Consider the following 57,671-nt stretch of genomic DNA (forward strand, 5'->3'; position numbering starts at 1 on the left):
CGCAGGAAAAATAACTCAAGGTAAGGCGCTCGATTGAGCAATAGCTGGCTATTGGGATTGAGAGCAACACAGCATTGAGCTATTTTAACTAGTACAAGTGAGCAATAACTTAATGGGATTGGTATTAGTATCAACTTGCGGTTGATAAATTAGCGCAGGATAGGATGTTGAATTGGTTAAAATATGACATCGACAAAATTTGAAATTTTCTGCGGCCATATTCTCATGCCATTTTACTTGCTTAAAATAGTGATAATAACGATTCAGGATAATTGCATGACAGTTAAATTGTGCATTTATTGTTGCGAGATAATATCCACTAAGATCCAAGCCCAGCGCTTGAAAAAATGGTAACTGTGCGCTAATAGTGCCTTGAAGGAATCAAGGGTCATTTGCACAGCCCGACGCAACTCGATAGCCCTTGACCACGGTAAATTTATATATCGCCATTTATGCCACTTTATTTAACTTGAGCCTGGCTCGCTGATCAAAGTAAAACTGATTAGCTTAACTAAGTTCTGTGCTTATATCACTAGTAAGGAGACTTAACTATTTCCCTAACAATTTGCTCAGCTACTTGATAGCTACCGTCAATATTATCGACATCTTTTAGCCCTAATGCTCGGGTGATAATGGGCAATACATGTATGTTCTCAAACGCAGCAATTTGCTTATTGCTGCTAAATGCAGGTCCAGTGGCGATAAAAATAGCGTCAAGGTCTCGAAACGACTTTGGATCGTAACCATGTGTTTCTGCTTTTATGTTCGCCTTACCTTGAGTAAAAACATAGGATGGTAAGGCTTCAATAATAACATTCGGTACTGCCGCTGTTTTTCGGTTTAAATGCCAGTGGGCTGGAAAATTAGGATATTGGTATACACTATATTGGGCGGGTTTATTCTCAGCTTGAGCATTAATAAATAACTGAACACTTTGCTGTAATTTAATCTCGCTATCGCTATATAAATATAATTGTGTAGCGCCATTAATAGCTTTCACACCATCGATAATATTTTCCTGCCATTTTATAACATGGTGTTTATTAATTTTAGTCATACCATGATCTGAAACAATCACTACATTAACCTTACCCTTAAATTCTTGGTTAATTTGCTGGAAAAAATCCCCAAGTAAAGTATCAAGTTTGCTTATAGCGCCGATAAGTTGTGGAGAGTTTTCACCAAATTCATGCCCCGCATCATCAACACTGGCAAAATAACCCGCAATAAAGTTTGGTCGTTTGGATTCAGGTAGGCGTAACCACGTCAGTATTTGCTCAAGTCTTTTTTTATTTGGGGTAAAATGCTTATAAGGATAATAATAACTTGCCGTTTTATTATCTATCGCTGTCTCGGATTCTGGCCAGAAATAAACTGCCGATTTATTGCCCTGCATTTCATTGATATGCCAAAGCGGGTAAGCCGTTAACCAGCGAGCATCGTTTTTTCCATCACCAAATTTGTAATCTTTATCAATGTCGCGATGATAAAACGTATTATGCACAATACCATGATTTATTGGATAGCGACCGGTGATAATACTTAAGTGATTTGGAAAGGTTTTACTTGGATAAACCGGTAACAAAGCTTTGGCACTAGTGCCCTGCTGCATGAGCGACATTAAGATTTTAGGTTGGTATTGTGCTATGTAACGTTGGGCAAAACCATCGATAGATAATAGCACTAGAGGCGTTTTAGCCCAGCTAACAAAGGATAAAAAACAGCCCAAAAGTATTAATGCTTTTAGATTCATTCGTCACAACCAGATTAAGTACACTTTAATTATAGGCTGTGTAAGATAAATTAATAACTCATTTTTTACAAGCGACTAACTGACGCTTGGTGTCTTAACTTTATGTGACTGAATATTTCACTCAGCCTATTTTAGCGATAAAACAACTAACGCAGGTTAATGCCATGCGTTAGTTGTTTTAACTGATAAAATAAGTTTTATTCAAATAAGTCTAAAATATTGACCAAATCTTTTTTACCATGGGCTATTTCATCAGGTGTTAAACCTGACAATTCATGTGGAAAAACTAACCATTCTGTTGATTCATGGATATAATAATCAGGCACTAAATCCACTTTAGAATTTGTTGGTTTATACCAAGGACATGCGATCCTGACATCTTTTGGCATATTATTGCGGGTTAACTTTTTCATTTGAGCTATTAATGCTTCAATACTTCGACCAGAATCAAAAACATCATCAACAATTAACAACCCGTCATCGGCATTGGCATTTTCAATAATATAATGTAAACCGTGTACTTTAATTTCTTTGCTTTGTTGGTTTATACCGTAATAAGAAGATGTGCGAACCGCTATATGGTCAGTTTCTACTTCTTTAAAGTCAAAGTATTCTTGTACTGCAATGCCAATAGGTGCACCACCGCGCCAAATTCCAACAATAAATTGTGGTCTAAAACCGTCTTCAAAAACCTTCGCGGCAACACGAAATGAATCTTCAAGCAACTCTTGCGCTGTTATAAATCGCTTTTCCATTGATGAGCTAACCTCATTTAATTAATTTTTTGACTGAGCAACATTATAACGTGTTTTTTGCTGGCCTGAGTAGCCCCGTTGAATTATTTATATATTTTGATCAATAAAACTTTATTTTTAAATACTTTGGCCGTAATAACATTGGTGCCAGATTCATAGGCTAAATTGATGTTTTCTGGGCTAAAAAATGCTCAAGGAGCTTGGTGGCTTTTTTACGAACATCACACTCTAAACTAATACTTTTTGCCATAGTTTTCATCTCTGCACTTAGGGCGAATATTTCAATTTCAGTTTCGATTGAAATAACTTTATAGCCATTAAATTTGTCATCTAAAAATTTACTCGCCTGATTATCACCCAGGTGATGATTTTGTAATATATTACCCGATTGACAGCCAGCTAATACAACAAACGTTATGCCTAGATAACAAAATATCAGTCGTTGTTTCATCTACACTCCAAAACAATCTCAAATCCAGATATACTTTAAGCATATTACTTATACCAAGTTGATTAATTACCTGCTCATTTTTAATGGTTAAAATGAATAACTACAGTGTTATAAAATTTATAAGGTGAATAACTACTGACTAAATTTTATGCCTTGTATTTATCCATTTTTCCTCATGAAAAAGTAGATCACTTAATTAATCAAATTGGTATTATTATGATTTTTAGACGCTTTTTTAACCCGATATTAATAAAAATCACACTTTATTAATATCGGTCATCGCTATATTGAGTCGCCACTTTAAAGTGTTACGCACTAATTGGATAAGTAATTTTTTTTATTCCCTGCTATGCTGCGCTTTAATTAACTTGCTAAATTTTATTGGTTTCACATTTATGAAAAAAACACTGGCCGGATTTTTTACCGGAAGTGCTATTGCCGTTATCATAATCATAGCGACCACGAGCTATCAGTTATATAAGAACAAATATGCCACCATTGACCCTCAACTGAACGAAATATCAGGTATTGAGTTTGATAAAAGCAATAAACTTTGGGCCATTAATGATGGTGGCGACCAGGCAAAATTATACCAGCTCAATAGAACTGGTGGTATTGATAGAGCAATAACCGTCACTAACGCTAAAAATATTGACTGGGAAGATATGACTCAAGATGACTTTGGTCATTTTTTTTTAGGCGACTTTGGTAATAATGATAATCTACGTAAGTGGTTAACAATATATAAAATTGAAAACCCCATCGATATAAAAGGTGAAACAACGCAGGCAGAAATCATTAAATTTAAATACCCTGAACACACCAGTTTCCCACCTAAAGCCCATGAAATGGAGTTTGATGTGGAAGCTTTCGTTTTTTATGAAAATTACCTTTATCTATTTACCAAAAACCGCACAGTACCTTTTAATGGGATAACTAGTTTATATAAAATTGGCGATCATGCCGCTAATTATGATGCAGAAAAAATAAGTAAATTTAAAACCTGCACTATTGCCGAAAAACTTTGTTGGATAACCTCCGCCGCTTTAAGTCCAAGTAAGAAAAAATTAGTACTGCTGGACTCGCAACGCATTTGGCTGTTTGAAAATTGGCAAGGAGATGACTTTTTCTCTGGTGATAGGTATCGTATTGATTTAGGTATTGTTACGCAAAAAGAAGCGATTACCTTTCTTGATGAAGACGTTGTTGTGTTTACTGACGAAGAGTTTTTCGGCATTGGCAGGAACGCCTACGAGATAGACCTTAATGATGTCGAAAAACATAAATTTTAAGCTTTTATTGCTCAATTTTAAGGCTTAAAACTTTAGTACAATTGTCATTAAAATAATGCGTTGGCTGAGATAACAGCCAATTAATACAAGTAAAAATTATAGCGTTAAACAAGTAAAAATTATAGCGTTAAACAAGTAAAAATAGGCTTGGCTTTTGCCCTATTCGCGCTGCCTTCAAAACCACCCCACTGCGTGGCTTATTTACTCTTAGATCTCACCATGACAATAAAGTTATTTTACATGCTTGCGCTAATACTTTTCCTCAGCAAACTAGCCGATAGCTACTGTCACCATTAACAGTAGCTATCAGCAAGACTTAATATTGTATTTTGATAAAAACGCAGGTTAGAGCAATTTGATTAATTAAATGTTCTACTTTTTTATCAGAGACAAGGGATTAATACACAACTTGGTATTGATGACACCTTATTAAAACTTCCTGAGTGATGAGCGCTAGAAACCCACAAATTCAGTACCTTTTGAATAAACACTGCTATGTAAAATAATGCGTTATACCAATTTGATTAATTAAGTGATCTACTTTTTCATGAGGAAAAAGGGATAAATACAAGGCATAAAATTTAGTCAGTAGTTATTCACCTTATAAATTTTATAACGCTGTAGTTATTCATTTTAACCATTAAAAATGAGCAGGTAATTAATCAACTTGGTATTATACCAGTTCCATTAAGTTTGTGATCTTGTTGTGCGCAGGAAAAATAATTCAAGGTAAGGCGCTCGATTGAGCAATAGCTGGCTATTGGGAGTGAGAGCAACACAGCATTGAGCTATTTTAACTAGTACAAGTGAGCAATAACTTAATGGGATTGGTATTAGTTCTATAGTTAGGCATATAATGATAAAACTAACAGGAGAGCAATATAATGATGAAACTCGATGGCTTTGCTAAAGGTGAAATTATTAACTACAAACCGTGGACTAATAATGAATTCTCTATCACGGTAAAAGCCGAGATTGGGCCTTATGTTGCAGGGCAATTTACTAAATTGGCCCTACCAGATGAAAATGGTAACTGGCTCAGACGCGCCTATTCATTTGTTAACTCACCAAATCATAGCCCAGGTGCAAATGTTATGGAGTTTCTGATAATAGATGTTCCAGAGGGCAATTTGAGCCCAAAACTTGCCCAGCTTCATCTGGGTGATGTTATTTATGTTGGTGACAAACCCAGTGGCTTTATGACATTAGATGAAATCCCTGAAACAGTGACTAACCTGTGGTTACTTGCCACGGGTACCGCTATTGGGCCATTTCTTTCAATATTAGCCGAAAAACGAACCAAAATACGATTTGATAACGTTATATTAGTCCATGCCGTTCGCACCCAACAAGAATTAGTCTATCAAGCATTAATCGCAAACTTACAACAAGCCTATGCAGGAAAACTAAGTTATCTACCAATAGTTTCTCGTGAAAAAAATCCCAATATAATGTCAGGGCGAATTCCGGCCTTATTAAAAGATGGTAGCTTAATGCAAGCAGTAAAATTAACACCCGACAAGCAAAATAGTTTTTTCTATTTATGTGGCAATCCAGCAATGGTACATGACACACGAGATGTATTACTTGAGCTAGGCTTTCAAAAGCACTTAAGACGTGCTTCAGGGAATTTTAGTTTTGAAAACTATTGGTAGTTGCTTACTCAGCATCTCTAAAAAGGGTAAAGCCTGAAAATGACAATTTTTTCATCTATTTATGTAACTCTTCTTAATATAAAAATAAATTTTTCACTACATACCACGATTAAACGCTAAATTTAATTGGGTAAGCCTCTGGTTCAACAGCGATAAACAAGCTTATTTATCGCTGTTGAATCGTCAACTTTATTAGTCAGTTTTTAGCATCTTCTAATGATCTTATCCTGTGCTAATTCAAGCCAAAATTCACCAGTAAAAGCAAATAAAAAATATTATATAGCCCCGCACCATATAGCCTGGCATTAAAGACTTAGCAGTAAAATTATTTATCAGCGCTCAAGTTATTTCACTACATGCTGCATCCAATAACTCTATAGATAACATTTTTAAATATCCAATTTTATTAAAAACATAATGAAAAAAGCCAATGATAAAAAAGATAAACTCGGTTGATAAACAATATTACGGTAAGTGAATAATCACACCTTTAATCTATGGAGTTATCAGGGTTGCTTTTATTTAGCCAAAAGGAGTTACCAGAGTTGTAATTTAATTGCCCCAGGTAACTCCGAGGGTTACCTGAACATTTACAAATGGCGTTATCGAGGTTATGCTTGATAAAGCAAAGATAAAGGACAAAGTTATGAAATATCCAGTCTTGGTTTTACGCAATAATGACAATAATAATTACCTATTTTCAATTGTTGATTTACCGGGTTGCCAGGTAAAAGCAGCGACTATGGACGAGGGCTTTTTATTATTAAATACCGCCATGATTTCACACTTAAATATATTGGTTGAATACGGCGAAAAAGTGCCACCAGCAAAAACTATTGAAGAGCATATGTTGTTGTCTACTGCCACCTCACCTATTTGGGCTATGCTTGATTTTGACATTGTCCCCTACATGGGCAAAAGCCATAAAATCAATGTAACCCTACCTGAACTATTGATAAAACAAATTGATGATCGGGTGGCTAAATCTTCAAATTACAAAACACGTTCTGGCTTTATCGCCATCGCTTGTTTAACCGAGCTAGTTAATACTAAACACAACTAAACGACCTCAAGCTAACCGTTTGAGGTCCTTGTCCTCGCCGAATTATATTGAGTAGTAAAATCAGTAATAGTTAAAGCTCTCCTTATAAATCAAGCGACATAATACCATTTAATTAATTGAAAAGGCTAAAAAAAGTGACTATTGAAGATTCAAACTTACTACTACTAAGTAGCTCTCGTGTTGGCAATACAGCCTATTTACAACATGCATTAGCCTTGATAAAGGCAAAGCTTACGGGTGTTACTGAATTATTATTTATTCCTTATGCTGGTGTAACAGTAAATTACGATGACTACACGGCAATGGTGCAAAATGCATTAATTGAGCTAGGCATTAAAGTAACGGGTATTCATCAGTATGCTGACCCGGTTAGCGCAATTAATGCTGCGCCAGCAATAGCGGTTGGTGGTGGCAATACTTTTCATTTATTGCATCAGTTATATCAAAATAAGTTAATTAGACCTATTCAAAGTAAAGTAGCACAAGGTATGCCCTACATTGGCTGGAGTGCAGGATCAAATATTGCGGGACTTTCTATTCGCACAACAAATGATATGCCGATTATTGAACCTGAAAGTTTTAATGCTCTGCAATTGGTTGATTTTCAATTAAATCCACACTATACCGACTACAACCCTCCAGGTCATAATGGCGAAACTCGTGCACAACGTTTAGCCGAATTTATGGTGCTAAATCCGGATACACCCATTGTCGCTATTGTCGAAGGAACGGCGTTAGACATTAAGCAAAATACCATTAAGTTAGTCTCGGGCTTATCTGATATAAAGGACTCAACAACTGCAGCTAATGGATTTTTATTTAAGGCGGGTAAAAAAGAAGTTATCGCGACTGAAGATAACTTAGATTATCTCTTATAAGTTTTGTAACTTATAAAGGCGATATAACAAATAGCCCCTGATTAAAAGACTAAAAATTTTGGGCTAAAATATGAGCGAAGAAATAGCCCACTGTTTTATTACTGTTTAAATGACTGGTATGTTTCTTTTCTTTTAACGAGTTATTTCTTATATTTACACTCAGTAAAACACCCAATAGCAGCACCAAAAAGTAAACCACCGATAGTCCAAACGATAGCGTTAATAACCACATGAGATATTATTAGTGCTGATTAATCAAATGCTTCGTTAACAACAAATGTCATTGTAATAAACATTGGTAAACCCCAAGCGAGAAGACCTCTTAGCAAGATAAGATAAGATAAGATAAAATGTACTTTCTTTACGCGTTTCTGGCCACTCATAAAAATCTTTTTCTTTTATATACTCAAAACCTTTTGTGAAAAATAACGCCTTATTAAGCGGCAAATTATGGTTGGCTGTAATGTGCGAAGCGCAGGCAGCTATTATTTTTTCTGCTTGAGCAACTTGTTATACCTTTCCACTATTTAGCTTAGAAAGTAAATCAGAAGGAGCTATATATATTAGAGTTTTACCATCTTTTGTTGTGAGAAATAATTTTAGCTCTGCTAACTTTGCTAAGTACGCTCTAGCGGTATTTGCAGAAATCGAGTAAGAGTTGGAAACTTCTTTAGCACTAAAGATCCTTCCTGGCTCCTTAACCGCTTTCTTTATTAAATCTTTTTGAATAAAGTTTAGCGTATTACCCCATGTAGTTTTCTCTAATATCTCAGCAATTTTTTGAAATTCATTTGTCTTCTTACCTAAGTATTTTTTCAATTCCTTGAAAGCATGGAGAATAATATCTAACTGAAAATAAATAAAATATGTTAAATCATTAGAGTCTTTTTCTGTGTACATATAATACCAATCCCATTAAGTTATTGCTCACTTGTACTAGTTAAAATAGCTCAAGGCTGTGTTGCTCTCACTCCCAATAGCCAGCTATTGCTCAATCGAGCGCCTTACCTTGAGTTATTTTTCCTGCGCACAACAAGATCAAAAACTTAATGGAACTGGTATAAGACATTCCATACTCTTTGGGTTTTTCTTTTAATAATTAACAAACCGATGTTAAATCAGTGAGGTTAATAACGAAATATCGATTCGCTTCGCCGCTTTAGTTATATCTAAGTCAAAAGGTAGCTCTGCCAATTTAGCTATGGGGAGTAGTGTTGTTAACTCACGAATGTTTTCCACTAAATAAGGCATACTCTCTGGACAATTTGCTATCCAGCCTACACAGTTTAAGCCATCAGTTACAATTGACTGATAAGTTAATACCGCATGGTTTAAGCAGCCTAGTTTCATATTCACTACAAGGACAACGTCTTGACGGCTTGCTTGTACAAACGCTGATAAATATTGTCCTTGCCCTAGGGGTAAACGCCAGCCACCGGCACCTTCACAAATAACAACGTCTGCAGCCAAAGCGGTAATTTGTTCATAGCCATGTTGAATGTCGGTTAAACTAATGGCTTGTTGCAACTGAGCGGCGGCTATATGGGGTGCAATAGGTTGTTCAAAAGCAATGGGATTGACTTGAGAGATGATTTGTTGGCAATTAGACTGTTTTAGTAATAATAAAGCATCGTTATTCACTAGCTGATGATTAACTCGCTCGCAACCAGCAGAAATTGGCTTATAAACTGCCACTTTTTTATTGCTGGCAACTAAGGCATGTACAAGCGCTTGGGCTGCATAGGTTTTACCGGCGTCTGTGTCGGTGGCGGTAACAAATAACTTTAACATAATAGGTAACTCTTAAAATTCAACAACTGTTTTTCGATGGGTTATTTATGAGGAACTTAGGCTTGATCAATCACAAAGCTTAATCCTTTAACTTGACAATTAGCCCAGAGAAAACTTTATAAGTAGCAGGATATATACCACTCGGTGGCAAAAATTCTTGATAGTTTTCGGTCATTTTTTGCCATTTATCTTTGCCCGCAAGTCCTTTACCCTGCTTTTTAGGCAGATGATTCGCGCCAAGGCTTTTCAATTCATGAGCTAGATGTAAAACATTTTCATAGTCTAAAACAATATCTTGCTGTTTAGCTTGCAATAATTTTCGATCAGCGCCGTCAAATAAAGCTGTAATTTCACTTTCTTTTTTAAAGTCAATTACGTGTTGGTCATTATCAATGTGCGCCCAAGCAGACTTTAATTCAAATAAAGTACCATCGACTAGCGTACTAAAAGCAAATAAACCGCCGGGTTTTAATACCCGTATTATTTCATTTAACACCTGGTCTAGCGGATCACACCATTGGATCATTAAATTGGAATAAACAAAGTCGATGCTGTTATCTTGCAACGGTATCTTATAAGCGTCAGCTTCAAGCCAGTGAATACTCTTATGGCGATTATCTTTGGCAAAATGCAGCATTTTTTTCGAAACATCTAAGCCAATAACTTGTCGGTAACGACTTGATAGCAGCTCAGTAAAAAACCCCGTGCCTGCGCCCAAATCTAAGGCAGTGATATCGTTGCGATTAGGTAACCATGGCATTAAATCCTTGCCACAATAGCGTTGTAAACGGGCTGAAACATCATAAGAAGCACTGGCTGAGCCAAAAGATCTCGCTATTTTAAAACGGTTAGTCTTTTTAGACATTATACTATAACCTCGTTAATGCAATTAGCTAAGTAATTGATATCTTTAATTTCGTGACTTGAGGTTACAGTTACGCGTAACCTTGAGCTATTGTTTGGAACCGTTGGTGGACGAATAGCACTAAGCCAAATGCCTTTATCGCGTAACTTCTGACAAACATCAAGTGTGGCAACTTCATCACCAATAACAATGGCGTGAATTGATGAGACATTTTTAATAAGCTTAACTTTACTGCATAATTTTGACGCAAGTAATTGGCTCAATTCAACAATTTTTTCTCGACGCCAATGTTCCGCTTGAATAATTTCAATACTCTTTTTTGTTGCCCAAGCTAAAGCCGGAGATATCGCAGTTGAATAAATATAATGCCGCGAAAAGTTAATTAAATAATCAGCCAGTAATTCATCACAAGCAACAAAAGCGCCACTTGTGGCAATACTTTTACCAAAGGTCGCCATAACAAGGTCAAGGTCTGCGATACTGCTGCTGCCTTGGCCTTTATTACCAACAACACCGATACTGTGCGCGTCGTCTAGATATAATAAGGCTTGATGCTGTTGGGCTATTTTCGCCAAATTAATGACATCAGCCTGATCGCCATCCATACTAAATACACCTTCAGAGACAATAATTTGATTTAACTCAGCATTATCATTTTTAGCTTTCGCTTGGCCTTGCCTTAAAAAACCTTGTAGTTGCTCAGTATCGTTATGCAAAAAGCGCTTTACTTTAGCGTCACTTGACAGTGCGCCATCAATTAACGACGCATGACTGAGTTTATCTAAATAAAGCGCACAGCTTTTATGACCCAAGGCATGCATAAGCGCGTTATTAGCGGAAAAACCACTGGCAAACAATAAGCACTTCGCTTTATTAAGCCAATCACAAATATCGTTTTCTAGTGCTTGATGGGCATAAGAGTAACCGGTAATTAAACTTGAGCCACTAGCACAAGTACCAAATCGCTCAGCGCCGGCTAGCAAGGCTTGGTTAATTTTTGGATGATGATTTAGGCCAAGATAGTCATTTGATGAAAAGTTTAAGTAACTTTTATCGTCAATTTTGACATAACGGCCATTTTGCTCGGCAACACATTGACGCACACGATAACGTGCACGCTGTTTTTGCTCGGCAATACTGGTAGTTAAGAAATCAAACGCCATAGTTATTAATTTACGGCGTTATAGAATAGTTCGCTATTTTTCTGGTCAACCATAGCGGTGTTAAGTTTTGCTTCATCCGCGGCTGAACTGGCAATAGTTTCAGTATTAATACCTAATCGGTTAAATAACATCATATCTTTATTGGCTTCAGGGTTTCCGGTGGTTAATAATTTACACCCGTAAAATATTGAATTAGCGCCCGCTAAAAAGCACAATGCTTGCATTTGTTCGTTCATCGCGTCGCGCCCTGCTGATAACCGCACATGGCTTTTTGGCATCATGATACGTGCTACGGCAATACAGCGAACAAACTCAAAATGATCTAAATCTGCCACATCAGCTAATGGTGTACCTTCAATTTTTACTAACATGTTGATTGGCACACTTTCCGGTTGCGGTGAAAGGTTGGCCAATTGTGCCAATAATGACGCCCGGTCTTTACTTTCTTCACCTAAACCCACTATGCCACCACTACAGACCTTCATGCCTGAACTTCGCACATTAGATAAAGTGTCTAAGCGGTCTTGGAAGGTACGTGTAGTAATAATTTGATTATAATGCTCTGGCGAAGTATCCAAGTTATGGTTGTAATAGTCCAAGCCTGCACCTTGTAACTCATCGGCTTGCTCAACAGATAACATGCCAAGTGTCATACAGGTTTCAAGTCCCAGTGCCTTTACTCCCTTAACCATTTCTAGTACTGAAGGCATATCTCTTGCTTTTGGGTTACGCCAGCCAGCGCCCATACAAAAACGTGTTGAACCTTGATCTTTCGCTGCTTGTGCCGCTTCAAGCACTTTGCTCACTGCCATTAAACGTTCTTTCTCAATGTCAGTTTTATAACGGGCACTTTGAGAGCAGTATTTACAATCTTCTGGGCAGGCGCCGGTTTTAATCGACAACAAAGTACTCACTTGTACTTCATTGGGATTAAAGTTTTCGCGGTGTATAACTTGCGCTTTAAACATCAAATCATTAAACGGCATGTCAAACAGTGCTTTAACTTCATCTGCTTGCCAGTTATGGCCTACTTCACTATTACCTTGGTTGGTATTATTAACGGCGGTATTAGCAGTGGTGTTAGCGCTAGCTTCACTTAGTACTGATGTTTGCTGTGTCATAGTTATTCACTCGTTGGTAAATTGCATCTATTAATATTAACGCGTAGTCTATGCATCAACTCAAATATGTCAACCAACTAAACCAATTAAGACTTACATATGAACAATAAACAAGCAAACGCGCTTGAGTTTGATAAAAACCATGTTTGGCATCCTTATACTTCTATGTCAAAACCATTACCTTCCTATCTGGTCGAATCTGCCGAAGGTGTTTATATTAACTTGGCTAGTGGTGAGAAAATTATTGATGGTATGTCATCGTGGTGGTCAGTGCTGCACGGTTATAATCACCCAGAATTAAATCAGGCCTTGATAAAACAAACTGAAAAGTTTGCCCATGTAATGTTTGGTGGTTTAACCCACGAACCAGCCATTGAACTTGCCAAAAACTTAATTGAGCTAACCCCTGAGGGCTTAAATAAAGTATTTTTAAGTGACAGCGGTTCGGTGTCAGTTGAAGTGGCACTAAAAATGTCGATACAGTATTGGCACAGTAAAAATAAGCCTGAAAAGCATAAAATACTGACAGTTAGGAATGGTTATCACGGTGATACCTTTGCAGCGATGTCGGTATGTGACCCCGTTAATGGCATGCATCAGTTGTTTGAACCTATGCTAATGAAGAATTTATTCGCTCCGGCGCCAAAAACAGTATTTGGCCAAACATGGGATGCTAACGACGTGGTAGAGTTAAGTGCGATGTTTGCCCAATACCATCAACAAATCGCGGCATTTATTATCGAGCCCATAGTCCAAGGTGCTGGTGGCATGCGTTTATATCATCCTAACTATTTAAAAACCTGCCGAACACTGTGTGATCAATATAATGTAATAATGATTGCTGATGAAATCGCGACCGGTTTAGGCCGAACTGGCAAGTTGTTTGCCTGTGAATGGGCTGATATTAGCCCTGACATTATTTGTTTAGGTAAAACTCTTACCGGTGGCTACATGACACTAGCAGCAACCTTATGTACTGATAAAATTGCTAATACGATTAGTGACGGTGAAGCGGGCTGCTTTATGCACGGACCTACCTTTATGGGAAATCCGCTGGCTTGTGCCGTTGCTAACGCCAGTCTTAAGATATTAAAACGTAATCAATGGCAGCAACAAGTAGCAGATATTGAAAACACTTTTCAGCAAAAATTATTGCCTTTAAAAAATCATCACCGGGTTCAGGATATAAGAGTGTTAGGCGCTATAGGCGTAGTTCAGGCAACTGAGAATGTTGATATGGCCGAAATCCAAAAACGCTTTGTAGAATTAGGCGTGTGGATACGCCCTTTTGGGCAACTTATCTATATTATGCCACCCTTTATTAGTGATAAGGCGCAACTGAGTTTGCTGATCAATGCCATTAGTACTGTATTAGATGAAGACAAGTGTTTTAAACGCAGTTAATGCTGAGTTGTTTATACCAAACTCACTAATTATCTGATCATTGCTACTGGTTAAAAAAACTAACTACTGCGTTATTTATTTAATCATTAGAACAACGAGTTATTAAAATAAATGCCTGGTCTATTTTCACTACCTATAAAGTAGACCAGGTAATTAATGAAACTGGTATTATATTGTACTATTAAATAATTTTAACGGCTAAAACCTGTACTAATATAAAACTTACCCAGGCGATGGTAATCACCAGTAATAATAAACTATTAAAATACTTACCATCATTTTTACGCCGGCTACGATAATTATTCAGTATTAAACAACAATAGCTACTTAAGGCGCTTAACCACAAAACAATATATAAATAACCGGTTAGTGGTGTCAGCCAAAACTTCCTAATTTCAATATTATGGTAACGTAAAATGCCATAGTCGGTGTCAGGCGCAGCGTAATAAGAAAGCAATAAGGCAAAAATAAATAAGCCCCAACCAGCGATAGTTAATACCCTTAAAATATAAGTCCATAAATCAGCAGCATTCCTGCGCTCCTTGCTCGATATTTCATACTTCATACCGCTTTTTATCCCTAATTTTAAATTATTTTTTTATAAAGACCAGATTTAGCAATTTTTACTTGTTAAACCCTACAGGCAAGGTAACATAGCAACCCTTAAAATTTGAGTACATTTTTGACAAAAAAGAGGTTTGTAAATGTCAGTCATTGCCATTACTGATATCTTGGCAGGAAAATATCCTGTTAATGAATCAATTACCATCCATGGTTGGATCCGCACACGTCGTGATTCTAAAGCAGGTATTTCATTTTTAGCGGTACATGATGGTTCATGTTTTGACGCTATTCAAGCAATTGCTCCGAGTAATTTGGATAATTATCAGACTGATATATTAAAACTGACCACGGGTGCTGCAGTAAAAGTTACCGGTATTTTGGTTGAATCTCCAGGTAAAGGTCAGTCGTTTGAGCTACAAGCGGAACAGGTCGAAGTATTAGGCCTAGTTGAAGACCCTGATACTTATCCAATGGCAGCAAAACGCCATAGTATCGAGTTTTTACGTGAACAAGCACACTTACGTCCACGTACTAATATCGGTGGTGCAGTAGCGCGTGTGCGCAATACCTTGGCACAAGCCGTACATCGTTTTTTACACAGCAAAGGTTACTTTTGGATCAGCACACCATTAATTACCGGTAGTGACTGTGAAGGCGCTGGTGAAATGTTCCGTGTTAGTACGCTTGATATGGAAAACTTACCATTAAATGACCAAGGTAAAGTTGATTACAACCAAGACTTTTTCGGTAAAGAAACTTTCTTAACCGTTTCAGGTCAGTTAAATGTTGAAACTTATTGTTGTGCCCTATCTAAAGTGTATACCTTTGGCCCAACGTTCCGCGCTGAAAATTCAAATACTACCCGTCATTTAGCTGAGTTTTGGATGATTGAGCCTGAAATTGCGTTCGCCGATCTTTCTGATGCGGCCGATTTGGCTGAAGAAATGTTGAAGTATGTTTTCCAAGCCGTGCTTGATGAACGCGCAGACGATATGGCTTTCTTTGAACAGCGTGTCGATAAAACGGTTGTCGAGCGTTTAAACTCGGTGATCAACAACGACTTTGTGCGTTTAGATTACACTGATGCGATCACCATTTTAGAAAACTGTGGTAAAAAGTTTGAAAATAAAGTCGCTTGGGGCGTAGATTTAAACTCAGAGCACGAGCGTTACTTAGCTGAAGAGCATTTTAATGGTCCGGTAGTGTTACAAAATTATCCTAAAGATATTAAATCATTCTACATGCGTTTAAATGACGACGGCAAAACGGTTGCTGCTATGGACATTTTAGCGCCCGGTATTGGCGAGATCATTGGTGGTAGCCAACGTGAAGAGCGTTTAGATGTTTTAGATAAACGTTTAGCGGAAATGAATTTAGACCCAGCAGACTACAGTTGGTATCGTGATTTACGCCGTTACGGCACTGTGCCACATGCGGGCTTTGGTTTAGGCTTTGAACGCTTAGTGGTTTATGCTACCGGCATGCAAAACGTGCGCGACGTGATCCCTTTCCCAAGAACGCCCAATAACGCGGCCTTCTAAGTGAGTACCATATAAAACTAAAAAAACCCTCAATTGAGGGTTTTTTATTAACTAAAATAGAAGAGAATAAATTATTGCTGGTTAAAGCAAATAACCGACCATTCTAAGGTGATCTACACATATACCCGCTGCGTTATGTTAAATCCCAATAGCCCTACTTACTGACCTATACTCCGACTTATTGACCTGTACTTCTAACCCAGACTCCTGCCCCATAAGACTTACCTATGTTACTGAGCTAAAACGCTGAGCTAAAACACTGAGCTAAAATAAATATAGCTCTAATCGTGCTTGTTGATTAGCTAAAATTTCTTGTGTGTAACAGCTTGCCCTGTTTTTTAAGTGCTCTAATAACGCTGAAATTTGTTGGCTTGAAGCAGACAAGCGTTGAGCGGTTAAAATAGCGTTAGCTTGCGCCTGCCACAAGTCACTTCGGCCAGTATTAAGATCAAATGCTTTCAGTGTTTCTAAATTAGGGTACAAGCATGCTGAAGCACGGGGTAATGTGTAAGCTATTTCAATGCCTTTGGGGTCTAGGTCGGTCATGCCAATAACAGGGCAACTTAAGCGCTGACACAATCGGTAAACACCGCCAAGTGCTTTGCCATGGCCACGGTAAATAAATAAAGCCTTTTGTACACTTTCTGGTAATAGCGGTTTTATTGTTATTAATGAGATAAAGACCTGTAAATTTTCACAAACGACAACACAGTCATGCTCAATAGTTTGTATATCATGATATTGAAAGGTCATGGAGGTGTACTCAGGTATTGAGGTTACCTTATCATTAACTTTAATCTCGCCATTTAATGACGCTATTCTGATGTCATTGTTCATTACCGCTGTAGTGTGCTGTTTTTCATTATGAACAAAGCCACTAACTTCAATTCTATTAAGCGCTTGTTTGGCCATTAGAAAACCATCAATGCTGCCTATTTCCTTATTAAACAACAAGGTCAGTTCGCTAAAGTCTTGTGAGCTCAGTCGTAGCGACTTACCAGCGATTGTGCCTAAGCCATAGCTTGAATGTACCGACATAAACTGTGGCAGTGGTAATGTACCCGCGCGCTTTTTAAGTAGCTTCGCCAGTGTTGTCTTTTGTGGTTTTGTTAATAATTGAAGCATATTGAAATATCTTTAATATCAAAGTTACCATTAAAAGATTTTGAGTAATTGCCTAGCGGTTTAAAAATGAAAAATTTACTTTTTTCCGCGGGTAGTCTTAAAATCTCAGTATAGATGGCATCTAAAAACAATTGCGGTTTACATGCAGGTTTTAGTTGTTGGTAAATGTTATTCACTAATACTTTATCACCTGGGGTTTTAATTAACGCTAACAATATATCTTCTAGCCATTTTGCGCCTATGGGTGTTTCAACGGCTTTTTCAACATCATCTTGCGTCATATCAAGAGACGAATTATTGTCTCTTGCTTTTTTAAACCGCTCCCCTTCAACTAGGTTAAGGGATTGCGCAAGGTCAATTAAATCATTGCGCGTAAGTAAGCTAGACTCGTCAGGATAAACATCGATGTTTATCGCCTTAACTACGTTAGTTATGTTTGGCGGCATGCCCGTTTCTTCAACACCGATAAGATCACTAAAATCATGATCGGTTTTTGTGTCAAAGTATTGTTTAAATTGCCTAACAAGCTTACCTCTACCTTCGAGTTTTCTAAAGCCAATCAACAAGGCTTGCATCAGTGTCAGTGCATTAATTAATTCTTTAATCGCACTTTGTTTACCACCAAACAGGTCGTTATTAATAATAGATCGCAGTCGTAAGTCGGTGATGGGCCTTTCTAACAATTCAGCTTCATCGATAATATTTAAAGCTTGTCTGAGAGTTCTTGCTTCTGAAATTGCTTGCTCATTTTCTTTACGCTTTGCCGATATTGAATGGACATAACCAAATTGATTTTCAATGCGGTTTCTTAATTGTTGTATGTTGTTGTTTATACCATCGAGTAATTGATAAATCGAGTCAATAACCAGTCTTTTATACCTATCGCTGTCATTATATGCGCCAAGGGTATTTGAATGGTTTAGTTGATTTATATTAAATAAAATACTGCGCCAATAACCACCCACATCAACATTAATAGCAAGTGACCTTTCGGTTTTAAGGGCATTTTCTAAAAAATTTTGAAAAGTGCTGCTTAATCTTATGCTCCCTGATGCCGTTTCAAAAGCCAGGTTATAATTGTGCAGTTCATCAAAACCCTTAAGCGCTTCTTCTGTAGGCGGAAGTAGTCCCTCGGTTATGATGGTATCAATGGTTGGTGCGTGCTTTGCCAACATACGAAACATTTTAATCATGGCACCCGACATTATATCAATTCATCCTGTACTGGCTCATCTAAATCAATGTCATCAAATTTTTCAGCTTGATAAGTCATAATAAATTCCATCAAGTTAATATAGTAGGCAAGCTTACCCGTACAAAGATAGATATCTATTTTTGGTTCAATTTGTTTTAAAATTTCAGTTTTAACCAGGCTATTAATCAGTTGTTTGGTTTTATCAAAAACACTGCCTTTTAACTGACCTTTTATCTGGATAATGATCCGGTCTAAAGATTTTAACAATGATTTATCGTTTTCAATTTTACTGACAATTTGAGCCAAATGAATCTCATCACCGGTGTAAAGTGAACGTTCGTCATTACTCACACGCATCATTAAACTCAAAAATTCAACTACCGGCCTTATTTCTTGCTGAGTTTGTTTAAATACCACTCTTGATGCTCGCCTTCTATCAGGGGTCATAGACTCGTAGGACGCATAATAGAATTCGTGATCAATATGAGATAATGTTTTAGAGGTCTGGTACAAGTACGCTTGCACACGTTCTCTGTTGATGTCTGAGCTTAAAAAATCATAACTTACAGCACAGGTTATTGGGCAAATAAATTTACCTTCTAAAAGTGACTCTACGGTGTTGGTAAACACTTCATCAAAAATCATGATTGGGTGCCTACTGTACTCGTTTGGGCGGCACTTATTGCTTTTAGCAGCGGATCATCACTGGCGGTGATTTGTTCAAACCTATTTTTGGGTTTATTAATAAAGTAGCGTTTGTGGTAAACACCCATGAAGTTATTATCAGCATTGGGAATGGCAGTAAAAATAGTATCATTTTCTTTATCAAACATAGCAAATAGTGAATCAACATTTTCAACTGAAATTTCACCTAATTCATCAACACCATATAAAATATCAACATTTTGTGAGCCCTTGATCATAGAGCCTAATGAAGTGGTAAATGCCAGCAAAATTAAGTAACTCATGCCATTAGAAGAGATATCTTTTAGATCATTACCAGAGCGCGCAATTTTACTTTCATTATTCACTACAGCTTCAAAAGAAATATCGTATAAGTTAGAGTGCCTTTCTACCAGTTTATTATTGGTAAATTTTGTCAACACTTCTGACATAGCGACGCCATATTTTTCAGGAGGTAGGGTTTGTTGATTGTCTTTAGTCCAAGCTTCATAGGTTTTTTTAAATGCCTTTAAGGCGGAAAAAACTTCGTGAGATTCGAGTAAAGGTGTTAGGTTAATGGATATTTTACCTAAGGCGCTAAACACGGTCTTTTTCTCTAGATAGCTATTAACTCTTGAGCTAAAGGCGTTGATCTCAACTTCATAACGTTTGAGCTGATCATAAAAACCAGATAATTCCATACCTCGTAGTGCCGCATTCTCGATGATTAAATCACGCACGTCGTTAATCACTAACGGTAACTCTTTAACAATATAATCTGAAATAACCCTTAGATTAGGATCTATATCTAAGGCATTGTTTTTAATATCAATAGATTTCTTTATCGCACTATTCAAATGTATATTCATTTGAGAGATAACTTGTTCAGCGTGACCTTTGATGCTTTTTAATGCCTTGCGATGGCTTTTTAATATGTTATCTAATTCACCGCAGATTGTTTCAAATGAATGTGCTTCTAGTGTGCTAGTCGCTGGTTTAAATTCCGCTAATCGGCTGGTTAAACGTAATGCCATTTCATGCTTTTCCCTGACCTTGGACAGCTTAGCCGTGATTGCGTCACGATTGATAATAAAAGCCACTTTATCGGTTTTAATCATCTCAGTAAGTTCAGTTAGTGATTGAGTCAGGTTTGTCACCGCTTGTGAAGCCTTAAAAGATTTATTATTAAGGCTTTCAAGTTGACTGTAAGTGTTGCTCATAAAGGCGTTATAACTGCTAATAATACCCGGAGCATTTTTAAGTCGACTAAGCTGTTTTTCTAAAGTGGCTATTTCATTATCAAGTTTGTTTAGTGTCTCAGTATCAATGTTTTTGTCATTTAATTGATTTTTTTCGTCTGCTTTTAAACGACTGATTACTAAAGCGTATTCAGTATCATTTTGGTTTATTTTTTCTTCTGTCTGCTTGATAAAGCCTTCTAACTCAACATTTTGACCCATGTATTGTTCTTGTAAACTTTGCATACGTGCTAAGTGCTGTTGATTAATGTTAGTTAACTTTTCTTGGTTTTCTCGACCCAGTTTACCCAGAGCATTGTTAAGCGCTTTAGCTTCAGCCTCTAAGGCTAATTTTGCTTGGGAAATTTCATTTTTTTGCTCAGTGTTGAGCTGATTAATGTTGGCATTGATCGATTCGAGTAATTGATTTTTTAACGCTATATTGGCTTTAATCTTAATAATGTCTTGTTGCTGAGCATTTTGCTCGTTGGCAATTTCTTTAACTTTGTATGACAGTTTTTCTTTGGTCTCATTGAGTTGCAGAATATGGCGGTCAATTTGTTCGATTTCGGCGCTAATGCTGTCACTTGTTTTGGCAAACTCATTATAAACACGAGCCCAATCTAGCCTTAAGCCTTTGAAGTTATTTTTTGATTGTTCGGCTGTAAAGTCAGGATTAAGATTGGTTGACGCTAATACGGCTGGCGCAAGAAACTTACCAATACTTTCAGACCAGTCATCAACGTTGTTCAACAAAAACTCATGCAGTGAATGTTTTTTTGGATTGAGTAGCCGCTCTAAATCAGTTTTTGCTGATATTTTAGTTTTTATTTCGTTGGCTATCTTGGCCATTTCGCTAAGTATTTTATCAGTTTCCATCGCACTGCTTTGCGCTTGACGCTCAAAATAAATGGCTTGCCTTGAATCTGCGTTAAGTTTTTCGTTCGCCCGTTGCAATTCTTCTTGTGCTAATTTAATTTGTGCTCTTGTTTCCTTACTGACATCAACACTCTGTAATTTAAAATGACAATGATTGAGTTTATTTTCATAATCAGCAGAAAGCTGCTGTAATTGATTTTCATTTTCTCGAATCGCTGTTTTTAGATCATAGCCCGCGTCGCTCATTACACTGCTTTGTGTTGCAGTAATATCGTTATATTCAGCTTTGGCAACATTAAATTGGTTAGTAAGTTGATCCTTTAAGCTATAAAACTGTGCTTGTCGTTTGGACTTAAGTTTGTCAAATTTAACGGTAATGTTTTGAGCTTCATCGAGTAAGTTTACTTTTTCAACACTGGCATTATCAAGTTGTGCTTGATAGTTGTTGATATTGGCATAGTCACTTTTTAAGGTGCCAACATCTTTTTCTTCCCAGGAAATTTTTTCGGCTTCAATGGTCTCTATTTGTCTTTTAGCAGCGTCAACTAGACGGTTATTGTCACTGACTTGATCGGCTAAGCTATTTTTTTCATCGGAGTTCTTAAGGTTTTCAAGCGATTTGGCGCTGTTTAATGTTGCTAGCTCAGTCGTTAATACTTCAAGTGAGTGGTTGAATTGTTCGGTATAGGCTAACAAGTTGTGTTTATATGCACTCAACATGGCTTCAGAACTCTCTGCCGTATAGAGTGATTTAGATAGTTTAGGTAGTATGCTACTCGCTAAATCATCATAAGTTTTAAGCGCGTTATAATCGGTTTTCCAAACAGATAAGCTCGCTACGTCCATATTAAACTCAAGCTCATTCTTGCCACCGTTGAGCATAATAGACGATAGCAGTTCTTTAATACGTTTAAAGTCTGTGTTGCGCTCCAGTGCTGCACCAACTACTGTGTTGAGCATTGATAAATTTTTGCCTGGCGCGGCAAGAGAAAATCTATGCTTTGCTTCTGTCAGATCCTTATCACTAAATACAGCCGTACCGAGAATAATTTTTTGATAATGTGATGGCGAAGATACCGCTTTAACAGGCACGTGTTTTAAATGGAAATGGCGATAAATATTTGTACAGGGAATTAAATTTAGTGTGCCATCTGGCGAAGGTTCAGCAGTATAGTCGGCAAGTTCAAACGGCTTATCTACAAATAGGTAGTTTATACTTTCATTCTTACTAAAACACACGGCTTGCTTAATGCCTGAGTGAGTTTGATATTCAAAAACAATATAACTGGTTAATCTAGGTAGGTAATAGTTGACAAAAGATTCTCTGATTTTACCGCGTACTTTGACGACATCACCGGGTGCATCAGCAAAGAATATTCTCACCAGTTTTAAAAAGGTGGTTTTACCTGCCGCATTAGTGCCACTGAGATTAGTATGGCCACTGACATCAACTTCAACCCTTCTCCCCTTAAAGTAGCTATCAATCAAAATTATGCGTAATAACTTGCTGTTGGGTGTAACTTTCAATGTCATTTATTTTCCTATTAACGGTGTTTTTTATACTTTAATCTACTGGTTATTAGTGTAATACGACTTGCTCATTGACACCATGATCCGAACAGATAATATTGAATTTTGGTTTGCACAGAGGTTGAAGTTAACACTTTAGAAGTATGTTTTCGCGGCTGCTTTTAAAGCAATCAAACATCTCAAAGGTAACCCATCATATCGATTAAGCACAGAGCGATGTAGTTCGGGGTGAACTTGACATTAACTAACATTATCTGCTGAAAAAATGACAGTATGAAAAAATGACAGTATATTGCAGTGAATTTAGACATAAAGCGGTTTACGTTAAAATCACTTAAATCAATTTAAACAAGCCTAGAAATACATTTTTACCAACATTAGATGCTATTTTAACCTTTTTGATGAACGGTAATTGTCTACTGTAAGAGAATTAACGCTTGGTTTATTCTGATTAAATTAACTGGAAAGATAATCTAAAAGCAATGATGCCAATATGATAAAAAACGGGTGATTTAATACCAGTTTCATTGATTATCTGATCTACTTTATATGCAGAGAAAACAGCCCAATACAAGGCATAAAATTTAGTCAGTCGTTATTTTTATCGATAGAAATGATCATAAAATTAGTGGGATTGTTATAACTACCCTAGGAGAAGAAATAGGATGTTTCTGTGATTTGATAAGAATAGTCAACAATGACATTAATGAAAGCGGTGTAAGATTTAATGTATAAGGTATTAAAAGCTATTTACACTTTATTACTAAAAATAAAAACAGCTTGGTTGTTTAGCATATCAATAAGGCTGTTCATTAACTGCTTGCCTAAGCGCTTACTCGACAAACATTAATAAGTACGTAAACTAAAAATAGCTAACGTAATCTTCAAATTCTCGGATTTTTTTCATCGGTAATTCTTTTGACTTTTCACCAATATAAATAAAGCCAACAATTTCCTCATGTAGCTCAATATTTAGACGCGCTTTGACTAAAGGGTGATAACTCATTTCACCGGTGCGCCACATAGCGCCTAGATTTAAGGTCGTTGCTGCCATCTGCATTGCGTGCGCTGCACACCCTGCTGCGATTAGCTGTTCTTGCTTAGGCACTTTAACGTGTTGATGAAACTTAGTACTAATAACGATAATTAAAGGCGCACGAAAAGGCATTTTAGCCGCTTTCTCTATTTTAACTTCATCGCCACCATCACTAACAACCGCTGATTTGAACGCTTTGCTTAACTTTGTCAGCCCTTCATCTTTAACGATGGTAAATCGCCATGGTGTTAAACCTGCATGGTCAGGAACACGCATACCAGCCTTAATAATATCATTAATAACCTGCTCATCAGGGCTATTGCCATGTAAATTAGGGTTAGACTGACGAGTATGTAAAAACTCCAAAACGTTCATAAAACTGTAGATTCCTGTTGTTTTGTTCTTTATGACTTAATCAATAGTAGGCTGTTTAATGTTCAACCAGTATTAGTACGTTTAAATGCTATCTCTTTGTTATCGCGTACATTAAAACTTATTTTCCATTAAAATCATACAAGTTAATCGTTTTATCTTATTTTATATACGAAACAGCTTATAAATCGGATCAGCAATATATCAACAGTAGAACGTGATTGGCCATAATTTCTTTCAATTATCTAAAAGACAAAAATATTTACATTTACGACTACTTAAACGAGGCAATTTTCAGTAGCATATGGTTATCTAATATTAAAGCAAACGATAGACAGCGTTTTATGAAAGAAAAAAAAAGTACGATAGCAAGAATAACCTTAGGGCTATTTAGCTTGCTCAATACCTCGCGAAAAATCATTATTAATTTAGTGTTTTTTACTGTGCTATTAATTTTTATTATCGCTATTACTCGTGATGAAAAAAATATTACCGTTAAACCAGGATCAGCGCTAATATTGAATATACGTGGTGATATTGTTGAACAAAAACATGATATTGATCCAATGGACGCTTTTATTAGCGAAGCACTTGAGCAACCTGATACCGCCACTGAAGTATTAATCACTGATATATTATCAGTGATTAAACATGCAGAAACTGACGAGCGCATTAGTGCGATAGTGCTAGATCTAGAAAACATGCAAGGCTCAGGCATTACCAAACTAAGTGATATAGCCAAAGCATTAACACAATTTAAAAGTCAGGGTAAAAAAATAATCGCTATTGGTGAGCAATACAGCCAAAACCAGTATTACTTGGCCAGTTATGCCGATGACATTTGGCTTAATCCTAAAGGCTGGATGTTATTAGACGGTTATGGACGTTATCAACTGTACTTTAAGTCTGCTTTAGAAAAGCTTGCAATTAGTCAGCATATTTTTCGCGTTGGCACATATAAATCAGCGGTTGAACCCTACATTCGCGACAATATGTCAGCCGCGGCTAAAGAAGCTAACCAAGTATGGTTGAGCGATCTTTGGCAGCAATATAAAATTGATGTTGCCCAACAACGTAACTTTGCAGTCAGTAACTTTGATGAAAACATTGATGTCTTAGTCACCAAACTAAAAGCAGCTAATGGTAATGTTGCCGAATATGCTTTAGCTAATAACTGGGTTGATGCCTTAAAAACACGAGAACAGGTGCAGCAAGACTTGATCAATGTTATTGGTAGTGACGGCAATAAAGGTTATAAAAATATCGCTTTTAATGATTATTTAACCCTGATCAACGCGAACACCTCGATGGAAAGTCTCAATGAAAATAAGATTGCGGTTATCGTAGCTAAAGGCACAATTTTAGCCGGTAACCAAAAACCTGGTACCATTGGTGGCACAAGTACCGCTGCTTTATTACGTGAAGCACGTGACAATAAAAGCGTTAAAGCCGTGGTACTTCGTGTCGACAGCCCCGGTGGTAGCGCATACGCTTCAGAAATTATCCGCCAAGAAGTCGAATTATTAAAAGCAGCTGGCAAACCTGTGGTTGCTTCAATGGGAACTTATGCCGCATCAGGGGGTTATTGGATATCTGCCCCTGCTGATAAAATTTATGCATCACCCACCACTATTACTGGTTCAATTGGCATATTTGGTTTTTTTATGACCTTTGAAAATACTTTAAGTAAATTAGGTATTCATACCGATGGTGTTGGTACCACAGATATTGCTGGTTTTGGCATCACACGTGAATTAACCCCAGGTATGGCTAATATTATACAATTAAATATCGAACGGGGTTATCGTGACTTTATTGAATTGGTGGCAAATAATCGAAATATGACAACTGAGCAAGTTGACGCAATCGCTCAAGGCCGTGTATGGTCAGGGTCAAAAGCCTTGGAACTTGGTTTAGTTGACGCGTTGGGCAACCTTGACAACGCTATTGAAGCAGCAGCCGAACTAGCAAACTTAGAAGATTACGATAAGCTGTTAATTGAAAAAGAGAAAAGTCCCCGTGCGCTGCTATTACAAAGTTTACTTGGGCAGGCGTTGATATTGTTTGGTCAGCCAACAAACAGCTATTACAGTGAAAATACGCTCACTAGCCTTATTAGTACACTGTCGCTTGAACTTAAGCAACTAGCGCAATTAAATGATCCGCAAGGTATTTATTCATTTTGCCTCGCCTGTGACATTGAATAATGTTTTAACTTAAACAACATAATGCCAATTTGATTAATTAGATGGTCTACTTTATACACAGGAAAAACGACACAATATAAGGTATTTATTTCAATAACTTGTTGTTCAGAATAATAGGCGCCTGCATTGTCTAATAAACTGCATCAATGCAGCGATAATGAGTAAATAAATAACGCCGTAGTGGGTTGTTTTAGCCAGGTGAAATGATCAGATAATTAATCAGATTGGTCTAATACCAATTTGATTAACTAAGTGATCACCTTTTTCATGAGGAAAAATGGACAAATACAAGGCATAAAATTTAGTCAGTAGTTATTCACCTTATAAATTTTATAACGCTGTCGTTATTCATTTTAACCCTTAAAAATGAGCAGGTAATTAATCAACTTGGTATAAGTAGCCTCGAAATATCGAGGCTTTTTTATCGCTAGCTCAGCGTTTTGCTGGCCTGCTTTGTGTTATAATCTCGAGCAATTTCATCACTTTGTTGGCACTCCTTACTTATGCCAATTTCTATATTAAGACTTAAGCTATGAGAAAACGCATATATATCGCTTATACCGGTGGCACCATTGGTATGAAGCCAAGCGAAAATGGTTATATTCCGCAGAAACAACATTTAACTGACGCGATAATGAAAGTACCTGATTTTCATCGTGAAGAAATGCCAGAATTTACCATTAATGAATATGATCCATTAATTGATTCATCAAATATGTCACCCTCAGATTGGCAACATATTGCTGATGATATCAAAAAAAATTATGAGGAGTATGACGGTTTTGTGGTATTGCATGGCACAGACACCATGGCTTATACAAGTTCTGCGCTTTCATTTATGTTAGAAAATTTAACTAAACCAGTCATTGTTACAGGCTCGCAAATTCCTTTTAGTCAATTACGTTCTGACGGACAAGTAAACCTGCTAAATTCATTATACATTGCCGCTAACTTCCCTATTAATGAAGTGGGCTTATATTTTAATAATAAGCTTTTGCGGGGAAATCGCAGTATAAAAGCTTATGCTGATGGCTTTAATGCTTTTGATTCGCCAAATTTACCACCTTTACTTGAGGCTGGTATTAACATTAAGTTAATTGAAGGAAAAATTTCAACGCCAGTATCTCAACCGTTAACGTTAGCGCAAATTACGCCCCAACCTATTGGTGTTGTGCATTTATATCCTGGCATATCAGTTGAACTGATTAAAAATATTATTAAACAACCGGTAAAGGCACTCATAATTCGTAGCTATGGTGTCGGTAATGCGCCACAAAATCAGGCAATGTTAGATTGTTTAAAGCAAGCCAATGATGATGGCATTGTAGTGGTTAATTGTAGTCAATGCATTAAAGGCACAGTAAATATGAAAGGCTATGCAACCGGTAATGCGCTGAGTAAAATAGGCGTTATTAGTGGTCATGACATGACTTTAGAAGCGACATTAACTAAGTTACATTATTTACTGAGTAAAGGTTATAGCCAAGAAAAAATTTGCCAATTACTAGAAGTGAGTTTACGTGGAGAATTAAGTTAATCACGGGCAATAATTAGCCATAAAAAATAGACTCAAGTAAATTTGATTTGGCTCTAGACGTTTGACCCATGATATTGCTCGCGCGGTTAACGATTAACGGACCGAAGTGGAACCGAAAAAATAGCTCAACGCTATATTATACCAATCCCATTAAGTTATTGCTCACTTGTACTAGTTAAAATAGCTCAAGGCTGTGTTGCTCTCAATCCCAATAGCCAGCTATTGCTCAATCGAGCGCCTTACCTTGAGTTATTTTTCCTGCGCACAACAAGATCACAAACTTAATGGAACTGGTATTATTACCCGTAAAAAATTTTGACTCGCATGCTTATGCTTTCTCCAACACTTGAAATCGTAAACGTAAACGTTATGATCTAATACCAATTTGATTAATTAAGTGATCACCTTTTTCATGAGGAAAAATGGATAAATACAAGGCATAAAATTTAGTCAGTAGCTATTCACCTTATAAATTTTATAACGCTGTAGTTATTCATTTTAACCATTAAAAATGAACAGGTAATTAATCAACTTGGTATAACAACCGTGTTTTCGAATAGAGCGAAAAAATCAGCAATAAATTGCTGATTTTAATAGTTGTCATTTTAGAGCTCGACTATAAAACTACCTTATTGAAAGATAGGTTTTATTCTTTCTAATAAACCAAGATCTTGTTGGGAAAATTTTCCTAACATTAACCACTGAGAAAACTTGGCCGGTAAATCAATAGCTGTGCCTGACGACATTTGTGCTTGCATCAAACTGACTTGCACTGCCATACGGCGTTGTTGTAAATTACTTGGCGAAGAATTCCCTGATAAAATTTCAAGCTCTAACGTCGCATCTTCTCTGTTAAAATGTGTGGTGTTATTTGCTAATTCTTTTAACTTTTTCTGCCAAAAAGCTGTTAGCTGTAAATACTCTTTCTGTTCAGTAAAACTTTGTTCATTGTTAATACTTTCTTCGAGGGTTAAAAATAAATATCCCCATTGACGTTTTTCATCAGTGAGTTTGAAATCAACAATTTTCTGAACAATAGTTTTTTCTTTAGCGCTAATTTGTTTTTCAAGATTCAACATTTTTGGCTTTTGTTGCGCAACATCTTTGGCTAATATTTGTAATGCTTGCTCAAATTTCTGCAAGTCATTTAATTGTGTCGCTTGAGAATATTCTGCTGCTAATGTTTTTAAGGCACTTTCTAACTCTGCAGCCCTAGCGGTAGTCGCTGATTTTTCCAGTACATTTTGTTGTGCTCGCTTAGCAAAAATATCATCATTAATTTTTCTAAAATTTTGCCAAAGTTTATTTTCTACTTTTGGTCCGGCATAACCTATGTTGCGCCATTGTGTCTGCAAGGCTTTAACTTGCATAACGGCGCTAACAACATCTTCTGTCGCCAGTAATTTTTCGGCGTCAGTAATAAGCTGCTGCTTTAAGCCTTTATTTTCTTGATGAAATACTTTAATGGCAGATTTTATTGGCTGTAACGTGTGATTAAATTGGTTATTAATGTCTTGATAAACTTCGCGATCAACCTGGCCAGCACTTTGCCATTGTTTTATCAGTTGGTTTAATTCTACTTCTAAAGTTTTATAATCAACGACCGAACTTTTTTCATCAGTGTCTATAGCACGAACTACTTGCTCGTTAAGTAATTTTGCCTGTTCAACAAATGATTGGCGAGTGATCAAGTGCTGCGCTCTTAATTTTTCTTGCTCGGCAAAAAACAGCCGACAAGGTGTAAAAGCTGTTTCACATAGTTGATTAAATTCATTATTTAAAGTTTTTTCTGCGTCATCGTCGGCATGACCCAAACTATTCCAAGTCTTACGATATTGCTTAACCTTCTCTGCCTGTTCGTTGGGATTATCCAGTGGTGTTTCAACAATCGCTTTCATGTCCGCCAATAATTGCTGCTTGCGTGGTGTGGCGATATAACGTTCCCAATCAGCTAACTCGGCAATTTTTTCACTGAGTGAATCGTAATCTTTTTGAATACGGTGTTGTTGCTGTTCAGCTAAGGCATTAAATAATTGCTTAGCTTTTTTGAAAACACCAAACGCTGCATTGTACTTTCCAGCAGAAATTAATCTTCTAACATCATGGAGTTTTTTCTGTGTTATGGAAAATTCTTGCTTTTGTGCTTGTTGTAAAGGTTTTAATACTTGACGCCAGTTACGCTGAATTTCATTTGCCGCAATTTTAATTGAATCAGGTAAAGTACCTGAGGCGTTTTTCTCAGTATTATTCCAATCGATTAGCCAGGTTTGATAAATCGGTAGTCGTTCATCCATTTCTTCAGCCGTTGTTGGTAACGCTAACTGAGAAATTTTTGAAATTAAATGCGTTGCCTCACTCACCGACTTTGCGATCTCTGGTAGTTGCTGTAACTTTTTTTGTTGTTGACAAATTTTAGCAATAAATTCGTTCTGCTCATTTTTAGCTAACACTGAGGCAATAATTTCGCTGGTTAGTTTATCGAATAGCGTTTGATATTGTTGCTCTTCAATTTTATCATTTTCAAAAATACTGGTGGTTAACGTTTGATCAATAACGGTTAATGTTTTATCAAAGTGAATACGCGCTTGCTGTTTTTTTTCATTAAGCTCACGAATAATTTCAGCTTGCGCATGTTGCTCAGCTTTAGCGATAAACAATTTATCGAGTAGCGCTGAAATTGCTAATTTTTTGTCTTTAAAGGTTGTTATTTCAGCGCCGTTAAAACAACTAAACTCAGTCGCTAATGTCTGCCATTCAATACTTAGCAACTCACGTTTATTAAGATAATCTTGGTACTCGTATTGATCTTTAAGTGCTTGGAGCTTAGCTAAAACTAAATTTACTTTTTTGCGTAATGCTATCGGTTGTTCAATAGCAAACTGCAACTGAGCAATTTTTTCTGTTAGTTGCTGTGTTATCTCAGTCTGCTGTGATTTTTTCTTTAGCTTTTCTAAGGTATCTACGTCAGCGACTTTTTCAATAATATATTGTTGAACCTGTGCATTTTGCTTTTGAGCAAAGAGGTTAAGCAATAACTGAGGCTTTAATGCTGGCTTATTGTTTTGCTCATTCGTTTGCGTTTTATTGGCAAGCTTTTCGAATAACGCAATGGTCAAGTCAGCATCTTCAGTAATTTTCAACCAGTTTTCATACAAGCTATAATGTTTGTGCTTGGCAATATAGCTAAGTTTTTCTTGCTGAGAAACTTTAATGGCATCTTGATCCATTAAAATAGCGGTTACTTTGTCGGTAGCATATTGTTTTATTTTCGCCATGGTGTTTTCTTGGCTATTACTTAACCAAGATTGAAAGCTAGCAAGCTTTATCAAGCCTGCACGTCGAACATTTTCATTGTCGTCAGTTTTAACAAGTTCTGCAATAATCTCTCGTTGCGCTGGTTCATCAATTGATAAACTGTTGTTAATCGCTTCAACACGTACTGTCGCGTTTTTATGTTGCCATTTCTTTTTTAAGAATTTAGAGAAAATCATAGATCTGAAAACCTAGCAATGTCGTTGCTATCTAACGCTGGCGGAAAATCTGAACGCAGTTGATGTTTTGTTTTAATGATCATCTCACCTTTAGGGCTAATAGACAGCGTTTGATCTGAATTTAAATGTTTAGATTGATAAGCCATCGTAATTTGTAATGCGCTTAACTGCTGTTCTTTATCAACCGGAGTCCCTTCTGGCCATTTGCCAGTTTCAGCGGCACACTTTAAACGCAAATACATTTCTTCTGACATATTGTCGACTAACTGAATGATATCCATGAATTTCTCTTTTAAGTAATATTGATTATGATCGGTTACGCTTGGTTAATATAAGTCTGACCCGGGTGATAAGATATAGAATAAAGCCTAAGATTGTGCTGGCAATAGCCACAACATATTGCCAAGTACCCGGTTGAGCATCTTGCGAATAAAGAAATAAGAAACCACCACAAAATAATAACATAGCGATAAAAGAATGATTCATTAATTGTTGCGATTTTGCCACGACACCTACACGCTTTAAACTCGCTATTTTATCTGCGTCCAACACGGTTAAATCTAGCTGACAATGATCGCACGATTTTGCTTTATCGGAAATTTTTTTCTTACAACTTGGGCAATTTATAACAGCCATATTTACACCTCTTTTTCGATACTTTATTTTACCTAAAAAAAACGCCCTTGCGGGCGTTTTTTTGCACTAAATAAGATTTATTTTTTATTTCGTTCTTCTAAACGCTTTTCCCAGAAGTCAGCATTTGTAATTTCCAGACTTTTTGGATCAAAAGTATAGGTTTTTACGCCGGCTTTTTGCTGTCTTTCATAATCTTTTAAGGCTTTAATCGCTGGTTTGGCCATAAAGAAAATGGCAATAATACCAATAATATTTAACCAAGCCATCAAACCGACACCAATATCTCCTAAGCCCCAAGCCGCACTAGGCTTGGCAACTGTACCGTAAAATACCGCTGACATAAGTACCAGTTTAAGTATAAATCTAAGTATCGGCATTTTGATGGTTTTATTGATGTAAGAAACGTTGTTTTCTGCAATAAAGTAATAGGCTAGCACAGTAGTAAAGGCAAAGAAAAACAAGGCTATAGCGATAAATGGCTTGCCAAATCCAGTTAATACACTATCCACAGCAATCTGGGTAAAAGCAGGACCACTAATAACCACATCACTGGCTAAGTTTTTCACGATAAAGCTTGTTGACCCCTCAGGCATAACATTATAAGAATTAGTAATTAAAATCATAAATGCCGTTGCAGAACAAACAAATAGCGTATCAATATAAACAGAAAACGCTTGAACTAAGCCTTGTTGAGCCGGATGATCCACTTCAGCAGCCGCAGCCGCATGAGGGCCAGTACCTTGACCTGCTTCATTGGAGTAAACACCACGTTTTACACCCCAACCAATAGCCGCACCAAAGCCAGCCATAGGCGTGAATGCATCAGTGATAATCAACATAAAAATGCCTGGTAATTGATCAATATGCAAAGCAATGATTGAACAGGCGATTATAATGTACGCTAACGCCATAAAAGGGACAACAACTTGGGTAAAGTTGGCTATGCGTTTAACACCACCAAAAATAATAAAACCAAGCAATAAAACAATAAATACCGCACTATAAACTTTGGTTAAGGGTAAATCACCCATGAAAGAGTTAACCGTGCCACCGCCGCCAAAGACATTGACCATAGCATCACCAATACCATTTGATTGCACAACCGGTAAAAGTACACCACAAGCTAGAATTGTAGCTAAGGCAAATATCCACGCATACCATTTTTGACCTAACGCTTTTTCTATATAATACGCTGGACCACCACGGTATTGACCATCTTCTTCTTCTTTGTATATTTGTGCATTGGTTGATTCGATATAAGCAGTAGCCGCACCTAAAAATGCCACAACCCACATCCAAAATACAGCACCGGGGCCACCAAAACCAATAGCCGCGGCAACACCGGCAATATTACCTGTGCCTACACGCCCAGATAACGAAACAGCGAGTGCTTGAAATGAGGAAATGCCTTTTTCTGAGCTTTTACCTGAGAGTAATAAACGAAACATTTCACGAAAATGACGTATTTGTACAAAACGCGTTAAAATAGAGAAGAAAACACCCGTTCCCAAACAAAGATAAATTAAATATGGGCTCCAAATATAGCCATTAATGATATTAACAATTTCTTGCATCCTAGACTCCTGATAATTATTATTTTTTTAAAGTTATTTTGCGGTGCAATATATACCAGAACCACTTGCTTTTAGCGAACTAAACTAGAAAAATAACATTAAGTGCATACATCAATGTATGCACTTAAGTTTTGTTTGGGACAAAAAACTGTGCAATACAGTATAAGGGCATAACACTTAATCTATATTGCACTTTGCTCTTATTACCTGACTTAATGCTGAATTTACATTGTAAATGTGGGTCGGTTACAGTTCTATGTCATCATTGACAACTAGCGTAAATCGCCCACCACGTGGTAAATTGCCGTTAAAAATTCTCGTCCAAATAAGCTACTACGCTCATCTGACCAACCGACACTATAGTCGGGTAATAAATCATTGTCTTTAAATGGCATTTCAACGGTATAGGCTAAACATTTAAACTGTTCACCCACCCAGTTAGCCGCAACCGTTAAGTTAGCTTGTCCAGGTGCGTCTTTATCGTAACCTTTATCATCTTGAAATTCTGGTGTTATAGCTAAAAGCACACTTTTGAATTTGTCTTCAAGCGCTTTAATACGCTCGTTATATGAAGGAACACCTTCACTACCAGCAACAAAATTAAAAGGTAAGGCTTCATCACCATGTATATCTAAATGCATATCTACACCTGTAGAAAGCATTTTTTCACGCACAAGATAAACTTCAGGACTATTTTCCATTGATGGCGTTTGCCATTCACGGTTTAAATTAACACCTTTGGCATTTGTACGCAGATGGCCGCGAGCTGAGCCATCAGGATTCATATTAGGTACTAAATAAAATACCGCACTGTTTAATAAAGAGCGCGCAACACCGTCATCTTCATCTAATAAGCGATCAATAAAACCTTCCATAAACCATTCGGCCATCGATTCGCCCGGATGTTGACGTGCAGTTAACCAAATAACTTTTTTGCCTTCACCCTCTTCACCTACTTTTAATACCGAAATATCACGACCATCGAGTGTTTGACCCAAGACCTGTAACTGACAATCAATATCTAATTGTGCACTGTGGATTAAATCTTGATGGCGCTCATAACTATAAGGTGCAAAGTACGCAAAATAAGTCGCATCATATTCTGGTGTGAAAGTAATAGTAAGATTTTCACCATCAAATTCTGTTGGGACACGAAACCAATGTTGGCGATCATAGGACGCAACGGCTTGATAATTTTTCCAACCGTCAACATAAGCCGACTTACCTGCATTGGTTAAATGCATGACATGTTCACTATGGTCTGTATTATGAAGCTTAAAGTGAAACCATTGGTAAAATTCTGATTGGTGATCTTTTTTAATGGCTAGTTGAATATTACTTGGGTCTTGTGCTGAGATAACATCGATATTACCTGAGTCGAAGTTTGCGGAAATTTGCATAAGGCATTCTGCTCATTGTTGTTTTGATGGCCTTAGTGTACACAAAGCCGTAAAAGATCAGAAGACTAAAGACTCCTTAAATACAGACCAATTTCAGAAGAATAGCCAAGAGAACGAGCAATAATGGTATTTTCTTCATTTAATACATAATAACTTGGATAACCTATGACTTGAAAATCCGCTTTTACTGACTCATTCCCTAGCGCAACTGGAAAGGTTAATTGATGATTATTGGTGAATTTTTTAACTTCATCAACATCAATAAAGTCTAACGCAACAGCGATAACATTTATTTCAGGATTTTTTTGATAAACATTTTGCAAATTATCAATACTAAAGTTACATACCTGACACCAAGGTGCAAAAAAATAAACAATGGTCTTTTTACCGCTAGCTTGCAACGTTATATCATTATGCATCAAGGTTTTTAATTGGTGTTTGGCAGGCACAACATCTGCACTAGTAGACAGCATGCTGGTTTCTCGCAACATCGAGATAGCATTGAAAATGAATAAAAAAACCACTACTTGTATTAATAAGCTGCGCAACAAAAGAATAACATCCAAAAAATTTACATCGTAATAATTAAGACCGGTTTAGTTATTTTTTTGTTCATCTTAATAATTAAAATATCACTGACTGCACGTAATACTTGAGATTTTCATATCAAAAAAGAGACTTAGCACCAGTATAATAACTTTTGCCCAACAAAACGCTACTTCATGATCATCATCGTGCATTGCCATTTATGGCTTTATAGTTATTTATCTGCTGCTTTTAGATTACTCGCCTGTTTATATCTTAACAATCATTGACTAAGTGACAGAGCCACAAAAAATTAAAGCGCTACTTTATTCACTTTATTCACTTTATTGTTATGTTACAGCCAAAAAATCAATAAAATTTAGTCTGTATTTTGTTCATCATGTAATTCAATATTGAGTTCTAAGACATTTAAATCGCCGTCTTTTTTATCAAGACTTATCGAAAAACTTTCATCTGATACTTTAATATATTTACGCAAAACGTTAAGAATGTCCTCAGTCAATTGCGGTAAATAGTCCGGCTGTTTATTTCGACTATTACGCTCATGTGCGACAATTATTTGCAGACGCTCTTTGGCTTTAGAAGCGGTTGTGACCTGCTTTTCTTTTTTCTGTAAAAAATAATCTAATAGGGCCATGTTATCCTCCAAACATACGACTGAAAATGCCTTTTTTCTCGGCAACTAAAAATCTAAACTCAACTGTCTCACCTAATAAACGGTCTATAACATCCTGATAAGCTTTACCGGCATCACTTTCAACATCTAAAATTACTGGCTCACCGGCATTTGATGCTTTAAGTACAGATTGTGATTCTGGAATAACACCTAATAGTGGTATTGAGAGAATATCTACCACGTCCTCAACACTGAGCATTTCACCTTCTTCTACTCGTTTAGGTGAATAACGTGTCAATAATAAATGCTCTTTTATCGGCTCTAAACCCAGCTCTGCTCTGCGTGAACGACTCGCTAACATACCTAAAATTCGATCAGAATCACGTACCGATGATACTTCAGGATTGGTAGTTACTATAGCTTCATCAGCAAAATAAAGTGCCATCATCGCGCCCGCTTCAATACCTGCAGGCGAATCACAAATGATGTAATCAAAAGTTTTGCCAAGCTCTTCCAACACTTTGCCAACGTTTTCTTTATTTAATGCGTCTTTATCACGCGTTTGTGACGCTGGTAATATAGATAAACTGCTAACGCGTTTATCTTTAATAAGTGCTTGATTTAAAGTTGCTTCACCGTTAATAACATTAACAAAGTCGTAAACAACACGACGTTCACAACCCATGATTAAGTCAAGGTTTCGCAGACCAATATCAAAATCAATTAAAACAACTTTATGACCTTTTAATGCTAAGCCAATACCAATGGCAGCACTTGAAGTTGTTTTACCAACACCACCTTTGCCTGATGTAACTACTATTATGCGTGCCATAGAACAAATATCCTTTATGAGTTAGAAATTAAATAAGTTTTGATGACGTTAATTCACTGTCAGTCAAATGTATAAATGCTGGTGAGCCCCAATGTTGCTCCATTGACTCGCTTAGCCAATAGTTACCGTTAATAGAGACCAGTTCAGCTTCAAGATTTTGGCAATATATTTGCGCTTTATGATGGCCTTTTGCACCAGCAATTGCTCGACCACGCAATGAACCATAAACATGAATATTACCGTCGGCAATCACTTCAGCACCGGCTGAAACTGAGCCAATAACCACTAAGTTTTGATCTTTAGCATAAAGTTGCTGACCAGAACGAATTTGACCTCGGTGGACTTTATCAGTGTATAGATGACATTCAGTACTAGCGACTATTTTTGCAACCTCTGTTGTAACACTTTCTTGTGCAATAGCCGCTTTTTGTGCGGTACTCACTTTTGTGGTGTTAACAAAAGAAAAACCAAGTTCACGAATAAGTTTGCGTTGCTCTGTCGCTACATCACCAGTGAAACCAACAAAAGTAAAATTGAATTCTTCGATTAATGTTTTTAGCGCTTGATAATCAATGGCCGCCATAAGTTTTTCGATATTGACCACAACAGGAACTAGGTAAAAAAAATCGGGGGCTTGAGCAACTTTTTTTATTAAATCAGCACGAATATTCGCTAATTTTGACGTTCTTAAATGTAAAACAGAAAGGGTAAAACTTGACCCTTTAAATTCAATGCTTGCATCAGCCATAATGAAGGTGCTCCTAAATAAAAACGCTATGTATCTAGCTGCAATTTACCTGATAAATGCAACTAAATATAATGCAACTTGACACAAAATCACCAGTATTACTGTTATTTTACCAATAGATAGCAGTAATACTGAAAAATTAAAATCTTATAACGCGCTTTTCAGTTTTAAAATTAAAGCCTCTTGCTCGTCTTGAGAGAGCTTAATTTTATTATTTGCCATGAGTAATGAATAACTTAAATTAACTGACGCCACCAATAAAGCACGCTCACTGCTAGCCGTACCCTTTTGTTTTCTAATGTCATCACACATCGCAGCAAGGTTGTTTGCTGCTTGCTTTAAATCCTCTACTTGTTCAGCCGGACAAAAAAACTGGTGTTGTTTGCCCATAATTTCAATGCTGATCCCTTTGGAGTCTTCAACCAACATTAACTAAGCTCTTCTACACTTTGTAATTTACCTAGTAGGCTAGTTAATACACTATTTGTTTGCTTTTGTTTTTCTTCACCTTCAAGTGCTTCTAGTTGCAACATTTCGTTTTCATCGGCTAGCACTGATTTTTGCAGCTCTAGTTCTGTCACTTGATTTTTTAGCAAGTTATTTTTTTCAATGATCTGTTCAATCAGTTGTTCGAGTTGAGGGAGAGTATTTTCTAACATAAGGCGCTCTTGTTAACTGTAGTAAATAAAGGCGGCAAACTTAATCTAAAGTGAGACAAAATGCTACTCTTTAGCGTAATTATTAGCTTAATTTATGTAACAATTATCAATAGCAAAGATGTACAAGTGATTATGGCTAAAAAACATACATTTAGATGTAAAAATAAACAATAACAATTACCTCTGTTGCAACTAATTATTCTGTATTGTATTAAATACATTGATCAATGGCAAAATCAACTCAAGGCATGAACTCTCATTTTACACCCTCGTGTGTATTAAAAATTTATGATCGATTTATCGGTGAGATAAATCAGCTGTTAGATGGCGATTTTAGCTATATTTGAAAGTGTAAAGTAACATTCGACCTTACTCAAACAGTTAAGACGCTTATCTTTAGAAAAGTTTTTAAGAAAAATCTCGATAAAAAGTGTTCAAAAAATATTATTAAACCAATTAATTAACGTAATGTATAAAAGCTCAACAGACTTTTTTATAACGCTGTAGTTATTCATTTTAACCATTAAAAATGAGCAGGTAATTAATCAACTTGGTATAAAACCCGTTTGATTAACTAAGTGTACTACTTTTAATCTACAGAAATGGCTAAATACTAGACATAAAACTTAGTAAGTTGTTACTCTACTTATAGATTTTATATCCTAGATTTTTTTTCATTTTAACCATTAAAAATAGTCAACTCATTAATCAAATTTTTAAGCGAAAAAACTCATAAAATATCATTTAAATAGGAGCACTTAGTGCCAACATCATCATTTATGTCAGATACGCCAGACAAAAAAATTACTGCGCCAATAGCTAAAAAAATTCCGCATAAAATGGAACACCATCATCATCAACGAGTGGATAACTATTATTGGATGCGCGATGACCAGCGAATTGATGAAGAAATATTGACACACCTCAATGATGAAAATAATTATGCTGATGCCATGTTAGCCGAGCAAAAGCCTTTACAGGAATTACTTTTTCAAGAACTAAAAGCACGCGTGGTAAAAGACGATAATACCGTGCCCACAAAAGACGGTAAATATTGGTATCACAGCGAAATTAATGGCGAACAAGAGTTTTCAAATTTTTATCGAGCAACCAGCTGTGCTGGTGAAAACAAAACCCTATTATTAGATGTTAATCAGCGCGCCAAAGACCATGAGTTTTATGATTTAGGTGATGTGTCGATAAGCCCTAATGATCAATTAATGTCAATCTCTGAAGACACGGACAGCCGTCGTATTTATACCATTATCTTTAAAGATTTGAACCAAGCTATCGATTCACCAGATACTTATTTAGCGGATATCCTTGTTGAAACTGAAGGTGAAGTTGTTTGGGCTAACGACAATAAAACCGTATTCTATGTAAAAAAAGATCTAGAAACCTTATTAGGTACGCAAGTTTATCGTCATAAGTTAGGTACAACACAGTCTGATGATGTGCTGGTTTATGAAGAAGATGACCATAGTTTTTATATGAGTTTAGACAAGAGCAGAGATGACAGTCAAATTTATATCTGTTTACATGCCACTGAATCAACACATTGTTTAGCGCTAAGTGCTGATGAGCCTGATGGCGAGTTTGTTGAGCTATTTCCATATCAAGCACAACACGAATACCACGCTGATAAAATGGCTGAACACTTTTATATTGTCAGCAACTATCAAGCGAAAAACTTTCGGTTAATGAAGGTGGCAGTTGATCAGGTTAATGATATAAATAACTGGCAAGAAGTTATTCCACACCGAAAAAATGTGCTGTTAGAAGGTATTGAATTATTTCATCACTTTATTGTCGCCACCGAACGAGAAAATGGTCAAATTCGTTTTATAGTTCACACCACACACGGTGAAAATGCAGGTCATCAATATCCTCTATCTTTTGATGACCCATGTTATTTTGCTTGCTTAGGTGATAATCCAGAGCCCGAAAGTACCATCGCAAGGTTATATTATTCAAGTTTAACCACCCCTGGCTCTTTATATGAGTTTGACTTAGCGACCGGTGAGCGAAAGCTGCTTAAACAACAAAAAGTATTAGGTGACTTTAAGCAAGAAAATTACCAATCAGAGCGGTTATTTATTAGCGCACGTGATGGCGTAGCTGTGCCAGTATCAATTGTCTATCGTCGCAATACTTTTAAAAAAGATGGCACTAATCCTCTACTGCAATACGGCTATGGCGCTTATGGTATTACTATTGATCCTAATTTTTCTAGTCAAACCTTAAGTTTACTTGACCGAGGTTTTGTTTACGTTATCGCCCATGTTCGTGGCTCTGAGATGCTAGGAAGAGCATGGTATGAAACCGGTAAAATGGCAGATAAACAAAATACCTTTAACGACTTTATTGACGTTACTCAAGCACTGGTGGCACAAGGTTATGGCGCTAAAGATAAAATATTTGCCTCAGGCGGTAGTGCTGGTGGTTTATTAATGGGCGCTATAGCAAACCAAGCACCTGAGTTATATTTAGGCATTGGCGCTCATGTGCCCTTTTTAGATGTCTTAACGACTATGCTCGATGAAACCATACCGCTAACCACCAATGAATATGACGAATGGGGCAACCCGAACGAAGCACAAGCCTACCAGGATATTTTAGCTTATTCGCCTATTGACAATATCAGCGCCCAGCACTACCCCAATATACTCGTAACGACGGGCTTGCATGACTCACAAGTGCAATACTTTGAACCCATGAAGTGGGTAGCAAAACTGCGAGAACTTAAAACAGACAATAACTTATTAGTATTTAAAACAGATATGGACGCCGGCCATGGCGGTGCATCAGGACGTTTTAAACGTTTAAACGAAAGTGCTTTGGAGATGAGCTTTTTTATCTCCTTACTGGCAGAATAAAAATTACCAGAAGAAAATTAACTGAGTAAGGTTATCGGAATAAGGTTAACAAAATAAATTGTTAACCTTATTCTTCATAAGTTAGACTTTTTCACTGCTGAATATCCATAACTCCTGCCCAATGAATAGTCACAACCATCACAAAATAGACGTTTTTATCAAACCAATTTTTTCCCGCTAATGTTCACCTTACTGGCGACAATATGTCAGTAGAAAAAGGCAATATAGGGAGTGGTCATCACTGCTCTTAAGGTTCAATCTTAAAAGTTGATCTTAAGAGCTTTGTTTAACTCTTTACCGTTAGTTATCAGGCCCTCAAGCCGTAGGTAAATTTTTCGTTAGCCATTGTGTAAATTGTGCTTTTGGTAGAGCCCCTGACATACGTGCGATTTCTTTACCGTGATGGAGTATCATTAAAGTGGGAATCGAACGAATATTATAGCCACCTGCGGTATTTTGGTTATGTTCAGTATCTAACTTGACAAAACAAGCTTGAGTAGCCATTTCAGTTGCCACCTGCTCAAATGTGGGTGCAAATTGTTTACACGGCCCGCACCATGTTGCCCAGAAATCGACCACTACCGGCAAATCATTGTCGTTAACATAACGGCTAAAGTTTTTATCATTAGCCATAATGGGGCTTATTGAAAGCACCGATTTTCCGCACTTGCCACAAACAGGATTGTTATTAAGTTTGTCTTTGGCTAGGCGATTTTTTGTACTGCAGCTTGCGCAAACTATTAAAATAGGTGAGTCAGACATAGTAAACCTCAGTAAAAGTGTTTTAGTATTCGTTTAAAAATAGCAAATAAAGTCCCAATATGGGCTTGTGCTGGTTTTAATTCAAGTGATCCAATTTTATTAATGATTTTTATGACAGAAAAATTAGCGTGTTTTTTACAAGTTATTTTCTCATGCTAATTATTCACTTTGCCGACAAATAAAAGAATGGATCTTTTATTTGTGCTTTCAAATTAACCACATAGTTGAAAGTACAGACTAAAGTTTTAAGTTTTAAGTTTTAAGTTTTAAGTTTTAAGTTTTAGTTATTAGCTCATATGACGTTGTTGGCGCTGTAACGATTTATTCTTAACCACAGATTCTATCTGCGGCACAGCATAAAGATTGAGGCTGCTAAACAGGCTTTTTAATTTGGCTGCCTGGTAATCTAACTCAATTTTTTCGATAACAAGTTGATGTTTTTCCAGAAACAAAGCTTCTACTGCTTGTGAAATTAGCTCGAACATCTTTTTCAGGTTAATTTTATGAATTTGCCCGGTTTTATTAAATATCCACTCAGTAATCGCCATAAAATCATCAAAAGGCTCATCCGATAACATATGGGGTAAAGCGTACTTAAAACGCCCAGAATTACCAATCATGTCCCAGTAGCGGGCAAAGCGGTTGATCCGTTGCATAGTGGTAAAACTCACCCGGTCAGTGCTTAAGATATTAAACGGCGGCAAGGGATTAAAACGTAAATCAAATGCCTCGGTATGTCGAATGATCGGGCTACCTTTCAAACGTTTCAATATACCCATTTGAATTTCGTGTGGACGACAGTGATAGAGTTGATTAAAGCTGTCTTTAAAGCTCTCGAAGGTTTCGCCAGGTAAACCAAAAATAAGATCAGCATGAATATGGGCGTGGGTATTATCTTTTAACCAGATTAAATTGTCTTTCGACTTCGCGTTGTTTTGCTTACGACTAATATTTTTTTGAACTTGGGTATTAAAGGTTTGTATACCAATTTCAAATTGCAAACTGCCTTCTGGAAACAGAGCTAACAGCTCTTTTAACTTTCTAGGCAGATGATCAGGTACCACTTCAAAATGCAGATAAAGATTGTCAGTCATTCGGTCTAAGAAAAACTGCATAATTCGCATCGTGGTGTTAATGTTTAAATTAAAGGTTCTATCGATAAATTTAAAGTTACGCGCACCACGCTGATACAGAACGTCCATTTGCTCAAGAAATAGCTCTATCTCAAATGGCACCGAGGTTTTGTCTAAAGACGATAGACAAAATTCGCACTTAAACGGACAACCACGCGACGCTTCAACATACAACAAACGGTGGGTTAAATCTTCATCGGTGTAATACTGATAAGGTGATGCTAACTCTTTTAACTCAACAGGTTTCGAATTAAGAATTTTTTTATCCAGTGGCGCCTCGTTTATAATGTCTTTACACAGTTGATAAAAACTTAAGTCCGCCGGCCCAGTCAATACATAATCGGCACTAGCAACAATAACTTGCTGCTCAGTTTCATAGCTGACTTCAGGCCCACCTAAAATAATTTTAATTTCAGGCGCGATCACTTTTAACAGGCTAACCACATCGGTGGTTTCAACAATGTTCCAAATATAGACCCCAAAACCAACAATATCAGGTTTTGACTCGAGTATTTGTTCAACAATATCAATGGCACGAGTTTGAATAATGAATTCTTTTATTTCACAACAACTCTTTAATTCTTTTAAATTGGCGTAAAGGTAACGCAAACCAAAACTGGTGTGAAAGTATTTAGCGTTAAGCGTAGCAAGCACGATTTTAGGCGCGGCTTTATTTATTTCATAACTATTTTGCTGAGCAACCTGGGTACACTTTTTTATTGCATCAGGTTTTATCGCATCTGAAGTATGGTCTTCAGTTAGATGAACCTGGGTAACGGTTAATTTGGGATAATTTATTTGCTCTGCCATACTGCTTTTTTAAATACCTTTGATTAAATATCTTTGATGATAGTGCCGCAATTATATTGTGATTGCTGACGTTATTCAGCAATCTTATTTGGCAGTTTAGCTAGAACACTAATATTAATTAAAAATAACCAGTAACCTTCAAACCATTGTTAGCCCTATCGCTTTATTTAGCAGAGCAATGGTGCTTTAAGCACCTTAGCTAGATATTATAGAGTGGATGTCCATGTCATTATTTTGGCTATTCCGACTTGTTGTTCTATTGTAAACAACATTTCTTATATTTCTTGCCACTGCCACACGGGCAAGGCTCATTGCGGCCAACTGTCGGTAATGAACTGACAGGTACGCTGTGCTCTAAAATTGTATTTTCGTCGTACAAAATATTAGACAATAAACCGCCTTCACCCATTAATGAGTCAAATACATCAAACTCGTCGTCTGAGCTAGGATAGTCATCGGCAGCCCAGGAATTTAAAGTGTCAACAAGATTAAACTCTGTTTCAATGGTACCAGACTCAATCAACTTAGGTGCATCAGCCCTATCCCACGCTTTTACTTCATCTTGACTAAAGCGGTCTTCATCAAATAAGTCTTTATCACATAAATCAGTAAACTGACTTTTAAAATCATCTAATTGATATTGCAGACAATAGTCGGCTAATGCACTAATTAAAAAACTATTGGTTTCACTTGGTAAAGCCAAAAATGCTGCTAGCCATAAAGTGACATGTTCACCTAATTCAGCCTTATCAATAGTCCCCACTTCGTATTGAGCAAATACCGCTTCCATAGCAGATGCTTTGCAATACATTGCTTGATGACCATCAACAATATAGTCAGACAATGCTTGTGTATTACCATAGGCGACATTATAAAATAAGGTTGGTGTTAATTCAGTGACCGCATCACCAAATACATCTTCAATGGCCGTTAAAAACGAATCACCGCGCGAAAACATCTGCAAGCACTTTGGCAATGCAGGTGAATATTTTAATTCTGCTAATAATAACGTACCAAAAAATAAAATGGCTTTTTGCTCATCGTTTAGCGAACTATCATTTGTAATAAATTGATCTATTACTCGCTCTAATTCAGTATAAAATTCCGACCAATTTTTTTTAGCCACTTCTAGCCCTGCAACAGGTATTTCGTTGCCGTGTGCATTAGTTATTACTAATAAAGCTTGTTCTAAATTCATGTAAGTTCCGCGTTAAATAATCAATGATGAGTGGCAAATGTCGAATGTTATGACCATTCAAAGTACGTAGATTTCAATAAGGTTAAAATGTTAACTACAAGAGACATTATTGACTGATAGTGGACTATTAGGATTGAATGCAACACGGTAGCTGGCTTTTTAAGGTAAATAAAAACAGGCAATTTAAATAATAATAAGGGTATCTTAAACACTTCCTATTGCCGTTACCATGCAAAGCATCAGATCCAAGCCAATTTTCATTTGATTCGTCACTATAACGTTCAGATTTTTCTCGTTTCGTTGCATCGAGTTTAGCTAAGAAGAGTTTAATTCCAACACTTGCGCTAATTAAAATGAAGAACATCTTGTAAACCTTCGTGCTTCATGTCGTTTTTTTAGAAAAATAGTGATGTTTTACAGTACTTTTAGAAAGTTACTATCGAGTAAATGATTAGGTGATTTACCCAAAAAAACTATATTTGGTCAATGTTAATCTACCTAAATAACTATAGGTGTCCAAGTTATTTCAACTGCTATTTATACAGCTTACTATCAACAAAAGCTGAGGTTAACAGTTGATAGATACTGTCAACTGTTGGTCGCTGGGTAATATGTGAGAAGAGTGTGGTGTGAACATCCGCGACCACTCGCTCTTTTTTATCACACAAGGTGTAACACAAGTTTACGGGCTTAATTATTTCTTCTAACAACACATCAATTAAGATAAATGCCTGTGCAAGCACAATTTTTCCACCACCTTTTTGTAAGATAACACGCTGCGCCGTGCCAATAATTTTTTTGCCATTAATATTCAGATTGTAGTCACCGTCACAATAGGAAAATTGCGTGGCATGCGTTTGGCTAGTTAAACCAAATTTTTTCAAAAAATCACTCAGTACAGAGCACAAATTTTCATAGGCTTGGCGGATAGAATATGGTGTTTCGCTTGACCATAAGTACAAGTGAGATAAGTTAATAATACCCTGACATTGTGGTACGGGTGCACCACCAGTTCTACGTGAATATAACTGCCAACCGTGGGTGAGTAATCCCGCTTTAAGAGCGTGAGATTCTGGCCATTTGTTGCCTGCGGGTAATACCAATGTTGACTCTTTAGCTTGCCATAATAGTAAACATTGCGTGAGTTCTGCCGCCTGCATTTGGGCAATTAATTCGCTCTCTTTGGTAAACACTCGCGCCACTGTGGTATTGCTATAGTACAGTAATTTTTTTCGACTCTTACTCATGATGACAATCTACATTAATTGAATAAATAAATAAATAAAACTTTATATCACTCTATCATGAGTAATATAAAGCCGTTATAAAACTAGCTATCGGTTAATCTGTAGCCTTAACTATTAATGGTTTTAGCAGTATCTATAGTGCCTCTCTCCTGCTCGTTTATCTCAACGCATTGGTTAACAAGTGTCAATGTTTTCGGTCTAGCGGATAGCCATTGCACCGATAAAAAGTGCAATGTCAGTGGCATTTTTGCTTTTGGTTAAATCAAATTGCTCAATTGGTTGAATAACGAATTCATCAAACACGTCTTCCCAAAGTTTAATGCTTGGTATTTTCCAGTTTCCGTAAGCTTAGAAAATATTAACAACACTATAACGAGCAAGTTCAGAACATATGATGTCTATTTTAGTATCTATGACGGAGGAGGAACGTGTTGGCTAAAAACCAGAGTAATACCTAAGCAACTGTGATCTTCTGCTTATGTTCAATTTTTTTTGTTAAGTTAAGTTTTTAGCCATTAAATTGCTCAAACTTTAATGATAATTCTGCTGCCATTTTATTTTGTCCTTTAAGTCTTAATACTTCGATTATACATTCGATAGTGCATAGACCGCCTTTTGGTTGATTAGCTCTAAGTTTATATAAAGAATCCCTTACGGTTTTAAAAGTGTATTGTGGTGCATTTTTTAAATAAGCGCTTTGATTGAAAATTTTTTTTGATTCCTGCCATGTGCTATCAATAATAATGATGTTTTCATATGCTTCAATTTTTACTGACGATGTTTTGACCCATGGTGCATCCAGCGATAACTCGCTTTTTGAATATAATAATACCGCCTCATTATTTTCTATTAGTTGAACAAGGTCTTTATTTGGTTTCACTCTTTCCCAGAGTATACGTTCAACAATATTATTAGCATTTTCTATAGCAAGAGAGCCAGTGTTAGTTGCTCTGTGCAATTCACGCTCATGTGTCAGTAAAAATATTTTCATTTTTATGTCTTATTCCGCTTTAGATTATTATAAGGCTTGTTCGCCAGATCTGAAGGTGGTTAACTTAAAATCTAGGTTAAGATCTTCAAGTATAATATTTGGAGCCATACTGTTATTAAAAATAATATAGTGGGCTAGAGTAAGCTGTATTTAAGACCCAAATAAACCACTAACTTTTCGATTAACGCTTTTCTATAGTTTGATGGTGAAATAGTGATTTTAAACCTACCCAAAGCATCGGCGCTATAAACCCTGCTTTGTTTTGACACACTAAATTTTAAGTGAAAAAAAACCGCTAACCTTTTGATTAGTCGCTACTGATAGTTTGGCCGGCAGAATGGGATGAGTATGAGTACTGATTTTATGCAATAAAATGACCCTTAACGTAAACCCATGGTTACTATAAATCAAACAGATAAATAGTCCGTTTAATTTTTATCAAGAACATCTTAATTATTGAGAATAACCTGTAAAAAAGATGGTAAAGCTATCTATCACCACTACTTTGTATTACTTTTTTACAGAAAAAATTTTATTAAGGCTCAATTATCTTGGTGATATTCCCCGTTGTGCGCAGCATATTATGCTCTTTTTAAATCCTATTCGCTAGATTAGCCGGCGCAAGCTCATGAAGGTTTAGATGTGATTTAAAATTTTGGACTTATCCGCTATTTTGCTATTATGGCTGCTTTGCATTCCCGATAAGGCAGCAGCACTGCGTGGAAGTTTTTCAACTTAGAGATTATCAACAAGAAGCCGTTTCGGCGGTGCTCAAACACTTTCGAAAAACCAACGAATCTGCGGTGATTGTTTTACCTACAGGCTCAGGTAAAAGTCTGGTCATTGCCGAACTCGCTCGCTTGGCAAAGCGAAAAATACTGGTACTCACCCATGTGAAAGAATTGGTCGAGCAAAACCATCAAAAATATGAAAGCTATGGTGTTACCGCCGGCATTTATTCTGCGGGATTAAAGCTGAAAGAAACTCAGCACCAAGTCACGTTCGCCAGCATACAATCAGCAGCCCGCAATCTAGAGGACTTTAGTGAGCCCTACTCCTTAATTATTATTGACGAATGTCATCGAGTTAACTTAGCTAGTCCTGAGCTTGCTAAGGACAAAGCTAAAAGTAAACCTAAAGGGGAGCCCAAAGAGCAAGCACAAGAAAGAACAAGCAAGCTATCCAATAGTAATCAGTATCAACAAATCATTGAAAAATTGATGCAAGTTAATCCCGAGGTAAAATTATTAGGTTTAACCGCAACCCCTTATCGTTTAGGTATGGGCTGGATTTATAAAAAGCATTATCGTGGTTTCATGCGAAGTGAAGAAAAGCGACCTTTTGAGCACTGCATTTATGAACTACCCATTCGTTACTTAATTAAACGCCAGTATTTAACCGAGCCCAATTTAGTCGATGCCACCATAGAGCACTATGATTTTAGTAGCCTGCGAGCAAACGCCTCTGGCGAATATAGTCCTACGGATATTAACCATCTATTAAACAAAAATCCCCGAGTGACTCAAAGTATTATTGAGCAGGTCATTGAGTTAGGCCATAAACGTCAAGGTATTATGGTGTTTGCCGCTACCGTTGAGCATGCAAAGGAAGTCTTTAGTTATTTACCGACCCAATTGAGTGCGTTAATTACCGGCGCTACCGACAACACTGAACGCGATAAATTAATTAAGGCATTCAAGCGTAAAGAAATTAAATATCTGGTTAATGTTTCGGTATTAACCACTGGCTTTGATGCACCCCATGTCGATATGATTGCAATATTACGTCCAACACAATCAGTGAGTCTCTATCAGCAAATCATCGGTCGTGGTCTGCGTTTGAGTGATAACAAAAAAGATTGTTTAGTGATTGACTATACGGGCAATGATTTTGACCTCTATCATCCCGAAGTCGGTGAGAAAAAGCCGAATAGTAAAAGTCAGCCAGTTCAAGTTTTTTGCCCAAGTTGTGAATTTCCCAATTTATTTTGGGGCATTTGTGATGATGACGGTTATTTAGTGGAACACTACGGCCGACGATGCAAAGGCCTCGTCGATACTCAAAATGAAGAGCAAGCATGCCTAGTAGAAAGCCAGAGTCAATGTGACTATCGTTTTGTATTTAAAGAATGCCCTCACTGCGGTGGTGAAAATGACATAGCTGCTCGTAACTGTTTACAGTGCTTTGAAGTATTAGTTGACCCCGACGATATGTTAAAAAAGGCACTAAAACTTAAAGATTCAAAAATTATTCGCTGCGCAGGTTTTAATTTAACCAGAGTTAATGGCAAGAACAGTGACAAGCTCAGTGATAAGGGGGGCGCTGATAAGTTAAAAATCACTTATCATGATGAGGAAGGCACCCAGCTCAATGAATCTTTTGACTTCGCTAAACCGAATCAAGTTAAAGCGTTCAATGATATCTTTTCTAAACGCCTGAGCGCTAAAATTAGTGTTCAACTGGGCTCGACTGGATCGTTTGAAGTGACTACTCTTGAACAAGCGTTAACCTTAACTAACCTATTGCCGTGCCCTGACTTTGTCATTGCCAGAAAACAAAAATTTTACTGGCGTGTCAAAGACAGACTTTTTGACTATCAAGGTAAATACCGAAAAGCCAATGAGCTCAAATAAACTCAATGACTAAATACAAAATAAAATAATAATTAACCTAATGAACTTAGGCTTACCAATAAATAAAAATGAACGCACAAGTTTAACCAAAGCAATTTTAAAAAATTAAAATCAATAGCTTACCTAAGTGAAGTGGGCAAAATTTAGGCCGTGAAATAGATATTTGAACTCTACAAAGCAAAAAACCGTTAATCTTTCGATTAACGGTTTTTTATATGTGGCGGTCAGATAGGGATTTGAACTCTAGGATCGACCTTAAAAATAAAAACAAACCATTGATTAACAATACTTAATTAGCGAAAAATTCAAATCAGTTTTGTCAATTAGTTATATGTATTGACTATAGCCAAAAAGTTAAGATATGCCAAGTAAAAATATTAATTAAAAAATGTTCAAGTAAATATAAACACAAAATAAAGGGTTTAGCTTAGCTATTAATATTCACAAAAAGACTCCCCAAACTTAAGGCTGATGTTTAATAGGGCCAATTAGTATTAGACGTCAACTAACTTGTCCGGTTGGCATCAATTAACTTGGCCGGTATTAAAGTTTAGTTTTATAGCTTGTTTTTTACGGTAGCTTTCGCCTTTAATTTGATAGATTGATCCTAACTGGAACAGACCCGTTCATAAAGTTTATCTCTACTGGTAGAGCGCAAGAAATTAGTGATTTAAGTAATCTGATCTTTTTGGAATAAAGTTAGTGCCATTTTTAAATGATAAAGCTAACTTATACTGCCAAAATCCTTTTCGACTAAAAAGGTAATGGAAATTACATTTTTTCTCTACCATATTTGAAACTAAAACTTGAAGATCGCTATAATTTTCTGGCAAATTATAAACTCCAAAGCTTTCTAATCGGTCTGTTTGTAGCCAAATATAATTACCTACCTGTACAAGCATCAACATATTATCTAATTGATTTTCATCGAGTTGTTTACAGATTTCTTTATGCTCTTTTGCCAAATTATCAAAAGCTGACTGTTTGGCATAAATCCAAACATTTCTTATATGGCCACTTTTTAAATAGGTCATCAAAAATGCATTACTATTTCTAGCAAGTTCACTTTGGAAGTTTGTAGAGTCTCTCATAAAATTATTAAAAATTGAAATTGCATCTATCTGAGACCTAATCTGAGCTTTTAAAGCACCTTTAAGCCAAGTTGTACTTTTATCACTCTCTGTATAATCGGCTATCAACGCCTTTATATTTGATAGCCGAACAGACTGAATTATGTTTTTTTCAGAGCTATTATTTCCAGCTCTACTAATTGCTGTTTGCGCTAAGCTATCAATATCCTTTATGATTTTAAATTTTGACTCGCTTGATGTCAGCACAAGTATATTTCTGATGTCACGAATAATAATTTCGACTGTTAGGCTATCCACCCTAGCCATAAACATAGCGAAACATGACTGCCAAAAATTTGAAATTTCGAGGATGTTACCAATTACCTTTTTTGATTCAATATCTAAAGTCAATAGGCTGGCAATAAGCTGCTGCTGATACAAAGTGACATTATCAGCATTCAATTTACCACCTTGATGATATAAGCTAACTTGTCGAAATGTAGCAGCTAATTCCTCCTTTGATGGTGCCCAACTGTTCGTAAACAGAATCTCTGGTAATTTTTCAGATAACTCATTTAATGAACGACTGCACTTTACCGGTGTTAATACACTCATTGTTTAAAAGTTCCCTTCTAAAGCCGCTTCCGCTTCCGTGATCGATGGCGGGCTCATAATAAACCTGAAATCAATTCGTCTGTTAGTAGGGTCTGAAGTGGGGGTATCATACTCGTGCTCCGGAACAGGCCGCCCTTCACCATAACCACTTACACTAATTACAGGTTGATTATTACTATTTTTCATTTCAGTCAAAATAGATTCTTTCTTAGCAATTTCACGATAAGTAAACATTGCCCTGTGAGCCGATAATACCCAGTTATCTTGATATTTCTTTGCAAGCCTCCCACCGATAGGCACATTGTCAGTATGTCCCTCAACAAAAATAGAGTCTATTTTTCCTTTTGTATCAGCAACACAGCCACTGTTTTCATCTATAGGTGGATTAACTCCATAACAGGGTAGAATAGCAGCTAGTACTTCAGCTACGACACCAAGACGCTCTACCTGTACTTGATTCAAGTCAGCTTCACCAGTATTAAACCTAATGGCATTTTCATTAAGCCTTAAAACCCCGTGCTCAAGATCAATATCGACTTCTATATCAAGTTCTGACAAAGACTCTTTTATATTATCGAGCATTTTAGAGCGTGCAGCATGATTACCCTTGAGGCTTTCAGTATATTTCTCTAATTCAGCATACTTTTTTGCTTGCTCATCCGATGCAATGAGAAAATCAAGTACGAAGATAGCTAATGTAATAATGAATATAAACATTAGCCCTGACATAACATCTGACACAGCCATCATATAGCTTGTATCTTCATTACTCCGTTTTAAAATCATGCAGCACCACTCATTCGGTTATTAGCTAAAGCAATATCCTTAACTAAAACATTTACCTCTTGAATAGCCTCGACTAAGTGCGATGAGACTTTACTAGCATCTTGATCTAAAGATGACATATGCTCATTTGTTAATTTGGCATAATCAATCAGGCCTGTATGTAATTGTGTTAAAGAGCTATCTAAAGCTTCTTTGATGGTATTCCCTACATTACTTTGCTGCTCAAGCATATGTTGTAACTTTATAATGGTATCTTTTGATGAGCCGCTGGAATCTGACACATCTTTAGCCACCTCCTGTATCCCATTTAAAAGTGCTGAATAGTTTTTAGCTAGCTCTGCTGAATGAGTATTAGCTTCTGACATTTGAGCTATGCTTTCTCTCATGCTCTCTGATGTATTATTAAAGTCAGATAAACTTACTCTTGTCGACTCATGTAACTTACCAATGACCTGAGCATTGCCAACTAACTCTTGGTTTAGCTTTTTAAGTTGAACAGTAAGCTCTGGGAACTCACCTAAAATATTACCAAGGTTATTTTCGGCCTTACCCACTTGTAACATAAGTGAATCGACTTGTTGACCTAAACTACTTGAGACCTGTGCGACAGTCTCCGGCAGAAGTTCAGTCATTAGGCTTTGTAGTTGCTGACTTGACTCCTTAACACTTTGCTCGCTTGCTAACGTGATTTTACCTGGAATATCCTCTAATAGTTGAGCTGAGTCAGCCATAGTTTTACCAAACCATTCTGACGCCTGCTTAATATTTTCCAATGAACTTTCTGACTGGCTTTGAAGTTGCTTTTCTATCGCAGCAGTACGTTCACCTATATTTTCTAATTGCTGATCCATTAAGGTTTGTAACTGCTGAGCTGACTCTTGGATACTTTGCTCACTTGCTGAAGTGATCTTATTTGGAATGGTCTCTAAAAGCTGTGCAGACTCAGACATAGATCTAGTAAATAAATCAGACGCCTCCTTTATGTTTTCGAGGGAGGTTTTAGACTGTGCATAAAGTTTTTCCTCAATATCAGCCGTACAATTACCAATTACACGAGCAACATCATTGCCAGCATCCTCAAATGTTTTGACAACGCGGCTGATACGTTCCTCTTCTCGGACTCCCATCTCGTCGGCACTACTACGAAGCTGCTGTGTGACACTTACAATAGATGTTTGTAGCGTATTGGTTAGCTCTTCCGTAGCATTTCCAACCTTAATCTGATTTTCAGTAAAGCTGACTAAGTTCGAACCCATACTTTGATTCATTTCTGAAATCAAAGTAGCTAACTCTTTAATCTCAGAGCCTGCATTATCTAACAATGTCTCTCTAAACTCTTCTGATACACGCCTAATAGTTTCATCAGTGATTCGCTGTTGATCGACTTGAAAATTTGCAAGCGCTGTAGTTTGGGCTTCAATTGCCGTTAGCTGCATTGCTGCAAGTTTATCTGAGTCGATAAACTCGATGTGAGTTGCTAGATAACTACTGAACTGTTTGACCTCATTTTCTAACTTGAAAAAACGATTTTTTTCAACGATGGAGAAAATCATTGAGCAAATAATTCCTACTATCGATGTAGAAAAGGCAATGCTTGCACCACTTAATAATGGGTAAAGCGATTGCCTTGCGGCTTCACTATCAGCAGAGCTTAGGCCAGAAGAAGCACCCGAAATACCAATTACGAGACCAACAAAAGTAAAGAGCAGACCAAGACCTGTGAGCATGTTTGGAACGGATGTAAATAAGCGAATGTTAATTTGACGCTCAACGACTTCCTCCATATTAAATATCGATTTAACCTGCATAGTGTTTCTTAGAGATGGTGCTTCACCGTCATTAAGTTGGAAATTCTCATTCGGTAGTTGCATACTTCTTTGGTATGCATCCCAAGGTGTTTTCAAGCACTCTGTTGCTGAGATCTTTCTATGCATTTTATCGCGATTTTGGTAGGCGATAGTAAGCGGGTTATTATTCCAACTCTGCTCAATTATCTCACCTTCTTCGTCATAATCGCTTATCGGCTTAAATTGCTCCAACTCTTTGTTAACGTTACCTAATTGAATGACCAAACGTCTTGTTGAATATAAAAGACGGATTCCGAATAAAAATGCTACTAACACAATAGTTCCGCATAAAGCGATAGTGAGTGGATCTAAAAGTAAATTGTTCATATCTTCTCTAAAATAGTTAATAATAAGTTCTAGGGGCTGAAGCACTACCGTAGCGATTCCGCAACTTTTCAATTCTTGTATTTATTCGTTCAATTGGCGGTCTATACCATTTAGCTAATTTCGAATCACGATTCGGTCTAATGCGCCATGTTTTGCTTAAGTACTCTCGCGCAAAATATTGATAATCATTAATATGATCATGAGAACCATCAGGTTGAAGACCAGTCACTTGACTTCCATTACAAATATTTTTTACAAATAGTAATTTATCTCTGGTTTCTGTCTTTTCTAAGACTCCCATATCAAAGTTATTCCTGAAACGCTCAATTACATAACATGTATCAAATTCGAAGATACAAATCTCACTTTGGTTATTCTGGCTAGTATCATCCAAGACAGTTATTCGAGCTGTATCAAAGTTAAAGCTGCCTTTTAGTAAACGGTATGATCTTGCTGTTAAAATAAATCTAACCTTCTTAAAAGAGTTACTATATGAAGACCAAAAATCAATACGACTCTTTAGGTTTCTCGATTCCCACTCCTCAAGACTTGGATCAATAGAAGTATCCCTTAAGTATTCGAACAATTTTTCGACAACACTATAGCTAGTAATGTTGTAAAAGGATTTAAGCTTTTGCTGGGCTTTCATTGTTAATGAATCCCAATATGTTTGTTTAGACTCTGGCAAATAGTTGTCATTTATCCATATATCAAAACTTGAACCAGACTCAACATAAGTCACCTTATCAAGCAGTTTTTCTAACTGATTAATCGTCTGTTTAACCTCTAAAGGCACTTGGCATGAAAGCCACCAACTTAGCTCATCAGTGTTAGGCGATGATGATATTATGTCTACAGCCAGATTACAGATGGAAGTGATATGCTCTCCCCTGACCTCAAATTCATAATGCTTAAACCAATCAATTACTGGTAGGTTTATTCCGAGTATGACTCGCCCACATCGAAGATAATCTTGCTGAAGTAGGGAACGCACAACATCTGTTTTTTTCTTAGTATCATCTTTTTGGTATGTAGTTATTTTTTTGGGAAAAGCAGTAACAAGTGAATCAGCAATTGCGTTAAACCCTCGCGCTAACCCTGCAACTATTTTTATTAAACATTTATTATACCTAAGCTCATCCTTAACCAGGCTTGCCCATACAACAATTACAATTGATTCCCTCTCTACAGCTGATAGAGCCTGATACCGTTCTTCTGAACGTAACAGAATTATCCATTCAACTTCAGAAATTCTCTCACCATTTTTAAGGCGTTTTGCAATAGTTTTAATATCTTTATCATCGAGCTTAACGGAAAATAGTTCTCCTTCCTTAACCCCACCAAGTGGAGGCTGAATGGATGACAATTGTGGCATGACTGGAATGTCAGGTTCCAAAAACCAAGCATGTGCAAGGACTTTATTGCTCATTTGGCTTTCTTTCCATTTTTAGGAGTTCAGTTAAATCATGACTTTTGAATTCAAATCGGAATATGACTTTACGATTTTCTTTAGGCTTGAGTTCTGAACTAGCATCATGACTACCACGGCCAGCAGGTAATATTTTTTCTATAAATCTGCCTTTATAATGAAATGGAGTAGATTCAATGTAGTTCGAAACAGCCTCCGCCCTGCGTATGCTTAATGACATAGCATGTTTGCTCCCCTCAGCTTTATCTGAGTGCCCTTCGATAATCAAATAGTTAACCTCTTCAGCTGTTTCAGCATTTGTGAAAATAGCCTGACTATAAACTGGAATTAACTTCTTTAAAAAGGCCCTACCTACAGAGTTGATCTCAGCGCTATCTCTTTCGAAATGTAGTCCTTCTACTAATGAGAGTGTCCCTTGGAGGTCTATTTGAGATTGAATGCCGACTCTCTCTAAGCCTTTTTGAATCTCTTCAACAATGATAATCCGGTTACTTTTAGATTGCTCTTGAAACTCAAACAACTGGGCTAATGTGACAATCAGCAGCAGAGCAAAAACCATTAACAACCCAGCCATTAGATCACTAATCGATAGCCAGGTGCCAGTTTCATCAATTTGCTGATCTTCTTTATAATGGGAGGTATCCATTAGCTAGCCTTCTTTTTTAATGTCGCTAGTTCATTTTTTTCCTGATTTGCTTCTTCAATCACGGTCACCATTAAGTCAACAGCACTGTCGAGCCTAGTGTAGATACGTGAAGATGTGGCATCGAAGCTGCTGAAGTACTCAGAGACTGATTTATTAGCTCGCTTAAAGTAGTCATCCATTTCAGGGCGCATTTGACCAGAAAGTAATTTAAACTCCTCAGAAGCTTTTGAAAATGAAAGGCCTAAGTCCGCAACTTGACGGCTTACATGCTGGCTTTGTAACTGGAGAGTGTCAACCCAGCTTGCATTTTCTAGCCCAAATGCTTTTGCCATAGTCTGTACTCGTTCAATGACATCTACCATCTGTTTGTGATGTACATTTAGGTCATTAAGCATATCACTCCGCTTACAGTACTCCTCTTCAAATACTGTTTTGAAGTTATCGACCACGTCATTTAATCCATCTCTTTGTGCATTTAGTGAATTATCAAGTAGATTATTTTGCTCAGTAAAGTAGCTTGTTAGCTTCTCTTGATATTCCTCTCTAAATCTCTCAAGTTCAATTTGAACGGTAGAAGACATACTTAACACCTTGGTATTTATATCACCTAAACCAGATTCGAGCTCTTGCTTAGCTGTATTCATAAGTGCTGCGGACTTTTCACCTACATCAGTCATGGTTTGAGATTGCTGTTTAAAGATTGCATCTGACTCTTGGATTA

Annotated in this window: 46 protein-coding genes and 1 pseudogene (1 of these 47 running past the window's edge); 10 read left to right on the top strand and 37 right to left on the bottom strand. The window is 36.8% G+C overall.

All coding sequences use genetic code 11. From position 1 onward, the window contains the following. Positions 1-532 precede the first annotated feature (532 nt). The 3 genes from ESZ39_RS02015 to ESZ39_RS02025 form a co-directional block, all read right to left on the bottom strand. Positions 533-1,753, bottom strand: a complete 1,221-nt coding sequence (locus tag ESZ39_RS02015) for an ectonucleotide pyrophosphatase/phosphodiesterase (protein ID WP_146878128.1) — start codon at positions 1,751-1,753, stop codon at positions 533-535. Between the two features lie 197 nt (positions 1,754-1,950). Beyond that, complete coding sequence (locus ESZ39_RS02020; RefSeq protein WP_146878129.1) at positions 1,951-2,508, bottom strand: phosphoribosyltransferase; 558 nt, start codon at positions 2,506-2,508, stop codon at positions 1,951-1,953. A 160-nt stretch (positions 2,509-2,668) separates the two neighbouring features. Further along, positions 2,669-2,959, bottom strand: coding sequence for a hypothetical protein (locus ESZ39_RS02025; RefSeq protein WP_146878130.1), 291 nt, complete (start codon positions 2,957-2,959; stop codon positions 2,669-2,671). 395 nt (positions 2,960-3,354) lie between these two features. Here ESZ39_RS02025 and ESZ39_RS02030 point away from each other — a divergent pair, with 395 nt between their 5' ends. From ESZ39_RS02030 to pepE, 4 genes are all read left to right on the top strand, one after another. Continuing rightward, on the top strand, positions 3,355-4,251 hold the full coding sequence (locus tag ESZ39_RS02030) for a hypothetical protein (protein WP_146878131.1): 897 nt from the start codon (positions 3,355-3,357) through the stop codon (positions 4,249-4,251). Positions 4,252-5,135: 884 nt separating this feature from the next. Continuing rightward, a complete protein-coding gene (locus ESZ39_RS02035) occupies positions 5,136-5,906 on the top strand; it encodes a ferredoxin--NADP reductase (RefSeq protein WP_146878132.1) in 771 nt (256 codons plus the stop codon). A gap of 646 nt (positions 5,907-6,552) precedes the next feature. Further along, positions 6,553-6,969: a type II toxin-antitoxin system HicB family antitoxin gene (locus ESZ39_RS02040; RefSeq protein ID WP_146878133.1), complete on the top strand. Its 417-nt coding sequence runs from the start codon at positions 6,553-6,555 to the stop codon at positions 6,967-6,969. A 140-nt stretch (positions 6,970-7,109) separates the two neighbouring features. After that, positions 7,110-7,847 (top strand): dipeptidase PepE, encoded by a 738-nt coding sequence (gene pepE, locus ESZ39_RS02045; RefSeq protein WP_411266850.1) that lies wholly within the window; start codon positions 7,110-7,112, stop codon positions 7,845-7,847. A 510-nt stretch (positions 7,848-8,357) separates the two neighbouring features. On the opposite strand, the gene ESZ39_RS02050 is transcribed toward pepE, so the two are convergent. The 5 genes from ESZ39_RS02050 to bioB all read right to left on the bottom strand — a co-directional run bounded on the left by ESZ39_RS02050 (position 8,358) and on the right by bioB (position 12,787). Beyond that, entirely contained in the window at positions 8,358-8,747 is a 390-nt protein-coding gene (locus ESZ39_RS02050) for a hypothetical protein (RefSeq protein WP_223270200.1), read from the bottom strand. A 213-nt stretch (positions 8,748-8,960) separates the two neighbouring features. Next, entirely contained in the window at positions 8,961-9,638 is a 678-nt protein-coding gene (bioD, locus tag ESZ39_RS02055; RefSeq protein WP_146878135.1) for a dethiobiotin synthase, read from the bottom strand. A gap of 79 nt (positions 9,639-9,717) precedes the next feature. Further along, positions 9,718-10,503: a malonyl-ACP O-methyltransferase BioC gene (bioC, locus tag ESZ39_RS02060; protein WP_146878136.1), complete on the bottom strand. Its 786-nt coding sequence runs from the start codon at positions 10,501-10,503 to the stop codon at positions 9,718-9,720. Next, positions 10,503-11,666 carry an aminotransferase class I/II-fold pyridoxal phosphate-dependent enzyme gene (locus ESZ39_RS02065; protein WP_146878137.1) on the bottom strand — a complete coding sequence of 388 codons (1,164 nt, stop codon included), beginning with the start codon at positions 11,664-11,666 and terminating at the stop codon, positions 10,503-10,505. Before ESZ39_RS02065 ends, bioC begins: the two co-directional genes overlap by 1 nt. A gap of 5 nt (positions 11,667-11,671) precedes the next feature. Further along, positions 11,672-12,787 (bottom strand): biotin synthase BioB, encoded by a 1,116-nt coding sequence (gene bioB, locus ESZ39_RS02070; protein ID WP_146878138.1) that lies wholly within the window; start codon positions 12,785-12,787, stop codon positions 11,672-11,674. A 99-nt stretch (positions 12,788-12,886) separates the two neighbouring features. Between bioB and bioA the strand changes: the two genes are divergently transcribed. After that, positions 12,887-14,191 (top strand): adenosylmethionine--8-amino-7-oxononanoate transaminase, encoded by a 1,305-nt coding sequence (gene bioA / locus ESZ39_RS02075; protein ID WP_146878139.1) that lies wholly within the window; start codon positions 12,887-12,889, stop codon positions 14,189-14,191. A 181-nt stretch (positions 14,192-14,372) separates the two neighbouring features. On the opposite strand, the gene ESZ39_RS02080 is transcribed toward bioA, so the two are convergent. Next, positions 14,373-14,756, bottom strand: a complete 384-nt coding sequence (locus ESZ39_RS02080) for a hypothetical protein (RefSeq protein WP_146878140.1) — start codon at positions 14,754-14,756, stop codon at positions 14,373-14,375. 139 nt (positions 14,757-14,895) lie between these two features. Here ESZ39_RS02080 and asnS point away from each other — a divergent pair, with 139 nt between their 5' ends. Continuing rightward, complete coding sequence (asnS, locus tag ESZ39_RS02085; RefSeq protein ID WP_146878141.1) at positions 14,896-16,296, top strand: asparagine--tRNA ligase; 1,401 nt, start codon at positions 14,896-14,898, stop codon at positions 16,294-16,296. 264 nt (positions 16,297-16,560) lie between these two features. Here the strand turns inward: asnS and ESZ39_RS02090 are convergent, their stop codons facing one another. The 5 genes from ESZ39_RS02090 to ESZ39_RS02110 form a co-directional block, all read right to left on the bottom strand. Continuing rightward, complete coding sequence (locus ESZ39_RS02090) at positions 16,561-17,421, bottom strand: DUF4230 domain-containing protein (protein ID WP_146878142.1); 861 nt, start codon at positions 17,419-17,421, stop codon at positions 16,561-16,563. Further along, the gene (locus ESZ39_RS02095) at positions 17,406-18,626 is read right to left on the bottom strand and encodes a hypothetical protein (protein WP_146878143.1); all 1,221 of its coding nucleotides are present in this window, start codon (positions 18,624-18,626) and stop codon (positions 17,406-17,408) included. Before ESZ39_RS02095 ends, ESZ39_RS02090 begins: the two co-directional genes overlap by 16 nt. Then, positions 18,626-19,261, bottom strand: coding sequence for a condensin complex protein MksE (locus ESZ39_RS02100; RefSeq protein WP_146878144.1), 636 nt, complete (start codon positions 19,259-19,261; stop codon positions 18,626-18,628). The genes ESZ39_RS02095 and ESZ39_RS02100 overlap by 1 nt, the downstream gene beginning before the upstream one ends. After that, a complete protein-coding gene (locus ESZ39_RS02105; protein WP_146878145.1) occupies positions 19,258-22,929 on the bottom strand; it encodes an ATP-binding protein in 3,672 nt (1,223 codons plus the stop codon). Before ESZ39_RS02105 ends, ESZ39_RS02100 begins: the two co-directional genes overlap by 4 nt. Before the next feature lie 859 nt (positions 22,930-23,788). Next, on the bottom strand, positions 23,789-24,337 hold the full coding sequence (locus ESZ39_RS02110) for a nitroreductase family protein (RefSeq protein ID WP_146878146.1): 549 nt from the start codon (positions 24,335-24,337) through the stop codon (positions 23,789-23,791). A 341-nt stretch (positions 24,338-24,678) separates the two neighbouring features. On the opposite strand from ESZ39_RS02110, the gene sppA reads away from it, so the two are divergent. Together sppA and ansA are read left to right on the top strand one after the other, a co-directional pair. After that, positions 24,679-26,541 carry a signal peptide peptidase SppA gene (gene sppA, locus ESZ39_RS02115; RefSeq protein WP_146878147.1) on the top strand — a complete coding sequence of 621 codons (1,863 nt, stop codon included), beginning with the start codon at positions 24,679-24,681 and terminating at the stop codon, positions 26,539-26,541. Positions 26,542-27,073: 532 nt separating this feature from the next. Continuing rightward, positions 27,074-28,078: an asparaginase gene (gene ansA, locus ESZ39_RS02120; RefSeq protein ID WP_146878148.1), complete on the top strand. Its 1,005-nt coding sequence runs from the start codon at positions 27,074-27,076 to the stop codon at positions 28,076-28,078. 629 nt (positions 28,079-28,707) lie between these two features. Here ansA and ESZ39_RS02125 read toward each other — a convergent pair. The 11 genes from ESZ39_RS02125 to ESZ39_RS02175 form a co-directional block, all read right to left on the bottom strand. Beyond that, positions 28,708-31,569 carry a DUF349 domain-containing protein gene (locus tag ESZ39_RS02125; RefSeq protein ID WP_146878149.1) on the bottom strand — a complete coding sequence of 954 codons (2,862 nt, stop codon included), beginning with the start codon at positions 31,567-31,569 and terminating at the stop codon, positions 28,708-28,710. Further along, positions 31,566-31,850 carry a YeaC family protein gene (locus ESZ39_RS02130; protein WP_146878150.1) on the bottom strand — a complete coding sequence of 95 codons (285 nt, stop codon included), beginning with the start codon at positions 31,848-31,850 and terminating at the stop codon, positions 31,566-31,568. Before ESZ39_RS02130 ends, ESZ39_RS02125 begins: the two co-directional genes overlap by 4 nt. Before the next feature lie 25 nt (positions 31,851-31,875). After that, positions 31,876-32,205, bottom strand: a complete 330-nt coding sequence (locus tag ESZ39_RS02135) for a hypothetical protein (RefSeq protein WP_146878151.1) — start codon at positions 32,203-32,205, stop codon at positions 31,876-31,878. Between the two features lie 77 nt (positions 32,206-32,282). Beyond that, the gene (locus ESZ39_RS02140; RefSeq protein ID WP_146878152.1) at positions 32,283-33,779 is read right to left on the bottom strand and encodes an alanine/glycine:cation symporter family protein; all 1,497 of its coding nucleotides are present in this window, start codon (positions 33,777-33,779) and stop codon (positions 32,283-32,285) included. 272 nt (positions 33,780-34,051) lie between these two features. Continuing rightward, the gene (locus ESZ39_RS02145) at positions 34,052-35,179 is read right to left on the bottom strand and encodes a M14-type cytosolic carboxypeptidase (protein ID WP_146878153.1); all 1,128 of its coding nucleotides are present in this window, start codon (positions 35,177-35,179) and stop codon (positions 34,052-34,054) included. Between the two features lie 65 nt (positions 35,180-35,244). Then, positions 35,245-35,652 carry a TlpA family protein disulfide reductase gene (locus tag ESZ39_RS02150; RefSeq protein WP_223270201.1) on the bottom strand — a complete coding sequence of 136 codons (408 nt, stop codon included), beginning with the start codon at positions 35,650-35,652 and terminating at the stop codon, positions 35,245-35,247. 431 nt (positions 35,653-36,083) lie between these two features. Next, positions 36,084-36,362 carry a cell division topological specificity factor MinE gene (minE, locus tag ESZ39_RS02155; RefSeq protein WP_146878155.1) on the bottom strand — a complete coding sequence of 93 codons (279 nt, stop codon included), beginning with the start codon at positions 36,360-36,362 and terminating at the stop codon, positions 36,084-36,086. Position 36,363: 1 nt separating this feature from the next. After that, the gene (gene minD / locus ESZ39_RS02160) at positions 36,364-37,173 is read right to left on the bottom strand and encodes a septum site-determining protein MinD (RefSeq protein ID WP_146878156.1); all 810 of its coding nucleotides are present in this window, start codon (positions 37,171-37,173) and stop codon (positions 36,364-36,366) included. A 28-nt stretch (positions 37,174-37,201) separates the two neighbouring features. Then, entirely contained in the window at positions 37,202-37,921 is a 720-nt protein-coding gene (gene minC, locus ESZ39_RS02165; RefSeq protein ID WP_146878157.1) for a septum site-determining protein MinC, read from the bottom strand. Between the two features lie 147 nt (positions 37,922-38,068). Then, positions 38,069-38,350, bottom strand: a complete 282-nt coding sequence (locus ESZ39_RS02170) for a cell division protein ZapA (protein ID WP_146878158.1) — start codon at positions 38,348-38,350, stop codon at positions 38,069-38,071. Then, positions 38,350-38,580 carry a DUF904 domain-containing protein gene (locus tag ESZ39_RS02175; RefSeq protein ID WP_146878159.1) on the bottom strand — a complete coding sequence of 77 codons (231 nt, stop codon included), beginning with the start codon at positions 38,578-38,580 and terminating at the stop codon, positions 38,350-38,352. The genes ESZ39_RS02170 and ESZ39_RS02175 overlap by 1 nt, the downstream gene beginning before the upstream one ends. A 779-nt stretch (positions 38,581-39,359) precedes the next feature. Here ESZ39_RS02175 and ESZ39_RS02180 point away from each other — a divergent pair. Next, on the top strand, positions 39,360-41,456 hold the full coding sequence (locus ESZ39_RS02180; RefSeq protein WP_146878203.1) for a S9 family peptidase: 2,097 nt from the start codon (positions 39,360-39,362) through the stop codon (positions 41,454-41,456). Positions 41,457-41,771: 315 nt separating this feature from the next. Here the strand turns inward: ESZ39_RS02180 and trxC are convergent, their stop codons facing one another. The 6 genes and pseudogenes from trxC to ESZ39_RS02210 form a co-directional block, all read right to left on the bottom strand. After that, entirely contained in the window at positions 41,772-42,218 is a 447-nt protein-coding gene (trxC, locus tag ESZ39_RS02185) for a thioredoxin TrxC (RefSeq protein WP_146878160.1), read from the bottom strand. 287 nt (positions 42,219-42,505) lie between these two features. Next, the gene (locus ESZ39_RS02190) at positions 42,506-44,161 is read right to left on the bottom strand and encodes a B12-binding domain-containing radical SAM protein (RefSeq protein ID WP_146878161.1); all 1,656 of its coding nucleotides are present in this window, start codon (positions 44,159-44,161) and stop codon (positions 42,506-42,508) included. Between the two features lie 256 nt (positions 44,162-44,417). After that, positions 44,418-45,359, bottom strand: a complete 942-nt coding sequence (locus ESZ39_RS02195) for a DUF1186 domain-containing protein (protein WP_146878162.1) — start codon at positions 45,357-45,359, stop codon at positions 44,418-44,420. 533 nt (positions 45,360-45,892) lie between these two features. Then, the gene (locus tag ESZ39_RS02200) at positions 45,893-46,606 is read right to left on the bottom strand and encodes a biotin/lipoate A/B protein ligase family protein (RefSeq protein WP_146878163.1); all 714 of its coding nucleotides are present in this window, start codon (positions 46,604-46,606) and stop codon (positions 45,893-45,895) included. Positions 46,607-46,810: 204 nt separating this feature from the next. Further along, a pseudogene (locus tag ESZ39_RS02205) lies at positions 46,811-47,020 on the bottom strand (NYN domain-containing protein); the annotation flags it as partial. A gap of 94 nt (positions 47,021-47,114) precedes the next feature. Then, positions 47,115-47,597: a tRNA-uridine aminocarboxypropyltransferase gene (locus ESZ39_RS02210; protein WP_146878164.1), complete on the bottom strand. Its 483-nt coding sequence runs from the start codon at positions 47,595-47,597 to the stop codon at positions 47,115-47,117. A gap of 719 nt (positions 47,598-48,316) precedes the next feature. Here ESZ39_RS02210 and ESZ39_RS02215 point away from each other — a divergent pair. Next, positions 48,317-50,230, top strand: coding sequence for a DEAD/DEAH box helicase (locus ESZ39_RS02215; protein WP_146878165.1), 1,914 nt, complete (start codon positions 48,317-48,319; stop codon positions 50,228-50,230). Between the two features lie 662 nt (positions 50,231-50,892). Here ESZ39_RS02215 and ESZ39_RS02220 read toward each other — a convergent pair. The 6 genes in view from ESZ39_RS02220 to ESZ39_RS02245 are tightly spaced (at most 16 nt apart) and all read right to left on the bottom strand, a layout consistent with a single transcriptional unit that may run on beyond the window. Then, a complete protein-coding gene (locus tag ESZ39_RS02220) occupies positions 50,893-51,915 on the bottom strand; it encodes a hypothetical protein (protein WP_146878166.1) in 1,023 nt (340 codons plus the stop codon). A gap of 3 nt (positions 51,916-51,918) precedes the next feature. Then, positions 51,919-52,701, bottom strand: a complete 783-nt coding sequence (locus tag ESZ39_RS02225) for a flagellar motor protein MotB (protein WP_146878167.1) — start codon at positions 52,699-52,701, stop codon at positions 51,919-51,921. After that, the gene (locus tag ESZ39_RS02230) at positions 52,698-54,875 is read right to left on the bottom strand and encodes a hypothetical protein (RefSeq protein ID WP_146878168.1); all 2,178 of its coding nucleotides are present in this window, start codon (positions 54,873-54,875) and stop codon (positions 52,698-52,700) included. The genes ESZ39_RS02225 and ESZ39_RS02230 overlap by 4 nt, the downstream gene beginning before the upstream one ends. Before the next feature lie 16 nt (positions 54,876-54,891). Beyond that, positions 54,892-56,304, bottom strand: coding sequence for an EH signature domain-containing protein (locus ESZ39_RS02235; RefSeq protein ID WP_146878169.1), 1,413 nt, complete (start codon positions 56,302-56,304; stop codon positions 54,892-54,894). Beyond that, on the bottom strand, positions 56,294-56,950 hold the full coding sequence (locus ESZ39_RS02240) for an OmpA family protein (RefSeq protein ID WP_146878170.1): 657 nt from the start codon (positions 56,948-56,950) through the stop codon (positions 56,294-56,296). Before ESZ39_RS02240 ends, ESZ39_RS02235 begins: the two co-directional genes overlap by 11 nt. Continuing rightward, positions 56,950-57,671: the final stretch of a MotA/TolQ/ExbB proton channel family protein gene (locus ESZ39_RS02245; protein ID WP_146878171.1), read on the bottom strand. It continues 2,080 nt past the right edge of the window; 722 of the gene's 2,802 nt are visible here — the last part of the coding sequence; the start codon falls outside the window, past its right edge — the gene reads right to left on this strand; the stop codon is at positions 56,950-56,952. Before ESZ39_RS02245 ends, ESZ39_RS02240 begins: the two co-directional genes overlap by 1 nt.

The organism is Colwellia sp. C1TZA3 (assembly GCF_007954265.1).
In the GTDB taxonomy this organism is placed as follows: Bacteria; Pseudomonadota; Gammaproteobacteria; order Enterobacterales; family Alteromonadaceae; genus Cognaticolwellia.

Excerpts from the sequence above, each read along its gene's own strand:
- minE (WP_146878155.1), bottom strand. The coding sequence starts at position 36,362 with ATGGCCCTATTAGATTATTTTTTACAGAAAAAAGAAAAGCAGGTCACA.
- ESZ39_RS02130 (WP_146878150.1), bottom strand. The coding sequence starts at position 31,850 with ATGGATATCATTCAGTTAGTCGACAATATGTCAGAAGAAATGTATTTG.
- ESZ39_RS02175 (WP_146878159.1), bottom strand. The coding sequence starts at position 38,580 with ATGTTAGAAAATACTCTCCCTCAACTCGAACAACTGATTGAACAGATC.
- ESZ39_RS02065 (WP_146878137.1), bottom strand. The coding sequence starts at position 11,666 with ATGGCGTTTGATTTCTTAACTACCAGTATTGCCGAGCAAAAACAGCGT.
- ESZ39_RS02150 (WP_223270201.1), bottom strand. The coding sequence starts at position 35,652 with ATGCTGTCTACTAGTGCAGATGTTGTGCCTGCCAAACACCAATTAAAA.
- asnS (WP_146878141.1), top strand. The coding sequence starts at position 14,896 with ATGTCAGTCATTGCCATTACTGATATCTTGGCAGGAAAATATCCTGTT.
- ESZ39_RS02100 (WP_146878144.1), bottom strand. The coding sequence starts at position 19,261 with ATGATTTTTGATGAAGTGTTTACCAACACCGTAGAGTCACTTTTAGAA.
- ESZ39_RS02225 (WP_146878167.1), bottom strand. The coding sequence starts at position 52,701 with ATGATTTTAAAACGGAGTAATGAAGATACAAGCTATATGATGGCTGTG.
- ESZ39_RS02240 (WP_146878170.1), bottom strand. The coding sequence starts at position 56,950 with ATGGATACCTCCCATTATAAAGAAGATCAGCAAATTGATGAAACTGGC.
- ESZ39_RS02090 (WP_146878142.1), bottom strand. The coding sequence starts at position 17,421 with ATGCTTCAATTATTAACAAAACCACAAAAGACAACACTGGCGAAGCTA.
- ESZ39_RS02220 (WP_146878166.1), bottom strand. The coding sequence starts at position 51,915 with ATGAGTGTATTAACACCGGTAAAGTGCAGTCGTTCATTAAATGAGTTA.
- ESZ39_RS02095 (WP_146878143.1), bottom strand. The coding sequence starts at position 18,626 with ATGTCGGGTGCCATGATTAAAATGTTTCGTATGTTGGCAAAGCACGCA.
- minD (WP_146878156.1), bottom strand. The coding sequence starts at position 37,173 with ATGGCACGCATAATAGTAGTTACATCAGGCAAAGGTGGTGTTGGTAAA.
- minC (WP_146878157.1), bottom strand. The coding sequence starts at position 37,921 with ATGGCTGATGCAAGCATTGAATTTAAAGGGTCAAGTTTTACCCTTTCT.
- ESZ39_RS02050 (WP_223270200.1), bottom strand. The coding sequence starts at position 8,747 with ATGTACACAGAAAAAGACTCTAATGATTTAACATATTTTATTTATTTT.
- ESZ39_RS02080 (WP_146878140.1), bottom strand. The coding sequence starts at position 14,756 with ATGAAGTATGAAATATCGAGCAAGGAGCGCAGGAATGCTGCTGATTTA.
- ESZ39_RS02025 (WP_146878130.1), bottom strand. The coding sequence starts at position 2,959 with ATGAAACAACGACTGATATTTTGTTATCTAGGCATAACGTTTGTTGTA.
- ESZ39_RS02230 (WP_146878168.1), bottom strand. The coding sequence starts at position 54,875 with ATGAACAATTTACTTTTAGATCCACTCACTATCGCTTTATGCGGAACT.
- ESZ39_RS02135 (WP_146878151.1), bottom strand. The coding sequence starts at position 32,205 with ATGGCTGTTATAAATTGCCCAAGTTGTAAGAAAAAAATTTCCGATAAA.
- ESZ39_RS02030 (WP_146878131.1), top strand. The coding sequence starts at position 3,355 with ATGAAAAAAACACTGGCCGGATTTTTTACCGGAAGTGCTATTGCCGTT.
- ESZ39_RS02015 (WP_146878128.1), bottom strand. The coding sequence starts at position 1,753 with ATGAATCTAAAAGCATTAATACTTTTGGGCTGTTTTTTATCCTTTGTT.
- ESZ39_RS02020 (WP_146878129.1), bottom strand. The coding sequence starts at position 2,508 with ATGGAAAAGCGATTTATAACAGCGCAAGAGTTGCTTGAAGATTCATTT.
- bioB (WP_146878138.1), bottom strand. The coding sequence starts at position 12,787 with ATGACACAGCAAACATCAGTACTAAGTGAAGCTAGCGCTAACACCACT.
- ESZ39_RS02170 (WP_146878158.1), bottom strand. The coding sequence starts at position 38,350 with ATGTTGGTTGAAGACTCCAAAGGGATCAGCATTGAAATTATGGGCAAA.
- ESZ39_RS02145 (WP_146878153.1), bottom strand. The coding sequence starts at position 35,179 with ATGCAAATTTCCGCAAACTTCGACTCAGGTAATATCGATGTTATCTCA.
- ESZ39_RS02180 (WP_146878203.1), top strand. The coding sequence starts at position 39,360 with ATGTCAGATACGCCAGACAAAAAAATTACTGCGCCAATAGCTAAAAAA.
- ESZ39_RS02140 (WP_146878152.1), bottom strand. The coding sequence starts at position 33,779 with ATGCAAGAAATTGTTAATATCATTAATGGCTATATTTGGAGCCCATAT.
- ESZ39_RS02200 (WP_146878163.1), bottom strand. The coding sequence starts at position 46,606 with ATGAGTAAGAGTCGAAAAAAATTACTGTACTATAGCAATACCACAGTG.
- bioA (WP_146878139.1), top strand. The coding sequence starts at position 12,887 with ATGAACAATAAACAAGCAAACGCGCTTGAGTTTGATAAAAACCATGTT.
- sppA (WP_146878147.1), top strand. The coding sequence starts at position 24,679 with ATGAAAGAAAAAAAAAGTACGATAGCAAGAATAACCTTAGGGCTATTT.
- bioC (WP_146878136.1), bottom strand. The coding sequence starts at position 10,503 with ATGTCTAAAAAGACTAACCGTTTTAAAATAGCGAGATCTTTTGGCTCA.
- ESZ39_RS02035 (WP_146878132.1), top strand. The coding sequence starts at position 5,136 with ATGATGAAACTCGATGGCTTTGCTAAAGGTGAAATTATTAACTACAAA.
- ESZ39_RS02195 (WP_146878162.1), bottom strand. The coding sequence starts at position 45,359 with ATGAATTTAGAACAAGCTTTATTAGTAATAACTAATGCACACGGCAAC.
- ESZ39_RS02210 (WP_146878164.1), bottom strand. The coding sequence starts at position 47,597 with ATGAAAATATTTTTACTGACACATGAGCGTGAATTGCACAGAGCAACT.
- ESZ39_RS02110 (WP_146878146.1), bottom strand. The coding sequence starts at position 24,337 with ATGAACGTTTTGGAGTTTTTACATACTCGTCAGTCTAACCCTAATTTA.
- ESZ39_RS02190 (WP_146878161.1), bottom strand. The coding sequence starts at position 44,161 with ATGGCAGAGCAAATAAATTATCCCAAATTAACCGTTACCCAGGTTCAT.
- ansA (WP_146878148.1), top strand. The coding sequence starts at position 27,074 with ATGAGAAAACGCATATATATCGCTTATACCGGTGGCACCATTGGTATG.
- ESZ39_RS02040 (WP_146878133.1), top strand. The coding sequence starts at position 6,553 with ATGAAATATCCAGTCTTGGTTTTACGCAATAATGACAATAATAATTAC.
- ESZ39_RS02125 (WP_146878149.1), bottom strand. The coding sequence starts at position 31,569 with ATGATTTTCTCTAAATTCTTAAAAAAGAAATGGCAACATAAAAACGCG.
- trxC (WP_146878160.1), bottom strand. The coding sequence starts at position 42,218 with ATGTCTGACTCACCTATTTTAATAGTTTGCGCAAGCTGCAGTACAAAA.
- ESZ39_RS02235 (WP_146878169.1), bottom strand. The coding sequence starts at position 56,304 with ATGAGCAATAAAGTCCTTGCACATGCTTGGTTTTTGGAACCTGACATT.
- ESZ39_RS02105 (WP_146878145.1), bottom strand. The coding sequence starts at position 22,929 with ATGACATTGAAAGTTACACCCAACAGCAAGTTATTACGCATAATTTTG.
- bioD (WP_146878135.1), bottom strand. The coding sequence starts at position 9,638 with ATGTTAAAGTTATTTGTTACCGCCACCGACACAGACGCCGGTAAAACC.